Annotated in this window: 46 protein-coding genes and 2 riboswitches (1 of these 48 running past the window's edge); of the genes, 15 read left to right on the top strand and 31 right to left on the bottom strand. The window is 72.5% G+C overall.

What is annotated here, in order from left to right; genetic code table 11:
• From IE265_RS21830 to IE265_RS21785, 10 genes are all read right to left on the bottom strand, one after another.
• Positions 1–1,278 carry the 5' portion of an MMPL family transporter gene (locus IE265_RS21830; protein WP_190037346.1) on the bottom strand. The gene continues 990 nt to the left of window position 1, outside the view, so the window shows 1,278 of its 2,268 coding nt (coding positions 1–1,278); its start codon is at positions 1,276–1,278; the stop codon falls past the left edge of the window.
• Between the two features lie 291 nt (positions 1,279–1,569).
• Positions 1,570–3,084, bottom strand: a complete 1,515-nt coding sequence (gene gatB, locus IE265_RS21825; RefSeq protein WP_190037345.1) for an Asp-tRNA(Asn)/Glu-tRNA(Gln) amidotransferase subunit GatB — start codon at positions 3,082–3,084, stop codon at positions 1,570–1,572.
• Positions 3,085–3,100: 16 nt separating this feature from the next.
• Complete coding sequence (locus tag IE265_RS21820) at positions 3,101–3,343, bottom strand: hypothetical protein (protein ID WP_190037344.1); 243 nt, start codon at positions 3,341–3,343, stop codon at positions 3,101–3,103.
• On the bottom strand, positions 3,340–4,833 hold the full coding sequence (gene gatA / locus IE265_RS21815; RefSeq protein WP_190037343.1) for an Asp-tRNA(Asn)/Glu-tRNA(Gln) amidotransferase subunit GatA: 1,494 nt from the start codon (positions 4,831–4,833) through the stop codon (positions 3,340–3,342). The genes IE265_RS21820 and gatA overlap by 4 nt, the downstream gene beginning before the upstream one ends.
• Before the next feature lie 5 nt (positions 4,834–4,838).
• The gene (gene gatC / locus IE265_RS21810) at positions 4,839–5,135 is read right to left on the bottom strand and encodes an Asp-tRNA(Asn)/Glu-tRNA(Gln) amidotransferase subunit GatC (protein ID WP_003966094.1); all 297 of its coding nucleotides are present in this window, start codon (positions 5,133–5,135) and stop codon (positions 4,839–4,841) included.
• A gap of 875 nt (positions 5,136–6,010) precedes the next feature.
• Positions 6,011–8,305 carry a putative bifunctional diguanylate cyclase/phosphodiesterase gene (locus tag IE265_RS21805; RefSeq protein ID WP_190037342.1) on the bottom strand — a complete coding sequence of 765 codons (2,295 nt, stop codon included), beginning with the start codon at positions 8,303–8,305 and terminating at the stop codon, positions 6,011–6,013.
• Between the two features lie 256 nt (positions 8,306–8,561).
• Positions 8,562–10,769, bottom strand: coding sequence for an NAD-dependent DNA ligase LigA (gene ligA / locus IE265_RS21800; protein ID WP_190037341.1), 2,208 nt, complete (start codon positions 10,767–10,769; stop codon positions 8,562–8,564).
• Between the two features lie 15 nt (positions 10,770–10,784).
• Positions 10,785–11,792 carry a methionine synthase gene (locus IE265_RS21795; protein WP_190037340.1) on the bottom strand — a complete coding sequence of 336 codons (1,008 nt, stop codon included), beginning with the start codon at positions 11,790–11,792 and terminating at the stop codon, positions 10,785–10,787.
• A gap of 287 nt (positions 11,793–12,079) precedes the next feature.
• Complete coding sequence (locus IE265_RS21790; RefSeq protein ID WP_190037339.1) at positions 12,080–12,778, bottom strand: SDR family oxidoreductase; 699 nt, start codon at positions 12,776–12,778, stop codon at positions 12,080–12,082.
• A 7-nt stretch (positions 12,779–12,785) separates the two neighbouring features.
• Positions 12,786–13,325 carry an LOG family protein gene (locus IE265_RS21785; protein ID WP_190037338.1) on the bottom strand — a complete coding sequence of 180 codons (540 nt, stop codon included), beginning with the start codon at positions 13,323–13,325 and terminating at the stop codon, positions 12,786–12,788.
• A gap of 139 nt (positions 13,326–13,464) precedes the next feature.
• On the opposite strand from IE265_RS21785, the gene IE265_RS21780 reads away from it, so the two are divergent.
• Together IE265_RS21780 and IE265_RS21775 are read left to right on the top strand one after the other, a co-directional pair.
• Positions 13,465–13,788: a DUF427 domain-containing protein gene (locus tag IE265_RS21780; RefSeq protein ID WP_229916386.1), complete on the top strand. Its 324-nt coding sequence runs from the start codon at positions 13,465–13,467 to the stop codon at positions 13,786–13,788.
• Positions 13,789–13,982: 194 nt separating this feature from the next.
• Positions 13,983–14,762, top strand: coding sequence for an alpha/beta fold hydrolase (locus IE265_RS21775; protein ID WP_190037337.1), 780 nt, complete (start codon positions 13,983–13,985; stop codon positions 14,760–14,762).
• 345 nt (positions 14,763–15,107) lie between these two features.
• Here the strand turns inward: IE265_RS21775 and mnmA are convergent, their stop codons facing one another.
• Positions 15,108–16,232 carry a tRNA 2-thiouridine(34) synthase MnmA gene (gene mnmA / locus IE265_RS21770; RefSeq protein ID WP_190037336.1) on the bottom strand — a complete coding sequence of 375 codons (1,125 nt, stop codon included), beginning with the start codon at positions 16,230–16,232 and terminating at the stop codon, positions 15,108–15,110.
• A 60-nt stretch (positions 16,233–16,292) separates the two neighbouring features.
• Here mnmA and IE265_RS21765 point away from each other — a divergent pair, with 60 nt between their 5' ends.
• The gene (locus tag IE265_RS21765; protein WP_190037335.1) at positions 16,293–16,976 is read left to right on the top strand and encodes an N-acetylmuramoyl-L-alanine amidase; all 684 of its coding nucleotides are present in this window, start codon (positions 16,293–16,295) and stop codon (positions 16,974–16,976) included.
• Between the two features lie 120 nt (positions 16,977–17,096).
• Here IE265_RS21765 and IE265_RS21760 read toward each other — a convergent pair whose 3' ends face one another.
• The 3 genes from IE265_RS21760 to IE265_RS21750 form a co-directional block, all read right to left on the bottom strand.
• The gene (locus tag IE265_RS21760; RefSeq protein WP_190037334.1) at positions 17,097–18,266 is read right to left on the bottom strand and encodes a cysteine desulfurase family protein; all 1,170 of its coding nucleotides are present in this window, start codon (positions 18,264–18,266) and stop codon (positions 17,097–17,099) included.
• A 128-nt stretch (positions 18,267–18,394) separates the two neighbouring features.
• Positions 18,395–18,664, bottom strand: coding sequence for a DUF4190 domain-containing protein (locus IE265_RS21755; RefSeq protein ID WP_190037333.1), 270 nt, complete (start codon positions 18,662–18,664; stop codon positions 18,395–18,397).
• 58 nt (positions 18,665–18,722) lie between these two features.
• Positions 18,723–18,887 (bottom strand): hypothetical protein, encoded by a 165-nt coding sequence (locus tag IE265_RS21750; RefSeq protein WP_190037332.1) that lies wholly within the window; start codon positions 18,885–18,887, stop codon positions 18,723–18,725.
• 172 nt (positions 18,888–19,059) lie between these two features.
• Between IE265_RS21750 and IE265_RS21745 the strand changes: the two genes are divergently transcribed.
• Positions 19,060–19,677 (top strand): TetR family transcriptional regulator, encoded by a 618-nt coding sequence (locus tag IE265_RS21745; RefSeq protein WP_190037331.1) that lies wholly within the window; start codon positions 19,060–19,062, stop codon positions 19,675–19,677.
• 364 nt (positions 19,678–20,041) lie between these two features.
• On the opposite strand, the gene IE265_RS21740 is transcribed toward IE265_RS21745, so the two are convergent.
• The 10 genes from IE265_RS21740 to IE265_RS21695 all read right to left on the bottom strand — a co-directional run bounded on the left by IE265_RS21740 (position 20,042) and on the right by IE265_RS21695 (position 31,193).
• Positions 20,042–20,902: a thioesterase family protein gene (locus tag IE265_RS21740; RefSeq protein ID WP_190037330.1), complete on the bottom strand. Its 861-nt coding sequence runs from the start codon at positions 20,900–20,902 to the stop codon at positions 20,042–20,044.
• Between the two features lie 72 nt (positions 20,903–20,974).
• Complete coding sequence (locus tag IE265_RS21735) at positions 20,975–21,637, bottom strand: trimeric intracellular cation channel family protein (RefSeq protein ID WP_190037329.1); 663 nt, start codon at positions 21,635–21,637, stop codon at positions 20,975–20,977.
• A 100-nt stretch (positions 21,638–21,737) separates the two neighbouring features.
• Positions 21,738–23,012, bottom strand: a complete 1,275-nt coding sequence (locus tag IE265_RS21730) for an ABC transporter ATP-binding protein (protein WP_190037328.1) — start codon at positions 23,010–23,012, stop codon at positions 21,738–21,740.
• A gap of 23 nt (positions 23,013–23,035) precedes the next feature.
• Positions 23,036–24,133: an ABC transporter ATP-binding protein gene (locus IE265_RS21725; protein WP_190037327.1), complete on the bottom strand. Its 1,098-nt coding sequence runs from the start codon at positions 24,131–24,133 to the stop codon at positions 23,036–23,038.
• Positions 24,130–25,128, bottom strand: coding sequence for an ABC transporter permease (locus IE265_RS21720; protein ID WP_190037326.1), 999 nt, complete (start codon positions 25,126–25,128; stop codon positions 24,130–24,132). Before IE265_RS21720 ends, IE265_RS21725 begins: the two co-directional genes overlap by 4 nt.
• Before the next feature lie 117 nt (positions 25,129–25,245).
• Positions 25,246–27,039, bottom strand: coding sequence for an ABC transporter substrate-binding protein (locus IE265_RS21715; RefSeq protein WP_190037325.1), 1,794 nt, complete (start codon positions 27,037–27,039; stop codon positions 25,246–25,248).
• A 61-nt stretch (positions 27,040–27,100) separates the two neighbouring features.
• Positions 27,101–28,111 (bottom strand): ABC transporter permease, encoded by a 1,011-nt coding sequence (locus tag IE265_RS21710; RefSeq protein WP_190037324.1) that lies wholly within the window; start codon positions 28,109–28,111, stop codon positions 27,101–27,103.
• A gap of 321 nt (positions 28,112–28,432) precedes the next feature.
• Positions 28,433–29,224, bottom strand: a complete 792-nt coding sequence (locus tag IE265_RS21705; protein ID WP_190037323.1) for an enhanced serine sensitivity protein SseB C-terminal domain-containing protein — start codon at positions 29,222–29,224, stop codon at positions 28,433–28,435.
• A 227-nt stretch (positions 29,225–29,451) separates the two neighbouring features.
• Positions 29,452–30,267, bottom strand: coding sequence for an enhanced serine sensitivity protein SseB (locus tag IE265_RS21700; RefSeq protein ID WP_190037322.1), 816 nt, complete (start codon positions 30,265–30,267; stop codon positions 29,452–29,454).
• A gap of 251 nt (positions 30,268–30,518) precedes the next feature.
• Positions 30,519–31,193 (bottom strand): AAA family ATPase, encoded by a 675-nt coding sequence (locus IE265_RS21695; RefSeq protein WP_229916384.1) that lies wholly within the window; start codon positions 31,191–31,193, stop codon positions 30,519–30,521.
• Positions 31,194–31,441: 248 nt separating this feature from the next.
• A riboswitch (glycine riboswitch) is annotated at positions 31,442–31,551 on the top strand.
• Positions 31,552–31,663, top strand: a riboswitch (glycine riboswitch).
• Between the two features lie 34 nt (positions 31,664–31,697).
• On the opposite strand from IE265_RS21695, the gene gcvT reads away from it, so the two are divergent.
• From gcvT to IE265_RS21675, 4 genes are all read left to right on the top strand, one after another.
• On the top strand, positions 31,698–32,825 hold the full coding sequence (gcvT, locus tag IE265_RS21690) for a glycine cleavage system aminomethyltransferase GcvT (RefSeq protein WP_190037320.1): 1,128 nt from the start codon (positions 31,698–31,700) through the stop codon (positions 32,823–32,825).
• Between the two features lie 149 nt (positions 32,826–32,974).
• Positions 32,975–33,352: a glycine cleavage system protein GcvH gene (gcvH, locus tag IE265_RS21685; protein WP_190037319.1), complete on the top strand. Its 378-nt coding sequence runs from the start codon at positions 32,975–32,977 to the stop codon at positions 33,350–33,352.
• An 8-nt stretch (positions 33,353–33,360) separates the two neighbouring features.
• Complete coding sequence (gene glyA / locus IE265_RS21680) at positions 33,361–34,620, top strand: serine hydroxymethyltransferase (protein ID WP_229916382.1); 1,260 nt, start codon at positions 33,361–33,363, stop codon at positions 34,618–34,620.
• A 186-nt stretch (positions 34,621–34,806) separates the two neighbouring features.
• A complete protein-coding gene (locus tag IE265_RS21675; RefSeq protein ID WP_190037318.1) occupies positions 34,807–36,174 on the top strand; it encodes an L-serine ammonia-lyase in 1,368 nt (455 codons plus the stop codon).
• A 196-nt stretch (positions 36,175–36,370) separates the two neighbouring features.
• Here the strand turns inward: IE265_RS21675 and IE265_RS21670 are convergent, their stop codons facing one another.
• A complete protein-coding gene (locus IE265_RS21670; protein ID WP_190037435.1) occupies positions 36,371–36,583 on the bottom strand; it encodes an EF-hand domain-containing protein in 213 nt (70 codons plus the stop codon).
• 196 nt (positions 36,584–36,779) lie between these two features.
• On the opposite strand from IE265_RS21670, the gene IE265_RS21665 reads away from it, so the two are divergent.
• Entirely contained in the window at positions 36,780–37,499 is a 720-nt protein-coding gene (locus IE265_RS21665; RefSeq protein ID WP_229916380.1) for an N-acetyltransferase, read from the top strand.
• A gap of 19 nt (positions 37,500–37,518) precedes the next feature.
• Here the strand turns inward: IE265_RS21665 and IE265_RS21660 are convergent, their stop codons facing one another.
• The 6 genes from IE265_RS21660 to IE265_RS21635 form a co-directional block, all read right to left on the bottom strand.
• A complete protein-coding gene (locus tag IE265_RS21660) occupies positions 37,519–38,814 on the bottom strand; it encodes a YncE family protein (RefSeq protein ID WP_229916378.1) in 1,296 nt (431 codons plus the stop codon).
• Positions 38,814–39,596: a polysaccharide deacetylase family protein gene (locus IE265_RS21655; protein WP_190037317.1), complete on the bottom strand. Its 783-nt coding sequence runs from the start codon at positions 39,594–39,596 to the stop codon at positions 38,814–38,816. The genes IE265_RS21660 and IE265_RS21655 overlap by 1 nt, the downstream gene beginning before the upstream one ends.
• Positions 39,597–39,747: 151 nt before the next feature.
• Positions 39,748–40,251, bottom strand: a complete 504-nt coding sequence (locus IE265_RS21650) for an ATP-binding protein (protein ID WP_190037316.1) — start codon at positions 40,249–40,251, stop codon at positions 39,748–39,750.
• Positions 40,252–40,761: 510 nt separating this feature from the next.
• Complete coding sequence (locus IE265_RS21645; protein WP_190037315.1) at positions 40,762–41,529, bottom strand: enoyl-CoA hydratase/isomerase family protein; 768 nt, start codon at positions 41,527–41,529, stop codon at positions 40,762–40,764.
• A 104-nt stretch (positions 41,530–41,633) separates the two neighbouring features.
• Positions 41,634–42,881: a L,D-transpeptidase gene (locus IE265_RS21640; protein WP_190037314.1), complete on the bottom strand. Its 1,248-nt coding sequence runs from the start codon at positions 42,879–42,881 to the stop codon at positions 41,634–41,636.
• Positions 42,882–43,062: 181 nt separating this feature from the next.
• Positions 43,063–44,295 (bottom strand): L,D-transpeptidase, encoded by a 1,233-nt coding sequence (locus IE265_RS21635; protein WP_190037313.1) that lies wholly within the window; start codon positions 44,293–44,295, stop codon positions 43,063–43,065.
• 153 nt (positions 44,296–44,448) lie between these two features.
• On the opposite strand from IE265_RS21635, the gene glgX reads away from it, so the two are divergent.
• From glgX to IE265_RS21605, 6 genes are all read left to right on the top strand, one after another.
• The gene (glgX, locus tag IE265_RS21630; protein ID WP_190037312.1) at positions 44,449–46,701 is read left to right on the top strand and encodes a glycogen debranching protein GlgX; all 2,253 of its coding nucleotides are present in this window, start codon (positions 44,449–44,451) and stop codon (positions 46,699–46,701) included.
• 175 nt (positions 46,702–46,876) lie between these two features.
• Entirely contained in the window at positions 46,877–49,180 is a 2,304-nt protein-coding gene (locus tag IE265_RS21625) for an ABC transporter ATP-binding protein (RefSeq protein WP_190037311.1), read from the top strand.
• Positions 49,177–51,033: an ABC transporter ATP-binding protein gene (locus IE265_RS21620; RefSeq protein ID WP_190037310.1), complete on the top strand. Its 1,857-nt coding sequence runs from the start codon at positions 49,177–49,179 to the stop codon at positions 51,031–51,033. The genes IE265_RS21625 and IE265_RS21620 overlap by 4 nt, the downstream gene beginning before the upstream one ends.
• Before the next feature lie 89 nt (positions 51,034–51,122).
• Entirely contained in the window at positions 51,123–52,859 is a 1,737-nt protein-coding gene (locus IE265_RS21615) for an ABC transporter transmembrane domain-containing protein (RefSeq protein ID WP_190037309.1), read from the top strand.
• A complete protein-coding gene (locus IE265_RS21610; protein ID WP_229916377.1) occupies positions 52,856–54,649 on the top strand; it encodes an ABC transporter ATP-binding protein in 1,794 nt (597 codons plus the stop codon). The genes IE265_RS21615 and IE265_RS21610 overlap by 4 nt, the downstream gene beginning before the upstream one ends.
• Before the next feature lie 595 nt (positions 54,650–55,244).
• Positions 55,245–57,311, top strand: a complete 2,067-nt coding sequence (locus IE265_RS21605; protein ID WP_190037308.1) for a M4 family metallopeptidase — start codon at positions 55,245–55,247, stop codon at positions 57,309–57,311.
• Positions 57,312–57,671: the final 360 nt, after the last annotated feature.

The raw sequence follows: 57,671 nt of genomic DNA, 5'->3' as shown, positions 1-57,671 counted from the left end.
GTGGGTGACGAGGGTGAGCGGGCCGTTCAGGCCGGGTCCGAAGCCGTCGGCGATCAGGTCGTACGCCTGCCGGGTGGTGGCCGACCGCGCGTTGTTCCCCTGGTCCGAGGTGCCCAGGTGCAGGGAGAACATCGGTATCGCGAGCAGTGCCATGACGGCCACGGCCGCGCCGCCGAGGAGCTTGGGGTGGCGCTCGACGAACGCGGACCAGCGGGCGGCGAAGCCCGTGGGGAGCTCCGGCTCGGGTCCGCGTTCCTCCAGCCGGCGGCGCTCGCGGCGGCTGAGGGCCCGCATGCCGATGAACGACAGCAGGGCCGGCAGCAGCGTCACGGAGGCGGCGACCGTGAGGACGACGGTGAGGGACGCGGCGATCGCCACGCCGTTGAGGAAGCCGAGCCTCAGGATGAGCATCCCGAGCAGCGCGATGCAGACCGTGGCCCCGGCGAAGACGACGGCGCGTCCGGTGGTGGCGACCGCGTTCCGGGCGGCCTCCTCGACCGGGAGTCCGCGTTTCAGTCCGCGCCGGTGCCTGGTCACGATGAAGAGCGCGTAGTCGATGCCCACGCCGAGTCCGACGAGCATGCCGAGCACCGGCGCGAAGTCGGCGACGGTCATCAGGTGCCCGAGCAGGACGATGCCCGCGTAGGCCGTGCCCACGCTGACCAGGGCGGTCGCGATGGGGAGCAGGGAGGCTGCGAGCGAGCCGAAGGCGAGGAAGAGGACCACCGCGGCGACGGCCACGCCGACGATCTCGGCGACATGGCCGCCGGAGGACTCGGTGAGGGCGATCGCGCTGCCGCCGAGCTCGACCTGGAGGCCGTCCGCCTCGGCGGCCTTGGCGGTCTTGACGACGGCCTGGGCCTCGCCCGGGTCGATGTCCTCGGCGGCGGCGTCGAAGGTCACGGTGGCGTAGGCGGTTTGCCCGTCGGAGCTGATCTGCCCGGCGCCGGGACCCGCGTACGGGCTCTCGACGCTCGCGACGCCCGGCAGGCCCTCGACCTTGTCGAGGGTGCGGCTCATGGTCTGCTCGACGTCGGCGGCCCGGACCGTGCCGGAGTCGGTGTGCCACACGATGGTGTCGCTGTCGCCGCCGAGGCCGGGGAAGCCGTCCTGGATGAGCTGGGTGGCACGCCCCGATTCGGTGCCCGGCACCTCGTAGTCGTTCGAGTACGCGGAGCCGGCGACCGCGGCGGCGGCGGTCACGCCGGCGAAGGCTGCGAGCCAGAGCAGTACGGCGACTAGACGGTGCTGGATACACCAACGTGCGAGGGCTGCCACGAGCGAGCTCCCTGGGTGTTTGGTGGATCTTTTCGGGAGATGCCCGTAAAAGAACGCAAGAGGTCTGCGTCTTCACTCTTGCACCCATAGCTGATCGTTTGAGCGGATGATGGGCTTAATCACAGGGATGAGCAGGCCCCACACGGCCGTCCCCCGCGCACGGCCGCCCCTCGTGACGCTCGCGACATGCCCGACCACGCCCCGAAGGGCACGTACACCCCGGGCACGCCGCTGGGGGACGCATCGGCGGCGATGCGTCCCCCAGTGGCCTGCACGTACACGCGCGGAGTCTCAGCCCTCGGTGGCGCCGAGCCGCTCCAGGACGAGCTCCTTGACCCTGGCCGCGTCGGCCTGTCCGCGGGTGGCCTTCATGACGGCGCCCACGAGGGCGCCGGCGGCGGCCACCTTGCCGGCCCGGATCTTGTCCGCGACGCCCGGGTTGGCCGCGATGGCCTCGTCGACGGCGGCCGTCAGGGCGCCCTCGTCGGAGACGACCTTCAGACCGCGCTTCTCGACGACCTCGTCCGGGCCGCCCTCGCCCTTGACGACGCCCTCGATGACCTGGCGGGCCAGCTTGTCGTTGAGGGAGCCCTCGGCGACCAGGGCCGTCACGCGCGCGACCTGCTCGGGCGTGATGGGCAGCGCCTCCAGGGGCACGCCCGTCTCGTTCGCCGTGCGGGCCAGCTCGCCCATCCACCACTTCCGGGCGGAGGCCGCGTCGGCGCCCGCGTCGATGGTGGCGACGATCAGGTCGATCGCGCCGGCGTTGAGCATCGACTGCATGTCGTGGGCGGAGACGCCCCACTCCTCGCGCAGCCGGTTGCGCCGGGCCAGCGGCTGCTCGGGCAGGCCCGCCCGCAGCTCCTCGACCCACTCGCGGGACGGGGCGACCGGGACGAGGTCCGGCTCGGGGAAGTAGCGGTAGTCCTCCGCCTCCTCCTTCACCCGGCCCGAGGTGGTGGAGCCCGTGTCCTCGTGGAAGTGGCGGGTCTCCTGGATGATCGTGCCGCCCCCGTCGAGGACCGCGGCGTGCCGCTGGATCTCGAAACGGGCGGCGCGCTCGACGGAGCGGAGGGAGTTGACGTTCTTGGTCTCGCTCCGCGTGCCGAACTTCTCCCGGCCGTGCGGGCGCAGCGACAGGTTCACGTCACAGCGCATCTGGCCCATCTCCATGCGGGCCTCCGAGACGCCGAGCGCCTTGATGAGCTCGCGCAGCTCGGCGACGTACGCCTTGGCGACCTCGGGAGCGCGCTCGCCCGCGCCCTCGATCGGCTTGGTGACGATCTCGATGAGCGGGATGCCGGCGCGGTTGTAGTCGAGGAGCGAGTGCGAGGCGCCGTGGATGCGGCCGGTCGCGCCACCGACGTGGGTGGACTTGCCGGTGTCCTCCTCCATGTGGGCGCGCTCGATCTCCACGCGGAAGACCTCGCCGTCCTCCAGCTGGACGTCCAGATAGCCGTTGAAGGCGATCGGCTCGTCGTACTGGGAGGTCTGGAAGTTCTTCGGCATGTCCGGGTAGAAGTAGTTCTTCCGGGCGAAGCGGCACCACTCGGCGATCTCGCAGTGCAGCGCGAGACCGATCTTGATGGCCGACTCGACGCCGATCGCGTTGACGACAGGCAGCGCGCCGGGCATGCCCAGGCAGGTCGGACAGGCCTGCGAGTTGGGCTCGGCGCCCAGCTCCGTGGAGCACCCGCAGAACATCTTGGTCTTGGTGCCGAGCTCGACATGGACCTCGAGGCCCATGACGGGGTCGTACGACGCCAGCGCGTCCTCGTACGACACCAGGTCAGTCGTGGCAGTCACGGTGAAACTTTCCCTCTCAGCCCAGCAGGACGTCGTCGTCGCCCAGGCGCTTGAGCTCCCGGTAGAGGATGGCGAGGCCGGTGACGATGGCGGCGGCGGACACGGCGGCGTCGATCAGCCGCAGCACGTCGTTCTCGGAGCGGGCCCTCCTGGCCTGCTTCGCGACGCTGACGGCGCCGAACGCGGTCGTGGCGATGGACAGGTACGTACCGGACTTCGACTTCTTGAAGCCCTTGGCCTTGGACATTGCCTTGCTCACAACGACGGAGCCTCCTCGATCAGCGGGTGGCCCCAGCGTTCCACGAACGCGGCCTCGACGGCGGCTCCGACCTTGTAGAGACGGTCGTCCTTCATGGCCGGGGCGATGATCTGCAGGCCGACCGGCAGGTTGTCCTCCGGCGCGAGGCCGCAGGGCAGCGACATGGCCGCGTTGCCCGCGAGGTTCGTCGGGATGGTGCAGAGGTCCGCGAGGTACATCGCCATCGGGTCGTCGGCGCGCTCGCCGATCGCGAAGGCCGTGGTGGGCGTCGTGGGGGACACGATCACGTCCACCTGCTCGAACGCCTTCTCGAAGTCGCGCGTGATGAGCGTACGGACCTTCTGGGCACTGCCGTAGTAGGCGTCGTAGTAGCCCGAGCTGAGCGCGTACGTGCCGAGCATGATGCGGCGCTTGACCTCGTCGCCGAAACCCGCCTCACGGGTGAGCGCGGTGACCTCTTCGGCCGAACGCGTGCCGTCGTCGCCGACGCGCAGTCCGTAGCGCAGGCCGTCGAAGCGGGCGAGGTTGCTCGAACACTCGGACGGGGCGATGAGGTAGTAGGCGGAGAGCGCCAGGTCGAAGGACGGGCAGTCCAGCTCGACGATCTCGGCACCCAGCTCCTTGAGGAGCGCGACCGACTCGTCGAAGCGCTGCACGACACCGGCCTGGTAGCCCTCGCCGCGGAACTGCTTGACGACGCCGACCCGCATGCCCGCCACGCTGCCGTTGCGGGCGGCCTCGACGACGGCCGGTACGGGCGCGTCGATGGAGGTCGAGTCGAGGGGGTCGTGTCCGGCGATCGCCTCGTGGAGCAGCGCCGCGTCCAGGACCGTACGGGCGCAGGGACCGCCCTGGTCGAGGGAGGACGAGAACGCCACCATGCCGTACCGCGACACCGCGCCGTACGTGGGCTTGACGCCGACCGTGCCGGTGACGGACGCGGGCTGGCGGATGGAGCCGCCCGTGTCGGTGCCGATGGCGAGGGGCGCCTGGAAGGAGGCGAGGGCCGCGGACGAGCCGCCGCCGGAGCCGCCGGGGATCTTCGTGAGGTCCCAGGGGTTGCCGGTGGGTCCGTACGCGCTGTTCTCGGTGCTGGACCCCATGGCGAACTCGTCCATGTTGGTCTTGCCGAGGATGACGACGTCGGCCGCCTTGAGCCTCTTGGTGACCGTGGCGTCGTACGGGGGGATCCAGCCTTCGAGCATCTTGGAGCCGACGGTCGTCGGGATGCCCTCGGTGGTGAAGATGTCCTTCAGCGCGAGGGGGACGCCGGCGAGCGGGCCGAGCTTCTCGCCGCGCGCCCGCTTCTCGTCGACTGCGCGGGCCTGCGCGAGCGCGCCCTCGCGGTCGACGTGGAGGAAGGCGTGGACCTTCTCGTCGACGGCCTCGATGCGGGCGAGGTGGGCCTCGGTGACCTCGACGGCCGTGAGTTCGCCGGAGGCGACCCGGGCGGCGATGTCCGCCGCCGTGAGCTTGATGATGTCCGTCATGGTGATTAGTCCTCCCCCAGGATCTGCGGCACCTTGAAACGCTGCTGCTCCTGGGCCGGGGCGCCGGAGAGCGCCTGCGCGGGGGTGAGCGACGGACGGACCTCGTCCGCGCGCATGACGTTCGTCAGCGGCAGCGGGTGGGAGGTCGGCGGTACGTCTTGGTCGGCGACCTCGCTGACGCGGGCGACCGCGCCGATGATGTCGTCGAGCTGGCCGGCGAAGTGGTCGAGCTCTTCGCCCTTCAGCTCCAGACGCGCCAGCCGGGCGAGGTGGGCGACCTCCTCGCGCGTGATGCCAGGCATGCAGCGATCCTCAGGGGTGAGTGTGTGTGGTGTGGCCCAATCCTATGGGGCGCGGCCGGATACCCGTACATCGGTTTCCCCGGGGTCACCCGCCTCGGGGGCCCGGGCGACCGTCGGGGGCGCCCGCGCGGGGTGCTCACACCCGGGCGGAGCCCCGTCCGCGCCGGTGCGCGGACGCCCGCCCGACCTGCGGGGCACGGTCGCCCGGCCAAGGGGGCACGGGCCGCCCCGGGCGTACCGGGGCGCGGCCGGGGTCCGTCCAGGACGGCCTGCCCCGCCCGGGGCGACACGCCGTCCCTACAGGGTCGGCACGCCGACGTCAGACACGCCTGTACGCGACCGCGGGGGCCCGGGGGGGCCGGTGCCCGACCCGCGTGATCCCGTGCTCAAGGGCCTGCGGCGGCACGGTCCGGAGTCGGCACGGCGGAGATCGGCGGCTCGGGGCCAGCGGCCGGGGGCCGGCGGCTCGGGGCCGGGGCCGGACGCTCGGGGCCGGGGGCCGGAGGCTCGGGGCCGGCGGCCGGAGGCCGGCAGCATCCGGCCCCCGGGTCACCGGGTCACCGGGTCACCGGGTCACCGGGTCACCGGGTCACCGGGTCACCGGGTCACCGGGTCACCGGGTCACCGGCCGAGGGTGACCGCGTCCGGGGCCCGGACGTGGCGCACCCGCCGGGGGCCGGGGCCGGGGTTCGAGAATCGGGGCCTGGGTTCGATGGTCGGGCCCGGGCCCGGAGTCGGAGCCCGGGGGTCGAGAGTGGGGCCCGGGTTCCGGAGTCGGGGCCCCGGGCCCAGGGTCGGGGCCCGGAGGCCGAGAGTCGGGGCCCGGAGGCCGAGAGTCTGGGCCCGGGGTTCGAGTGGGCGGCCCGGCTCGGGGGTCAGTCGTCCGACGCCGCCGCCGGCAGGGCCGCGGCGGGGCGCTGCCAGCCCCGGGAGCCCCGGGCGAGCAGCCAGGCCGTGGCCTCCTCCGCGGGCATCGCCGCGGCGACCAGCCAGCCCTGCACCGCGTCGCAGCCGAGGTCCCTGAGCCGCTCCCACGTCTCGTCGTCCTCGACGCCCTCGGCGACGACCAGCAGTCCGAGCGAGTGGGCGAGGTCGACGGTGCACCGGACGATCTCGGCGTCCTCGGTGTCCACGGCGAGCCGCGCCACGAAGGAACGGTCGATCTTCAGTTCGCTCACCGGCAGCCGCCGCAGGTGCACGAGCGACGAGTACCCGGTGCCGAAGTCGTCGAGCGACATCTTCACGCCGTGCCCGGTCAGTCCGGCGAGGGTGTCCGCGGCCCGCTGCGGGTCCTCCAGCAGCACGTGCTCCGTTATCTCCAGTTGCAGCGCCCCCGGCGGGACCCCGTGCCGGGCGAGCCGGGCGGCGACCGCGCCCGCGAAACCGGGGGTGTGCACGTCGCGGGGCGAGACATTGACGGCGACCGGCACGCGCAGCCCCTGCGCCCGCCACCGCGCGACCTGCCCGAGCGCCGTCTCCAGCACGTACTCCGTCAGGTGCGGCATCAGCCCGGACGACTCGGCGATGGCTATGAACTCGTCCGGCGGCACCTTCCCGCGCTCCGGATGCACCCACCGTACGAGCGCCTCCAGGCCCGCGACCTGCCCGTCGAAACGCACCTTCGGCTGGTAGTGCAGCTGGACGTCCCCGGCGTCCAGAGCCCTGCGCAGGTCTCCCAGCAGCCCCAGTCGGTCGGGGGTGTTGGAGTCCCGCTTCGACTCGTAGACCTCCACGCCCGTACGGTCCCGCTTGGCCTGGTACATCGCGACGTCGGCCCGGCGCAGCAGCCCCTCCGCGTCCAGCGCGTGGTCGGGGAAGACGGCGAGCCCCGCGCTGGCCTCCAGCACGAGCGTCAGTCCGTCGAGGTCGAGCGGCGACCCCAGGGCCGCCACGAGGTTGCGGGCGACCCGGGTCGCGGACGTCGTCGAGTCGGCGACCGGCAGTAACACGGCGAACTCGTCACCGCCCAGCCGTGCGGCCTCCGCCCCGCGCGGCAGCGCGACCCGCAGCCGGTCGGCTATCTGCAGCAGCAGCCGGTCTCCGGCGAGGTGCCCGAGGGTGTCGTTCACGGACCGGAAGCGGTCCAGGTCGATCAGCATCAGTGCCGAGCGTGCGCCGATCCGTTCGGCGTCGTCCAAGGCCCGCCAGGTCCGTTCGAGCAGCCACTGACGGTTGGGCAGTCCGGTGAGCGGGTCCCGCAGTTGCTCCTCGGCGCGGGCCCGGGCGATCCAGAGCGTCGAGTCGAGTGCGATGAGCGGGACCGAGAAGAGGGGCAGCAGGGCGGGAAGCGCGATCGCCACGACGCAGATCAAAGGGGCGATGCCGAGCAGGGCGACGGCAACAAGACCCTGTCTGACCAGGGCCGTCCGGGCGACGGTCGGCAGTCCCGGCGTGCGGGGCGCGTGGAGGTACCAGAGGAGCGCGCGGGTCGTCACGAGATACGCCCCGGCCACCAGCACCACCTGGGCCGCGGTGTAGACCGTCCACGTCTCCGGCTTCCAGGGCGTCTCGACGGACGGCACCCGGCCGAAGACGGCCAGCACGAGCGCTCCCGCGCCGATGCCGATGATGTCCACGGCGCCGTGCAGTACGCCCTGCCGCCAGCGGTGGCGGCGCGCGACGCCGACGAGCACGACGACGGTGAGGCTGACCATTCCGGCCGGCACCCAGCCGTACAGCAGCAGGACCGCGAGGGTCAGCGCGGCGCCCGAGCCCGTGCCGCCCCACCAGCGGGAGCGGCCGAGCGCGACGAGGTGGCCGACGATGATGCCGACCAGGACGGCGAGCCCCCAGCCCGCCGAACCGGCGGGGAAGAGCGCGTGGTTGCCGGTGAAGGCCCGGTGGAAGCCCGCGCCCAGCACGAGCGCGGCGCTCATGACGACCGCCGCGGGCAGCGCGTGCCAGGTCATGCGCCGCTCGGCCTCCTGGCCGGGCATCGCGGGCGGTGCGCCGGGGACCGGTCCCGGCCGGCCGGGACCGCGGGCGCCCGCCGTGACGTGCTGTCCGGGGGCGGCTCCGAGGAGGCCCGGCCCGCTCGTGGGGCGCACGACCCGCAGACCCGCTCCGAGTTCCCGGCTTCGCTCCAGCAAGGGGTGTCCCCACCGCCGCACGCCGGTCACCCAGCGCGGGCGCAGCCGTGAGTCCCGAGCGGCACTCTCGGTCGGTTCCATTCCGTCCCTCTCACAGCCGGCGACACCCACGCCACGCGGCCCGCCGACCTTCCGCCAAGCCGTGTGTGAAGACTCTTCCCCGCGCTCCCGAGGAGCAGGGGATGCGCCGACCGCAGCCGGGCACGGCGGGCGCAGACCTCAACAGTAGGCCGCAGAAGGCTTCCACGGGCAGCGGTCGTCGACGGTTGCCCGAATGCGACCCTGGCACCCGTATGCATCTGGTATGCGCCGAACGGGTGGTCTTCCTCCGCTACCGCTACTGCTCCTCGGGACGCAGCGCGACGTCGGCCGCCGCCTCCGGCCCTTGTTCGAGCAGTACGGCGAAACCGTCCTCGTTCAGAACCGGCACTTTAAGCTGCATCGCCTTGTCGTGCTTCGACCCGGGGTTGTCACCCACAACGACGAATGAGGTCTTCTTCGAAACAGATCCGGTCACTTTCGCTCCCCGGCTCTGCAGTGCCTCTTTCGCTCCGTCACGGGTGTGATGCTCCAGCGTCCCGGTCACGACGACGATGAGCCCCTCCAGCGGGCGGGGCCCCTCGTCCTCGCCCGAGCCCTCCTCCTCCATCCGGACGCCCGCGGCCTTCCACTTGCGCAGGATCTCCTGGTGCCAGTCGACCGTGAACCACTGCTTGAGGGAGGCGGCGATGATGGCCCCGACCCCCTCGACGCCCGCCAGTTCCTCCTCCGAGGCCTGCTCGATGCGCTCGATCGAACGGAACTCCCGGGCCAGCGCCTCTGCGGCCACGGGTCCCACGTGCCGGATCGACAGGCCGGTGATGATCCGGGCCAGCGGGCGCTCCTTGGCCGCGGCGATGTTCTCCAGCATCGCGAGCGCGTTCTTGCGGGGGGCGCCCTCCTGGTTGGCGAAGACCGTGGCGGTCTTCTCCTCGCCCGTCCTCGGGTCCCGCTTGGGCAGTCCGCTGTCCTGGTCGAGCACGTAGGCCCGGATGGGCAGCAACTGCTCGACGGTCAGGTCGAAGAGGTCGCCCTCGTCGCGCAGCGGCGGCTCGGCCGGCTCCAGGGGCTTCGTGAGGGCCGCGGCCGCCACGTACCCGAAGTTCTCGATGTCCAGGCTCTTGCGGCCCGCCAGGTAGAAGAGGCGCTCGCGCAACTGGGCTGGGCAGGCGCGGCCGTTGGGGCAGCGCAGGTCGATGTCGCCCTCCTTCGCGGGCGCGAGCGGGGTGCCGCACTCGGGGCACTCCACGGGCATCACGAACGGGCGCTCGCTGCCGTCCCGCAGGTCGACGACCGGGCCGAGGATCTCCGGGATCACGTCTCCTGCCTTGCGGAGCACCACCGTGTCGCCGATGAGGACGCCCTTGGCCCGGACGACGTCCTGGTTGTGCAGCGTCGCGAACTCGACCTCGGAACCGGCCACGGTCACCGGCTCGACCTGGGCGTACGGAGTGACACGGCCCGTTCGCCCCACACCCACGCGGATGTTGACGAGCTTCGTGTTGACCTCCTCCGGCGCGTACTTCCAGGCGATCGCCCAGCGGGGCGCGCGGGAGGTCGAGCCGAGGCGGCCCTGGAGGGGGATCTCGTCGAGCTTGACGACCACCCCGTCGATCTCGTGCTCCACGGAGTGGCGGTTCTCGCCGTAGTACGCGATGAACTCGCGCACGGCGTCGAGGTCGTCGACGACCCTGCCGTAGTGGGTCGTCGGCAGACCCCACTCGCGCAGCAGCTCGTAGGCGTGCGAGAGGCGGTCGATGTCGAAGCCCTCCCGGGCGCCGATGCCGTGCACGACCATGTGCAGGGGGCGGGTCGCGGTGACCCTGGGGTCCTTCTGCCGCAGTGAACCCGCCGCCGCGTTGCGCGGGTTGGAGAACGGCTTGTCGCCGGCCTCCACCAGGCGGGCGTTGAGCGCCTCGAACTTCTCCATCGGGAAGTAGACCTCGCCGCGGATCTCCACGAGGTCGGGGATGCGCTCGCCCCGGAGGCGGTCCGGGATCTCCGCGATGGTGCGGACGTTCGGCGTGATGTCCTCGCCGGTGCGGCCGTCCCCCCGGGTCGCCGCGCGCGTGAGGCGGCCGTGCTCGTACGTCAGGTTGACCGCGAGGCCGTCGACCTTCAGCTCGCACAGGAAATGGTGGGCCGAGGTGCCGACCTCCTTGGCCACGCGCTCGGCCCAGGCGGCCAGTTCCCCGTCCTCGAAGGCGTTGTCGAGCGAGAGCATCCGCTCGCGGTGCACGACCGCGGTGAACTCCGTCTCGTACGCCCCGGCCACCTTCTGGGTCGGCGAGTCCGGGGTGCGCAGCTCGGCGTACTCGTCCTCCAGCGCCTCCAGCGCGCGCAGGAGGCGGTCGAAGTCCGCGTCGCTGACGACCGGCGCGTCCTTCACGTAGTACCGGAAGCGGTGCTCCTCGATCTGCTCAGCGAGCTGCGCGTGCCGCTCCCGCGCCTCGGCGGGCACGGTCCGTGCAGCCGAGGGGGTCTGTGCGTCCTTGTCGCCGGCCACCGTGTCGTCCTCCCGTTACTCAGGGTTGTCCGCGAGGGATCTCGCAGCCCGGAGGCAGTGGGCGAGCGCCCTGCGCGCGTACTCGGGGGAAGCACCCGCGAGACCGCACGACGGGGTGAGGGTCACGGCGTCCGCGAGAAGTCCCGGAGCCAGCCCCAGCCTGCGCCACAGCGTCCTGACACCCATGACGCTACCGGCAGGGTCCGACAACGGGCCGTCCGTGCCGGGCACGACACCGGCGAACAGCTTCGTTCCGCCCTCCACCGCCTCGCCGATCACATCGTCGTCACGCTCGGTGAGCAGGGAGAAGTCGAAGGAGACCGCGGCGGCCCCGGCCCGGCGCAGCAGCGCGAACGGCACGTCGGGGGCGCACGAGTGCACCGCCACGGGTCCTTCGGCGTGCGCGCCGACGACGTCCCGCAGGACGGCCTCCACGACCTGGCGGTCCACGGCCCGGTGGGTGCGGTAGCCGCTCGCGGACCTCACATGGCCGCGCAGTACGGCGGTGAGGGACGGCTCGTCGAGCTGGAGCACGATCCGGGCGCCCGGAATCCGGCGCCGCACCTCGTCGAGGTGCCCGCGCAGGCCCTCGGCGAGCGATCCGGCGAGGTCGCGGCAGGCCCCGGGGTCGGAGAGCACCGCCTCGCCGTTGCGCAGTTCCAGTGCGGCGGCGAGCGTCCAGGGGCCCACCGCCTGCACCTTGAGCGGCCCCTCGTACCCCTGGGTGAACTCCTCCAGGGCGTCCAGGTCCTCGCCCAGCCAGGACCTGGCGCGCCTGGTGTCCCGGCCGGGCCGGTCCCCGAGGCGCCAACCGCTGGGCTCCACGCGCGCGTAGAGCTCGACCAGCAGTCCGGCGGTCCGGCCGATCATGTCGGCGCCGGGCCCCCGCGCGGGCAGTTCGGCAAGGAACGGGAAGTCCTCGATGGACCCCGTGACCGTCTTGGCGGCCTCCCTGGCGTCCCCGCCGGGCATGGAACCGACCCCGGTGGCGGGCCCGAAGCTGAACTCGCTGATATCGCTCACCCCGGAAGCGTACGCAACCCCGAGCGGGTGCCTTCACCGGCTGGACGCCCGCCATCGGGCGCCGCCGCCGGACGCCCGTCCGCGGACGCCTGCCACCGGACTCCCGTCCGCGGACGGGCCCCGTCGGACACCGTCCCAGTACACGCTCCCTCCGGCCGTCCCCTCCACTCGTGGTCCGGTCACCGCCCCCTCCACCGCCCGTCCGGCCACCGCGCCTTCCGGTTCACCCCGGTTCCGGGGCCCGGTGCAAGGGGCCGGTGCAGGGGCCCGGTGCAGGGGGCCCGGTGTCAGCGGCCCGGTCGTACCGTCAGGTCGTTGACCTCGGCGTCCTTCGGGAGGTCGAGCGCCATGAGGATCGTGGTCGCGACGGACTCGGGGTCGATCCACTTCGACGGGTCGTACTCCTTGCCCTCCTGCTGGTGGACCTTCACCTGCATGGGGCTCGCCGTGCGGCCGGGGAAGACGGACGTCACCCGCACCCCCTCGGCGTGCTCCTCGTGGCGCAGGGAGTCCGCCAGGGCCTTCAGCCCGTGCTTGGAGGCGGCGTACGCGGACCAGTCGCCGTACGCGTGGAGTCCGGAGCCCGAGTTGACGAACACCACATGGCCCTGGGCGAGCCTGAGTTGGGGCAGGAAGTGGCGGGTCAGCTCGGCGGGCGCGACGAGGTTGACGTTGAGCTGGTGGATCCACGCCTTGGGGGTCAGTTCGCCGACCCTGCCGAGGTCGATGACGCCCGCCACGTGCAGGAGCGAGTCGACCCGGTCGGGCAGCGACTGGTGGGAGAACGCCCAGGAGAGCCGCCCCGGGTCGGCGAGGTCCCCGACGAGGGTCCGGGACCCGGGGAACCCGGCGGCCAGTTCCTTGGCGCGGCCCGCGTCGCGCGCGAGCAGCACGAGGTCGTCCCCGCGCGCGTGGAGGCGGCGGGCGACGGCCGCGCCGATGCCGGAACCGGCCCCGGTGATCACATGAGTAGCCATGCCCGCCATGCTCGCATCACCGGGTGCCGTGGCTCTCCTCCAGGTACGCCAGCGCACCGACGGGCTCCTCGGCGAAGAAGACGAGGTCGGTGAGGGGCCGCGGCAGGAATCCCTCGGCGTCCATGCGCAGGAACTGCTGCTTGAGGCCGTCGTAGAAGCCCGCGGTGTTGAGCAGCACGACCGGCATCTCCGTGTGCCCGTGCTTCTTCAGTTCGAGGATCTCGGTCGCCTCGTCGAGCGTGCCCGTCCCGCCGACCATGATGACGACGGCGTCGGCCTTCCGCAGGAGCAGCGCCTTCCGCTCCGCGAGGTCGCGCGCGACGAGCATCTCGTCGGCACCCTCGCGCGCCTTGGCGGACAGGAACTCCACGGAGACCCCCAGCAGGCGCCCGCCGGCCTCCTGAACGCCGTCGGCGACCACCTTCATCAGGCCGACGTCGGACCCGCCCCACACCAGCGTGTGGCCGCCCTTGCCGAGCAGTTCGGCGAATTCGCGGGCGGGGCGCGTGTAGCGCTCGTCGAGGTCGGCGGCGGAGAGGAAGACACAGATGTTCATGCGCCCACGCTACGGCCCCGCGCACGGCGCGCGGGGCCGGTGGCCGCATCCCGCGGGACGACACCCGCGCACGGGGAAGAAGACGGCGCCGGCCCGCGCTGTACGGGTCGAGACCGCTGACCGAGGAGGCGCAGAAGCCGTGACCGCAGGCCACCGCATCACCGTCGAGCAGGGCACCGAACACGTCCGCGCGGTGCACGGCGGACAGGTGCTCGCCGAGAGCACCCGTCCGCTGCTGCTGCGCGAGACGGGCTGTCCCGTGCGCTACTACCTCCCCGTGGAGGATGTGCGCCTGGACCTGCTGACACCGTCGGACACCCGCACGCACTGCCCGTTCAAGGGCGACGCGTCGTACTGGTCGCTGCCGGACGCGCCGGACCTGGTCTGGACGTACCCCGACCCGAAGCCGGAGGTCGCCGCGATCAAGGACCACGTCTGCTTCTACGAGGTGGAGGTCGTCTGAGGCGTCGCCCGCCGGGGGACGGAGCGCCGGGACCGGGGCACGCACGGGCGCGTCGCGGAGTCCGCGGGCGCCCCGCACCCGACCGCCCCCGGCGCCCACCCCTCGACTCCCGGCGGCCGGCCACCGGGGGCCCGTCACCGGCCGATTCCGGACGGCACCGATGAGTTCCGGACGCCCCGGCGGTCCCCACCGGTATGGACAAGAAGACGATCTCGCGCGACGGCACACCGATCGCGTACACGGTCGGCGGTGAGGGCCCGCCGGTCGTCCTGGTGACCGGGGCCATGACCACGGGCGCCTTCGACGCGCCCCTGGCCGGGCTCCTCGCGGAGCGGTTCACCGTGGTCGCGTACGACCGCAGGGGCCGCGGGGACAGCGGCGACACCCCGCCCTACGCGGTGGAGCGCGAGTTCGAGGATCTCGCGGCGCTCGTCGACACGGTGGGCGGCACCGCGGCGCTGTACGGGATGTCGTCGGGTGCGGCGCTGGCCCTCCTGGCCGCCGCGAGCGGACTGCCCGTCTCACGGGTCGCCGCGTACGAGCCCCCGTACGCCGTGCGGGAGGGGGGTGGACGGCAGCGCGCCGAATACAGCTCGCGGCTCCAGGGGCTGCTGGCACAGGGCCGGCGCGGGGACGCGGTGGAGCTGTTCGTCGCCCTGACCGGTGCGTCGCCCGAGGCGATCCGGGGGATGCGCCACTCCCCCGCGTGGCCGGGCCTGGAGGCGGTGGCCCCGACGCTCGCCCACGACGACGCCGTGATGGGTGACGGCCTGGTGCCGCGCGCGCGGCTGGCCTCCGTGGGCGTGCCCGTCCTGGCCCTGGCGGGCGGCGCGAGCCCGGCGTGGATGCGGGAAGCCGCGGCGGCCACCGCGGGGGCGGTGCCCGACGGTACGCACCGCGTGCTGGAGGGACAGGGGCACATGGTGGATCCGGGAGTGCTGGCGCCGGTCCTCACGGAGTTCTTCGCCGGGTAGCCGCGAGCGCCCGGCCGCCTCGCCCGCCCCCACCGGTACGCGCCCGCGCCGGCCCTTCCGTCCGGTCGCCGTCCCGCGCGCGCGGGTCACCGTCCGCGGGGCCGACGGGTCACCGTCCGGCGGGCCCTTCCAGGCGCGGGCCCACCACCGCGTGTGCCGCGACGACCGGAAGGCCGGTAAGCCGCCTGACCGGGGAGCCGGAGGGCGAAGCCGGAGGGCCGGAAAACCGGAGGGCCGGGAAGCCGCCTGACCGGCGAGCCGGAGGGCCGGGCCGCCTGACCCGAGGGCCGGGGGGGGCCGCCGAGTCCCCGGATCCCGGGGAGTTCGCGGGGCCGGGCGAGCGGGTCAGGCCATCGCGGCGGCGGCGCGCGTGGTCGTCGCGATCGTCGCCGAGCCGACCACACGCGTGTCGTCGTACAGGACGATCGCCTGGCCGGGGGCCACTCCGCGCACGGGCTCGGTGAACTCCACCCGCAGCTCGCCGTCGACGAGTTCGGCGGTGACCGTCGTCTCGCCGCCGTGGGCCCGCAGCTGTGCCGTGTAGGTGCCGGGCCCGGTGGGCGCGGCGCCGCACCAGCGCGGCTTGACCGCCGTCAGCGCGGAGACGTCGAGGGAGGCCGCCGGGCCCACCGTCACGGTGTTGTCCACCGGCGAGATGTCCAGGACGTACCGCGGCTTGCCGTCGGCGGCCGGGGTGCCGATGCGCAGGCCCTTGCGCTGGCCGATCGTGAAGCCGTACGCCCCCTCGTGTGCGCCGACGACCGCTCCGGACTCGTCGACGATGTCGCCCTCGGCCTTGCCGAGCCGCTTGGCCAGGAAGCCCTGCGTGTCCCCGTCGGCGATGAAGCAGATGTCGTGCGAGTCGGGCTTCTTGGCGACCGCGAGGCCCCTGCGCTCGGCCTCCGCGCGGATCTCGTCCTTCGTGGTGACCGTGTCACCGAGCGGGAAGAGGGCGTGCGCGAGCTGGCGGTCGTCCAGGACGCCGAGGACGTATGACTGGTCCTTGGCCATGTCCGACGCGCGGTGCAGCTCGCGCGTGCCGTCCTCGTTCACCAGCACCTTGGCGTAGTGGCCCGTGCAGACCGCGTCGAAGCCGAGCGCGAGCGCCTTGTCCAGCAGCGCGGCGAACTTGATCTTCTCGTTGCAGCGCAGGCACGGGTTCGGGGTGCGGCCGGCCTCGTACTCGGCGACGAAGTCGTCGACCACGTCCTCCCGGAAGCGCTCGGCGAGGTCCCACACGTAGAAGGGGATGCCGATGACGTCCGCGGCCCGGCGGGCGTCACGCGAGTCCTCGATGGTGCAACAGCCGCGCGCGCCGGTGCGGAACGACTGCGGGTTCGCCGAGAGGGCGAGGTGGACACCGGTCACGTCGTGCCCTGCCTCGGCGGCCCGGGCGGCGGCGACGGCGGAGTCCACACCGCCGGACATGGCGGCCAGGACGCGAAGGGGGCGCTGGGAGGTCTCAGTCATAACTCCTCCAGGGTACGGGTCGCCGGGAACCGGAGCCCGCGAGTATCCGTTCACGATCACATGGGGCAGACGACGAAGGACTCGGACCGGCGCATCGGGCGCCGCGCGCTGCTCATCGGCGGGGCGGCGGCGGCCGTCGGCACCGCCGTGCTGGCCCGCGACGAGCTGGGGCGCCTGTGGTGGCGGCTGCCGAGCGTGGAGAAGCCGCGCAAGGAGGGCGAGGTCGACTTCCGCGGCGCGCGCTGGGTGGCGGCGTCGTCGGCGAACTGGCGCATGGCGGACCGGCCCGACGACTACGGCATAGACCGTGTGATCATCCACGTCACGCAGGGCAGCTACGCGAGCGCGGTGAAGGTCTTCCAGGACCCGGGCCACGGCGCGGCCACGCACTACATCGTCCGCCAGGACGGCCGCGTCACCCAGATGATCCGCGAGCTGGACGTGGCGTTCCACGCGGGCAACCGCGCGTTCAACGAACGCAGTGTGGGCATCGAGCACGAGGGCTTCGTCGACCGGCCGAAGGACTTCACGGACGCGATGTACGAGGCGTCGGCCCGTCTGACGGCCCGGATCTGCGCCCGGTACGACCTGCCGGTCGACCGGGAGCACATCATCGGGCACGTCGAGGTGCCGGGCACGGACCACACGGACCCCGGGCCGCACTGGGACTGGGACCGGTACATACCGATGGTCCGCAGGGCTGCGGCGCGGGCGACCGCGGAGCCGTCCAGGGGCAGCGCCTGAGCCCTCCGCCCGAGGCGTCCCGATCCCGGCCACTCCCGGCCACTCCCGGCCACTCCCGGCCGCTCCCGGCCGCTCCCGCCCGGATCGCCGCTCCCCACGCGCTCGCCGCGGGGGGAGCGCTCAGCTCAGCCCCGCCGACCTGGCCCGTTCCACAGCCGGACCGATCGCCTTCGCGACGGCCTCGACGTCCGCCTCCGTGGAGGTGTGGCCGAGGGAGAAGCGCAGGGTGCCGCGGGCGAGGTCCGGGGCGGTCCCCGTGGCGAGCAGTACGTGACTGGGCTGGGCGACGCCCGCGGTGCAGGCGGAGCCCGTGGAGCACTCGATGCCCTGGGCGTCGAGCAGCAGGAGCAGTGAGTCGCCCTCGCAGCCGGGGAAGGTGAAGTGCGCGTTCGCGGGCAGCCGGCCCTCGCGCGACGGGTCGCCGCCGAGGATCGCGTCCGGCACGGCCGCGCGCACGGCGTCCACGAGCTCGTCGCGGAGCCCGCCGATCTCACGGGCGAACCACTCGCGCTGCCCGGCGGCGGTCCGCCCGGCCACCGCGAAGGCGGCCACGGCGGGCACGTCCAGCGTGCCGGAGCGCACATGGCGTTCCTGGCCGCCGCCGTGCAGCACGGGCACCGGGCTGTACTCGCGGCCCAGGAGCAGCGCTCCGATGCCGTACGGGCCGCCGATCTTGTGGCCCGAGACGGTCATGGCGGCGAGGCCCGAGGCGCCGAAGTCGACGGGGACCTGCCCGAAGGCCTGGACGGCGTCGGCGTGCAGAGGAACGCCGAACTCCTTGGCCACGTCGGCCAGTTCACGGACCGGCATCAGGGTGCCGATCTCGTTGTTGGCCCACATGACGGTGGCCAGCGCGACGTCGTCGGGGTTGCGGGCGAGGGCCTCGCGCAGGGCGTCGGGGTGGACGCGTCCGTACGCGTCGACCGGGAGGTACTCGACGGTGGCGCCCTCGTGCTCGCCGAGCCAGTGGACGGCGTCGAGGACCGCGTGGTGCTCCACGGGGCTGGCGAGCACCCGGGTACGGTCCGGCTCGGCGTCGCGGCGGGACCAGTAGAGGCCCTTGACGGCGAGGTTGTCGGCCTCGGTGCCGCCGGAGGTGAGGACCACCTCGCTGGGGCGGGCGCCCAGGGCGTCCGCGAGTGTCTCGCGGGACTCCTCGACCGTTCTGCGGGCGCGGCGGCCCGCGGCGTGCAGGGAGGAGGCGTTGCCCGTGACGGCGAACTGGGCGGTCATTGCCTCGACCGCCTCCGGGAGCATGGGGGTGGTCGCGGCGTGGTCGAGGTAAGCCATGGTGGGGCCGATTCTACGGGCCCGCCGTCCACGCTCCGGGCGGGTGGTCCCGCCCGGGGGCCGCGGGCGGACGCGAACGCACCGCGCACGGGTGCGCGGTGCGTGGCTCCGGGCGTCCGGCGGCGGTCTCAGAAGCTCCAGGACAGCGTGCTGTCCGCCGACATGAAGGCCAGCAGGACCACGAGGTCGGCGATGCCGAGGCCGAGACCGAGGAGCGCGCGGCCGCGCCGGGCGGTGCCCCGGAGGAGGGCCAGCGAGGCCAGGACGATGGACAGGGGGCCGAGGAAGACGTTCAGGGCCAGCAGGCCCACGAGCCCCAGGATGAAGGACGCGACGGCCATGCCGTCGGCGTCACGGGCGGAGTCGCGGCGCCGCGGGGCGGCGGTGGTGAGTTCCATGGTTCTGCTCCCAACAGGCAGTCGTGCGAGGTCGGTCGGCTGCGCGGGTGCGCGTTGGTCAGTTGCCGGTCGCGCGCCTGCGCGCGTGGCGTTCGCGGGCCGCGAAGACGGCCAGCCAGACCGCGACGACGGCGGCGGCGACGAGGGTGAAGGACAGCGGCGCGTGGGCCACGGTGCCCAGTACGACGCCCAGCAGCAGGAGCGCTGCGACGAGGAACAGCATGGGATTCCTCTCGTGGAAGTCCGGCGAGCGGCCGTGTCCGTCCGGACGGTTCCGGATGTTCCCGGGACCCGACAGCTCGGTGAACGCTTGTGGTAACAGTTGTTCACTGACTTGTGAGTCTAACCCTTCGCGCGACTTTGCAATCACGGAGAACAGTTGTTGACTGCATGGCATGAGTCACACCCTCGGCGCCCGGCAGGTCCAGAAGCAGAAGACCCGGCAGGCGCTGCTGGACGCCGCGTTGGGGCTGCTGGAGGAGCAGAGCCTCAGCAGCCTGGGCCTGCGCGAGGTCACGCGGGCCGTCGGGGTGGCACCGACCGCCTTCTACCGGCACTTCCACTCGACGGCGGACCTGGGCGTCGCCCTCGTCGAGGAGGCCCTCGGCAGCCTGCACCCGATGATCGCGGGCACGGTGTCGGCGTCCGGGGACAGCGGCGAGCGCATAGACCGGGCCGTCTCCCTGATCGCCCGTCATGTCCGCGAGCACCCCGCGCACATCCGCTTCATCGCCCGGGAGCGCAACGGCGGCGTGCAGAAGGTCCGGGCGGCGATCGCCGAGCAGATGGCCAGGTTCACCGCCGAGGTGAGGACCGAACTCGCCGGGCAGCCCGAGTCCGTCGGCTGGAGCGACGACGACCTGCTGATGCTCGCCGGGCTCTACGTGGACCAGATGCTGATGACCGCCGGCGCCTTCCTGGAGGCGACCCCCGGGGAAGTCGACCAGGTGGCCCGCGAGGCGACGCGCCGGATGCGCCTCATCAGCATCGGCCGCCGCCACTGGCTGGACTGACGGCACGCCGGCCCTCGCGCACGGGCCCCGCACCGGCCCCGCACCGGCCCGCCCCCTGCCCGCCGCCCGCACCGGCCCGCCCTGCCCGCCGCCCGGCCCGTCACCCCGCCGAGCGCCCGAAGGGGCCCGCCCCTGCCCGGAGGGCGTTCCGGACGGCCTTCGGGGACCGCGTGCGATCACCCGTCCGCGGGCACCGCGCAGGAGTTCACCGCGCACGACCCGCGGACACACCGAGGGGCAGGCCGGCAGGCCTGCCCCTCGCACCGTCAGCGCGGCTCCGGCACCGTCAGCGCGCCCGCGGGTCGGGCGCAGGCGCGCCCGGCCGGAGCCGCGCCCGCACCGGCAGCGTCAGCGCGCCCGCGGGTCAGGCGAGTCGCGCCCGGGCGAGCTGGCGCGACTGTGCGACGAGCCGGTCAGCGCTGTCCCAGACCTCGGCGTCCTCCTCCAGGAAGCCGCCGGCGAGGTTGCGGGTGGTGATCGAGACCCGCAGCGGGCCCGGGGCGGGACGGCTGCGCACGTGCACGGTCAGCTCCACCGTGGGCACCCAGCCCGAGAGGCCGAGTTCGAAGGCGGTCGGCGGCAGCGCGTCCACCGCCAGGAGCAGCGAGAGGGGGTCCGCGTCCCGGCCGTCGGCCAGCCCGAACCAGGACCGCATCTCGCCCTTGCCCGACGGCGCGCCCAGGGCCCAACCCAGTGTCGCGGGGTCGAGTTTGAGCATCAGCCGGTCGGTGATGGCGGAACCGCCGGGGACGGGCGCCGGGCCGTCCTCCGGACCGAAGCACTGGTCCATCGGCGGGATGACGGGCGGCACGGCGGTCGTGCGCACGTCGTCCGGCAGGGCGTCGAGGTCTCCGTACGAGGCCAGGACGCGGATCCGCTCCACCTCGCGGCCGGCGTCGTCGTACTGGAAGAGCGAGGCCGTGCCGGTGGACAGGGTGCGGCCGGAGCGTACGACGTCGGTGCGCACGACCGCGGGGCCCGGGTGCGACGCCGTCAGATAGTGCGCCGAGATCGTGAACGGGTCGGCGTGCGGCAGGGCGTCGGCGAGCGCGCGGCCGAGCACGGCCAGCAGGTAGCCGCCGTTGACGGCGCTGATGATCGTCCAGCCGGCGGACAGGTCGATGTCGTAGACGCCCGTCTCGCGCCGCGTGACCGCGGTGTCGCGGTCGAACTCGCTGTCGCCGATCCTGGCCTGCACGGCGGGCAGGGAAGCTGCTTCTGACATACCTGAACGGTACAACAGCCAATTACTAAGCGGTAGCTTTTTCCGTTTCGGTCACATGATCGCGGAGCCCGTTCACTCCGGCACCTCGATCGCCGTGGACCTGCGGTGCCAGGCCCGGGGGGCCCTCCAGTGGTAGCGCATCGCGAGCAGCCTCAGCACGAAGGCGGTGACGACCGCGAGTCCGGAGGTGAAGGCGTTCAGGACGTCGTAGCGGATGCACAGGGCGACCATCGTGGCGCCGACGATGGCGGGCACCGCGTACAGGTCGCGGTCCCAGCGCAGCAGCGACGGCACCTCGTTGGCGAGCACGTCGCGCAGCACACCGCCGCCCACCGCCGTCGCGAGGCCGAGCGCCGCGGAGGAGGTGAGGCCGAGCCCGTAGTCGTACGCCCTGACCGTGCCCGCGACGCAGAAGAGGCCGAGCCCCGCTGCGTCGAAGATGTTCGCTCCCACCTGGATGCGCTCGACCTCCGGGTGGAGGAAGAAGACCAGCAGCGCGGCCAGCAGCGGGGTGAGGAAGTACCCGAGGTCCGAGAACGCGGCCGGCGGCACGGCGCCGATGATCAGGTCCCGGAGCAGTCCGCCGCCCAGGGCGGTGACCTCGGCGAGGACCGCGATCCCGAAGACGTCGAAGTTCTTGCGGACGGCAAGCAGCGCCCCGGAGATCGCGAAGACGAAGATGCCGACCAGGTCGATCACATGCTGGACGGACGGGTTGAAGAGTTGATCGAGCACCGGGACATTCTCACCCGGCGCCGGACATGCATCGAACGGGAGAGCGCAATCCGCGCTCTCCCGTTCGGCTGCGACGTGCCCGGGCCCTGGGGCCCGGGACTCACTTCTCCGTCGGCTCCGGGCTCTCGCCCTCGGTACCGGCGTCGGCCGCCGCAGCGGCGTCGTCCCCGGCGTTCCCGGCCTCGGGCCCGGACGTCTTCGCGACGTCCGCCGGCTCCTCGGTGGCGGCCGCGGCGGCCCGCTCGGCCTCCGCCAGCTCCGCCGCCGTGCCCACCGCGACCAGCTCGACGGCGTCACGGGCGGCCGTCAGCAGCACGGTGTCGTGCGGCGCCTGGTCCTCGGCGTTCTCCGGGTGGTGGCAGGCGACCTGCTGACCCGGCTTCAGCTCCAGCAGCGGCGGCTCGACGGTCTTGCAGATCTCCGTGGCCTTCCAGCACCGCGTGTGGAAGCGGCAGCCGCTCGGCGGCGAGATCGGCGAGGGCACGTCGCCCTTGAGCAGGATGCGCTCGCTCTTGGCCGACCGGCGCCTGGGGTCCGGGATCGGCACGGCCGACATCAGCGCCTTGGTGTACGGGTGCATCGGCGCCTTGTACAGCGAGTCGCGGTCGGCGAGTTCGACGATCTTGCCGAGGTACATCACCGCGATGCGGTCCGAGACATGGCGTACGACGGAGAGGTCGTGCGCGATGATCACGTACGTGAGGCCCAGCTCCTGCTGGAGGTCGTCCAGCAGGTTCACCACCTGCGCCTGGATCGACACGTCGAGCGCGGAGACCGGCTCGTCCGCCACGACCAGCTTCGGGTTGAGCGCGAGCGCGCGGGCGATGCCGATGCGCTGGCGCTGACCGCCGGAGAACTCGTGCGGGTAGCGGTTGTAGTGCTCGGGGCTCAGCCCGACCACCGACAGCAGCCGCTGCACCTCCTTCTTGATGCCGCCCTCGGGCGTGACGCCCTGGAGCTTGAAGGGGGCGCCGACGATCGTGCCGATCGTGTGACGCGGGTTCAGCGACGAGTACGGGTCCTGGAAGATCATCTGGACGTCGCGGCGCATCGGCCGCATCGCCCCGACGCCGAGGTGCGTGATGTCCCTGCCCTCGAACTCCACGGTGCCCGCGGTCGGTTCGAGGAGCCGCGTGATCAGCCGGCCCATCGTCGACTTGCCGCAGCCCGACTCGCCCACGACACCGAGGGTCTCGCCGGACTTGACCTCGAAGTCGATGCCGTCGACCGCCCGCACCGCGCCGACCTGCCGCTGGAGCAGGCCCTTGCGGATCGGGAAGTGCTTCTGCAGGCCGGTGACCTTCAGAAGCGTCTCGCCGGGGGCGGCGTTCTTGGTGAGCGTCGCCGAGCCGGTGCTCTGTGCAGGGATGCTCACTGCCTTGTCCTCTGCGTTCTCACTCACAGCTTGGGCGCAATCTCTTCGATCCAGATCCGCTCCCGCTGCTCCTGCGTCATGTGGCAGGCGGCCCAGTGCTGGCTGCCGACCTCTGACAGCTCGGGGCGGACCGTGCGGGTGACGTTGTCCTTGGGGACGTCCGCGTACGGGCAGCGCGGGTTGAAGGCGCAGCCCGACGGGATGTTGATCAGCGAGGGCGGGGAGCCCTTGACCGGGATCAGGCGCTCGGTCTGCTCACGGTCCAGGCGCGGCATGGAGCCGAGCAGACCCCACGTGTACGGGTGCCGCGGCTCGTAGAAGACCTTCTCCGCCGGACCGCGCTCGATGCAGCGTCCGCCGTACATCACCAGGATGTCGTCGGAGAGTTCCGCGACGACGCCGAGGTCGTGGGTGATGACGATGACCGCGGAGCCGAACTCCTTCTGCAGGTCCCGGATGAGGTCGAGGATCTGCGCCTGGACGGTCACGTCCAGGGCGGTCGTCGGCTCGTCCGCGATCAGCAGCTCGGGGTTGTTGACCAGCGACATCGCGATCATCGCGCGCTGGCGCATACCGCCGGAGAACTCGTGCGGGTAACTGTCCACCCGCTTGTCCGGCTGGGGGATCCCGACGCGGTCGAGCATCTCGACGGCGCGCCTGCGCGCCGTCTTCTTGTCGACCTTGTTGTGGATCCGGTACGCCTCCACGATCTGCTGACCGATCGTGTAGTACGGGTGCAGCGCCGACAGCGGGTCCTGGAAGATCATCGCCATCTCCCGGCCACGCAGCTTGCGCACGTAGTCGGGGTCGGCGGAGAGCAGTTCCGTGCCGTCGAGCCAGATCTCGCCGGAGATCTGGGCCTTGCGCTTGCCGTACTGGCCGGCGGTGTGCAGGCCCATGATGCCGAGCGAGGTCACCGACTTGCCGGAGCCGGACTCGCCCACGATGCCGAGGGTCTTGCCCTTCTCCAGCGTGAAGTTGAGCCCGTCGACGGACTTGACCAGTCCGTCGTCCGTCGGGAAGTGCACCTTCAGGTCGCGGACTTCGAGGAAGGCGGACGGCGGTCGTGAGTCCTTCACGGGCTCGGTCATGGCCGCTCCGCTCTTGCTGAGTTCGGTCATGACAGCCTCACTCGGGGGTCGATCACGGCGTACAGGAGGTCGACGACCAGGTTGGCGAAGATCACCGCGAGCGAGGTGATCAGCGTGACGCCAAGGATGATCGGCAGGTCCTTCGTGTTGATCGCCGTCAGCACGGCCTGGCCGAGGCCGGGCAGGCTGAATGTGGTCTCGGTCAGGATCGCGCCGCCGATGAGGGCGCCGAGGTCCATACCGAACATCGTGAGGATCGGCGTCATGGTGGAACGCATCGCGTGCTTTCCGATGACGACCGGCTCACGCAGGCCCTTCGCGCGGGCCGTGCGGATGTAGTCCTCGCCGAGGATCTCCAGCATGGTGGCGCGGGTGATCCGGGCGTACATGGCCGCGTAGAGGAAGGCCAGCGTGACCCAGGGAAGGATCATGCCGCCGAACCAGCCGGTGGGACTCTCCGCGAAGGGTACGTACTGGGCGTCGAGCCATCCGAGCCCGTAACTGAAGATCGCGAGCGACAGCAGACCCGTGAAGTAGATCGGGAGCGAGACGCCGCTGAGGGCGACGATCATCGCACCGCGGTCCCACAGGGAGCCGCGCTTGAGCGCCGAGAGCACACCCGCAGCGACACCGAAGATCAGCCACAGCACGGCGGCACCGAGCGCGAGAGCCAGGGTCACTGGGAAGCGGTCGGTGAGCACCGGCCAGATGGCCTGCTCGTTGCGGAAGGAGTAGCCGAAGCACGGGGCCGCGCAGTTCGTGACATCGCCGCCGGACGCGTAGGTGCGTCCCACGAAGAGGCCCTTGAAGAACTCCCAGACCTGAACGAAGATCGGCTCGCCCAGCCCGAGCTTCTGTCGGACGGCCTCGATCGCCGCGGGGTCGGCCTGCTTGCCCACGAACATCGTGGCCGGGTCCACGCCCGCCCAGCGGGGGACGAGGAAGAAGATGCCGAAGACCACCAGAATGATGACCACCAGCATCACTGCGGCGGCGAAGAGCCGCCTGATGAGGTAAGCGAGCACTGCTCTCGGCCCGGCGGCGGTGCCGCGGGCCACCGGAGGTTGTCCGGTGGCCCGCGGGTCACGCCGCGCCGGCCTTCACCTGCCTTTCGTGCCGTATGGCGGGTGCGCCGGTCGGTATTACTTCTTCAGAGCCAGGTTCACGAAGTCGTACTGACCGCTGTAGTTGTCGGTCGTGTAGACGTTCGCGAGGTTGCTGCCACGCCAGTTGACGAACTTCTCGAAGACGAAGGGCAGGTAGTAGCCGCCCTCCATGACCTTGTGGTTGATCTCCGTGGAAAGCTCGACCTTCTTCGCCTCGTCCAGCTCCTTGACGTAGCTGTCGAAGAGGCCGTCGATCGTCTTGTCGTCGATCAGGGCGAAGTTGTTGTTGCCGCTCTCGAGGATGTACTTGCCGCTCCACAGCGGGAGACCGAAGCCCTGGACGGTCGGGAAGTCCGGGCCCCAGCCCATGATGATGATGCCGTAGCCCTTCTTCTTCACGTTGGCGGGGCTACCGATGATGCCGCTGGTCTGGGCGCCGTCGTACTGGTCGATGTCGACGGTGATGCCGACCTTCTTCAGCGAGGCCTGGAGGGACTCGGCCGTGGCGACCTCGACCGGCTTGTTGTTGCGCACCGCGATGGTGGTCTTGAAGCCGTTCGGCTTGCCGCAGGCCTTGAGCTCTTCCTTGGCCTTGGCGACGTTGCCGTTCTTGTTCGTCGTCGCGGACTCGTACGGGTCGTACTTCTGACCCTCGGCGCCCGGGACGGACGGCGGCAGCATGTTGGTGCCGATGTCGCCGCCGGCGACCGGGCCGCCACGCGCGGTCTGGAGCGACTCGTGGTCGGCACCGTAGATGACGGCCTTGCGGCAGTGCTCGTTGTCGAACGGCTTCACGCTCTGCGGGAAGACGGCGTAACGGACGTAGCCGGAGACCGGGTTGTCCAGGTTGGCCTTGTGCTTCTTCAGGGCGGTGGTGCGGCCCTGCGGCGACATGCCGGTCTGGTTGATGTCCAGGTCGTAGTCGCCGTTGATCAGGCGCTGGTCCATGTCATTGGCGTTCGTGAACAGGTTCAGCGTGATCTTGTCCGGGTACGCCTTGCGGATGGGGTCCGAGGACGCCTTCCACTCGGTGTTGCGAACGAGCACCAGGCTCTTGTTCGGCGTGTACGACTCGAACTTGTACGGGCCGGACGAGAACGGCTTCAGGCCGTACTTGGACTTGGTGTCCTTGTCCTGGCGGACCGGCGCGGAGGAGGCCAGCGCCAGGATGTCCTCGAAGTCCGAGTTGGCCTGCGGAAGCTTGAAGATGATGGTCTTCGCGTCCGGGGTCTCGATCGCCTTGAGGCCGAGCTTGTCCTTGGACTTGTCCTTGTAGGGACCCTTGTACTCGCCCTTGGGGTCGAGGATGTCCTTCAGGTAGACCGGGCCACCCGACAGCACGTCCTGAGCCCACTGGCGCTCGATGCCGTACTTGATGTCCTGGGAGGTGATCGGCTTGCCGTCCTCCCACGTCACGCCGTCACGCAGGGTGTACGTGTAGGTCTTGCCGTCGTCGGTGACCTTCGCCGTGCTGGTGGCGAGGTCCGGCGTCAGCTTCGCGCCGGCGGCACCGGGCTCGGCGTTGCCGGTCACCAGGGTGCGGCTGTAGTACCGCATGAAGTTCCAGGCGAAGCCGTAGTAGCCGCGCGTGGTGTCCCACGAGTCGGCGTCCTGGACGCCCGCGAACTTCAGCGTGCCGCCCTTCTTCGCGAGGGAGGCCTGGGCCGCCTTGTTGTTCGCAGCGTCGAAGCCGGCCGCGCCGTTCTTGGAACCGCCGCCCTCGTTCTTGTCGTCGCCGCCGCCGCACGCCGCCGTGGACAGCAGTGCAGCGACCACGGCTGCGGCGGCCACGGCCTGCTTGCGCCGCCCTGTGGTGCGTTGGGTAATCACTCGGATCCTCCGTGTGTGTAGCGGCCCGTCCAAGGGGGGACGGGCCCGGGGGTACGGCAGTTCAGCGGGAACCCTTCGGGTCGAGCGCATCGCGTACGCCGTCGCCGAAGAGGTTGAAGGAGAGCACGGTGATGAAGATCGCTACACCCGGGATGACCATGTACATCGGGTCCGAGTCGTAGTAGTCGATCGCGGAGGAGAGCATCTGTCCCCACGAGGCCGAGGGCGGCTTGACGCCCACGCCCAGGAAGCTGAGCGCGGCCTCGGTGAGGATGTTGGTCGGGATCATCATCGTCGTGTACACGATGATCGGCGCGACCAGGTTGGGCAGCAGCTCCTTGAACAGGATGTAGAACCGCCCGGCCCCGAGACTACGCGCGGCCTCGACGTACTCGCGCTCACGCATCGAGAGGGTCTGGCCCCGCACCACGCGGCCGACGTAGGGCCAGCCGAAGAATCCGATCACCAGGATCATGACGAACAGGCGCACGCCCGTACCCGTCAGGCCCAGCATCTCGTTCGGCATGACCGAGACCAGCGCGATGATGAAGAGCAGCTGCGGGAAGGCCAGCAGGCCGTCCATCACGCGGCTGATGAGCGCGTCGAGCCAGCCGCCGAAGTAGCCGGCGAGGACACCGAGGATGGTACCCAGCACGACCGCGACCAGGGCCGACAGGAAGCCGACCAGGAGCGAGACCTGGGCGCCGTAGACGATGCGGGCGAAGATGTCGCGGCCGCTGACCGGCTCGACACCGAGCAGGTGGTCACCGCTGATCCCGCCGTACGACCCGATGGGGGTCGAGAAGAGCGGGTCGATCAGGTTCTCGTGGTGGGTCTCGGGGTCCTGTCCGACCAGGCTCGTGATCAGTGGCGCGAAGACCGCGACCAGGATCAGCACGAGCACCACGACGCCACCCGTCAGGGCCAGCTTGTCCCGCTTCAGGCGCTCCCAGGCGATGCGGCCGAGGGAACGTCCTTGTACCGCCTTCGCCTCGGCGGAGCCGGCGATTGCCGCCTCCTCGGCCGCGCTCGGCGCGACTTCAGCCGTCGGCTCGTGCAATGGTGCCGTCATCTGGCAGGGACCCCTCTCAACCGGCGGTAGCCGGCCCACACTTGCCGCTGTAGCGGCGTGATCAGTCCGTCGTACACAGGAGCTAAACGTCCTGGAGTCGTGAGTCTTCAACGCCTCGGCGATCTGTAGCCAGACCTGAAGGTGAATGGATGCGCAAACGTGATGCCGTCAGGAGGATTCCGTTATCCGAACGGTGGGTAACGGGGGTCGGACACATGTCAATTGGTACGCAAGGGGCCTTACAGCACATTTACCCGCGTAGATACGGACATTCCACCCACGGGTCGCCGCAAGTGGAACCGATCGTTCCGCGAAGTGGGGTCAGTAGGCGCCGGGGAATCCGTAGCCGCCGGCGGCGGGCGCCTGAGCGGGCGCCGCGTGGGCCTCGCGGTCGTAGAACGGTCGCGCGTTGGCCCGCATCCACAGCGCCACGGGGTCGTACTCGTCGGACATCGCCACGGTCGACACGGGCAGCCCCTCGGGCACCGCGCCGATCGACTGCTGCATCATGGCCCGCACCGAGTCCACCGCGGGCGGACTCGTGTCGTACACGTCGAGACCGATGGCCAGATAGGGCGCCCCGAGAGCGGGCTGCACCCAGGCACGGCGGAGCGAGCGGACGGCCGGTGTGCGGTGCGCGTTCTGCGTGAGCAGGGCGTAGAACTGGGGGATCTCGATGCCCGGTTCGGCCAGCCGGAGCGGGCCCGCGGGCTGCCGCTCCAGCCCGGTGGCGAGCCGGCGCAGATCGAGCCAGGGGACGCCCAGGCCGCCGCCCGGCGCGTGCGGGTTCAGCCAGAGGCCGAAGTGGTCGGGATACAGCGTGCGGGCGACGTCGAGTCCGTCGACCACCTCGTACGAGCGGTTCCAGCCGCTGGCGGAGAGCTCCTGGGCGGAGGTCACGCACGGGGCGTAGCCGAAGCCGTCGACCTCCATGTTCCCGTACTGGGCGTCGGGCGAGCCGGACTGGCCGTGCCACAGCAGCATCCAGACCTGACCGGAGGACGGGGTCGCGAGAGCGCGAAGGAGCGCCTCGTAGGCGTCGTAACGCCCGGGCGTGACTTGGCGCAGCATGTGCTCGACCTGCCCGGCCGCGGCCGTGCCCGACGCGCTCACCTTCTACCGCCCCTTCGCGACATCCCTGACATACGGGTCCGATCCGGCCGGGAGACCGCCGCGTCCGCACGCGGCACCACCCCGACCCGGCCATTCTGCATCGTCCGGGGGAGCAACCCCCGGACCCCGGCCGAAAAGACGACGACCCCGACCGGGCCATGAAACCAGCTTAAGTCGCGATCCTGACAGCGACTTGACGCGGGCGGTCGCTGCTCGGCCGTGCGACGTCAGTGCCCGTGCTGGTAGAAGGGGCGCACCTGGGCGCGCAGCCAGTCCCCCACCGGGTCCTGTGCGACGTCGAGGAACACGAGGTTCACCGCGTGCCCCACGGGCACCCGGCCGAGCGCCCGGCCCAGGGCGTCCAGCGGGAGCGTGCGCGCGCCCTCGTCCCAGTGGGCCAGTTCGACCCCGATGAACATCACGGGGTCGCCGCCCTCGATGCTCGCGAGGCAGCGCCGGGCGCTGAGGACGACCCCCGCGGCGGCGAACTCCGCCGAGGCCGCGGCCAGGAAGTCCACCGGGTCGTCCTGCCAGTCGGGCTGGAACAGCCGGACCCGGCCGCCCCCGGAGAACCCGTCGAGCGCGGTCCGGCCCGCCCGGCACAGTTCGGCGACGGCGGGCGGCGGCAGCGGGACGCCGACCGTGCCGTCCGGGTTCACCGCGATGCCCACCTGCGGCGGCAGGCCGCGCGCGAACTCGACGGCGGGCGCGACGGTGTACGCCATGTGGTCGCCGACGACCTGGCGGAACTGCTGCTCCGAGGTGAACACCGGTACGTACGCCTGGCCGCCCAGTTCCATCGTGGGCAGGTCGAGGGTGCCGCTCTGCGGACCGCCGCCCTCGGGCAGCGGCACCCAGAGGAAGCTGCGGGTGGCCACCTCCACGATCCGGGCGCCCGTGGAGGGCGACGCGGCGAGGCCGAGGGAGGCGGCGAGCACCTCCTCCAGCTCGTTGCCGGGCCAGCCGGTGTGCGGGTGGGGGTGCGCGAGGGGGCCCTGTGCCGGGAACCCTTGTGCCGGAATGTCCTGTGCCGGGATGTCCATCTGCCTACCGCCTGCTCGAACCGCCTTCTGCGGTTGACGAGATTACGCGTACGGAGCCGTACGCGAGGAAATCCCGCCGGTCGTCCCGGCCCTCGGACACCGGCCCGGCGGCCGCCGGGCGGTCGGGACCGCCGGGCCGCCGCTCCCGACGGCCGCCGGCCTGCCCTGAACGGATCCGGCCGGCGCAGGTCGGCGCCCGACGGCACCCGCACGGCTCCCCGGCGACTCCGGGAGCCGGCCCGGCCGCCGGTTCAGTCGTCGCCGAAGTCGATCCGCCGCAGCACGTCCACCGCGGCCCGGTCGACGAGGACGGCCGAGCCGCAGCCCTCCGGGAGGTCGCCCTTCTCGACGGAGCGCAGCAGTCGCGCGACCGCGCCGCGGTGCCGCGCGAACGCGTACCGCGAGACGCCCCGGCCGCGCTCGCGCTGGCCGTCCAGGGCCGTGCCCGGGTCGACGTCGAGCAGCAGGAGGTGCAGCGTGCCGCCCCTGCGGCGGGCGTCGCGGGCGAGCCAGCCGCGCACCCAGGCCTGCGTGCCGCAGTCGTGCACGACGACGCCCTCGCCGGAGCGCAGCGCCCGGCGCAGGCCCGTGTAGTGCGCGAACCGGACGAGGGGGCGGTAGACCGCGTACGGCAGGAAGCGGCCGAGGCGCCCGTCCCAGCGGTCGCGGGTGTCCTGGGAGTCGACGCGGCGACCCGTGACCGTGCGGCGCATAAGGGTCGACTTGCCGCTGCCCGGCAGGCCGGTGACCACCACCAGGTCGGCCGCTCCGAAGCGCAGGCCGTGCGGGCTGTGCCCGGCGCGCTCGCGCAGGTCGCGGACGACGGGCGCCGCCGCGAGCGGGCCGCACGCCTCCGCGGCCGGGACAGTGGGCTGCTCGGGCAGCGCGATGGCCGCGCTCGTGGCGTACGCCGTGGTCCTGTTCACCCTGATCGTCCTCCCCATGGGGTCGGGAGACCCATCCCCGTCGAGTGTAAAGAGAAGGTAATGCGCGAGTCCCCTCATTTGTGTTCTCGTCCTGCCACAGCCCCGTCACAGATCGTGGCGACCGCCCGCCGGGCCCGGGCGGACGCCGCACCGGGCCCGTCCGGGGCCGCGGGCCGTGCCGGGGGAGGCCACTGCCGTGTCACTCGGATGCGTGCAATGATGTGCCCGCCAACTGCATACCGGCCGCTTGAATCCGCGCGGGAGAGTTCCGGACACGTACTGCTCGTACGCGTTCCCGGACGCCGAAGGAGCAAGTCCCTCCCTTGAATCTCTCAGGCACCGTTACCGCGCGGGCGAGGCACATCTGAAAAGCGGGCCGCTCTCCGTGGCTCCACCCAAGGTGCAAATCAGGACCACCGTTTCGCGGGGTCCTGATGAACCTCTCAGGTTCCGATGACAGATGGGGAGGAAAGACCTCGCCGTCATGCCTTGGGAGCCCCACCGATGAGCAGCACCGCACCCGTAGCCCCGCGCCGTACCGCGCTCGACGCCCTGCACCGCTCGCTGGGCGCGACGATGACCGACTTCGCCGGCTGGGACATGCCGCTGCGCTACGGCTCCGAGCGCGACGAGCACCTCGCCGTACGCGGCCGCGCCGGCCTCTTCGACCTCTCCCACATGGGCGAGATCACCGTGACCGGACCGCAGGCGGCGGCGCTCCTGAACCACGCGCTCGTCGGCAACATCGCCTCCGTCGGTGTCGGCCGCGCCCGCTACACCATGATCTGCCGGGCCGACGGCGGCATCCTCGACGACCTCATCGTGTACCGGCTCGCGGAGACCGAGTACATGGTCGTGGCCAACGCCTCGAACGCGCAGACCGTCCTGGACGCCCTGGTCGAGCGCGCCGCGGGCTTCGACGCCGCCGTGCGCGACGACCGCGACGCCTACGCGCTGCTCGCCGTCCAGGGCCCCGAGTCGCCCGGCATCCTGAAGTCGCTGACGGACGCCGACCTCGACGGCCTGAAGTACTACGCCGGCCTGCCCGGCACCGTCGCGGGCGTCCCCGCCCTGATCGCCCGCACCGGCTACACCGGCGAGGACGGCTTCGAGCTCTTCGTCGCCCCGGCCGACGCCGAGCGGCTGTGGCAGGCGCTGACCGAGGCGGGCGCCCCGGTCGGCCTGGTGCCCTGCGGGCTGTCCTGCCGCGACACCCTGCGCCTGGAGGCGGGCATGCCGCTGTACGGGCACGAGCTGACCACCGCGCTCACCCCGTTCGACGCGGGTCTCGGGCGGGTCGTGAAGTTCGAGAAGGAGGGCGACTTCGTGGGGCGCGAGGCGCTGTCGGCGGCCGCCGCCCGCGCCGAGTCCGAGCCCCCGCGCGTCCTCGTCGGCCTGGTCGCCGAGGGCCGCCGCGTCCCTCGGGCCGGCTACCCGGTCGTCGCCGACGGCAAGGTCGTCGGCGAGATCACGTCCGGCGCGCCCTCGCCGACGCTGGGCCGGCCGATCGCCATGGCGTACGTCGACGCCGCGCACGCCGTGCCCGGCACCGCGGGTGTCGGGGTCGACATCCGGGGCAGCCACGAACCGTACGAGGTCGTGGCTCTGCCGTTCTACAAGCGCCGGAAGTGACACTGGTCGCCGGGCGCCGGTCCTGACACCGGCCCCGGCCGCCGGGCACTCCCCGGCGTCCCCGCGCCTCGCGTGACCCCGGACACACCGACCGGGTCACCCCCAGTCCCCCGCATCAGCACTCCCCCGCGTACAGGAGAATTCAGGCCATGAGCAACCCCCAGCAGCTGCGCTACAGCAAGGAGCACGAGTGGCTGTCGGGCGCCGAGGACGGCGTCTCGACGGTCGGCATCACGGAGCACGCGGCCAACGCGCTCGGCGATGTCGTGTACGTCCAGCTCCCGGAGGTCGGTGACACGGTGACCGCGGGCGAGACCTGCGGCGAGCTGGAGTCGACCAAGTCGGTCAGCGACCTGTACTCGCCCGTCACCGGCGAGATCGCCGAGGTCAACCAGGACGTCGTGGACGACCCGGCGCTCGTGAACACGGCCCCCTTCGAGGGCGGCTGGCTGTTCAAGGTACGGGTCGCGGAGGAGCCGAAGGACCTGCTCTCCGCGGACGAGTACACCGAATTCTCCGGATCCTGAGGACCCCGATGTCGCTTCTGAACACGCCCCTCCACGAGCTCGACCCGGACGTCGCCGCCGCCGTCGACGCCGAGCTGCTCCGCCAGCAGTCCACCCTCGAGATGATCGCCTCGGAGAACTTCGCCCCGGTCGCGGTCATGGAGGCCCAGGGCTCGGTCCTCACCAACAAGTACGCCGAGGGCTACCCGGGCCGCCGCTACTACGGCGGCTGCGAGCACGTCGACGTCGCCGAGCAGATCGCGATCGACCGCGTCAAGGACCTCTTCGGCGCCGAGTACGCGAACGTCCAGCCGCACTCGGGCGCCTCCGCCAACCAGGCCGCGCTGTTCGCCATGGCCCAGCCCGGCGACACCATCCTCGGCCTGGACCTGGCCCACGGCGGCCACCTGACCCACGGGATGCGGCTGAACTTCTCCGGCAAGCAGTTCGACGTGGTCGCGTACCACGTGGACGCGGCCGGCCTGGTCGACATGGCCGAGGTCGAGCGGCTCGCCAAGGAGCACCGCCCCAAGGTGATCATCGCGGGCTGGTCGGCGTACCCGCGGCAGCTCGACTTCGCCGAGTTCCGCCGGATCGCGGACGAGACCGGCGCCCTGCTGTGGGTCGACATGGCCCACTTCGCGGGCCTGGTCGCGGCCGGTCTCCACCCGAACCCGGTGGAGTACGCGGACGTGGTCACCTCCACCACCCACAAGACCCTGGGCGGACCGCGCGGCGGCATCATCCTGGCGAGGAAGGAGTTCGCCAAGAAGCTGAACTCGTCCGTCTTCCCCGGCTTCCAGGGCGGACCGCTGGAGCACGTGATCGCCGCCAAGGCCGTCTCCTTCAAGGTCGCCGCCTCGGAGGAGTTCAAGGAGCGCCAGCAGCGCACCCTGGACGGCGCCCGGATCCTGGCCGAGCGCCTGGTCCGGGACGACGTCACGCGGCACGGCGTGTCCGTGCTGTCCGGCGGCACGGACGTGCACCTGGTCCTGGTGGACCTGCGCGACAGCGAGCTCGACGGGCAGCAGGCCGAGGACCGCCTCCACGAGGTCGGCATCACGGTCAACCGGAACGCGGTCCCGAACGACCCGCGTCCGCCGATGGTCACCTCGGGCCTGCGGATCGGCACGCCCGCCCTCGCCACCCGCGGCTTCGGGGACGAGGACTTCGCGGAGGTCGCGGACGTGATCGCGGAGACCCTCAAGCCGTCCTACGACGCGGCGGCCCTCAAGGCCCGCGTGTCCGCTCTGGCCGACAAGCACCCGCTGTACCCCGGCCTGAAGTAATTTCGTACGCTTTTGTACGTCCTACTGTCCGGGGCACCGCGCACACTGGACCGTGTGCGGTGCCCCGGGCCGTGAGCGGCCCTCCCGTCCCCCGTCACCCACCGCCCTGCTCGAAGCGCTCCGCGCGCTGCGTCTGCGCACCACCCGGCCGACAACGGCGTCGGCCGAAACCCTGAGGAGTACCCCGTGGCCATCTCGGTCTTCGACCTGTTCTCGATCGGCATCGGCCCGTCCAGCTCCCACACGGTCGGCCCCATGCGGGCGGCCCGCATCTTCGCCCGCCGGCTCCGCAACGAGGACGTCCTCGCCCCGGTGGCCTCGATACGCGCCGAGCTGTACGGCTCACTGGGTGCGACCGGCCACGGGCACGGCACCCCCAAGGCGGTGCTGCTGGGCCTGGAGGGCGCCTCCCCCCGGACCGTCGACGTCGAGAAGGCGGACGAGCGGGTGGAGGAGATCAGGACGTCCGGGCGCCTGAGCCTGCTCGGCGAGCACGAGATCGCCTTCTCCTTCGACGACGACCTGGTCCTGCACCGCCGCAAGACCCTGCCGTACCACGCGAACGGCATGACGCTGTGGGCGTTCGACGCCTCGGGCGCCGAGCTGCTGTCGAAGACGTACTACTCGGTGGGCGGCGGCTTCGTCGTCGACGAGGACGCGGTCGGCGCGGACCGCATCGTGCTGGACGACACGGTCCTCAAGTACCCCTTCCGCACGGGCGACGAACTGCTGCGCCTGACGAAGGAGACCGGCCTGTCGATCTCCTCGCTCATGCTGGAGAACGAGCGGGCCTGGCGCACCGAGGAGGAGATCCGCGAGGGCCTGCTGGCGATCTGGCGGGTGATGCAGGCCTGCGTCTCGCGCGGCATGGCCCGCGAGGGCATCCTGCCGGGCGGCCTGCGGGTGCGCCGCCGCGCCGCCGTCTCGGCCCGGCAGCTGCGTGCCGAGGGCGACCCGCTGGCCCACGCCATGGAGTGGATCACCCTCTACGCGATGGCGGTCAACGAGGAGAACGCGGCGGGCGGGCGGGTGGTGACCGCCCCGACGAACGGCGCCGCCGGCATCATCCCGGCGGTCCTGCACTACTACATCAACTTCGTGCCCGGAGCGGACGAGGACGGGGTCGTGCGCTTCCTGCTCGCCGCGGGCGCCATCGGCATGCTCTTCAAGGAGAACGCCTCCATCTCGGGTGCCGAGGTCGGCTGCCAGGGCGAGGTCGGCTCGGCGTGCTCGATGGCCGCCGGGGCGCTCGCGGAGGTGCTCGGCGGTTCCCCCGAGCAGGTCGAGAACGCCGCCGAGATCGGCATGGAGCACAACCTCGGCCTGACCTGCGACCCGGTCGGCGGCCTGGTCCAGATCCCCTGCATCGAGCGCAACGGCATGGCCGCGGTCAAGGCCGTCACCGCCGCGAAGATGGCGATGCGCGGCGACGGCTCGCACAAGGTCTCCCTCGACAAGGTCATCAAGACGATGAAGGAGACCGGGGCCGACATGAGCGTCAAGTACAAGGAGACCGCCCGCGGCGGGCTCGCGGTGAACATCATCGAGTGCTGACCCCGGGCCGGCCCCGCATCCGGGCCACCTGGCACTTCCACCGGTGCACCGACGCACCGCTGGACAAGGATGTGGCGGCCTTCGCCACCCGCGCCGGGCTGAGGGCGTGGCGAACCCGTGAGGGAGGCCGTGTCCGCGGACCGTACGGCCGAGGGGCGCCCCCGCCGGTCCGGCGGGGGCGCCCCTCGTGTGCCGCTCACTTGTTCAGGTGGGTCCAGAACTCGTCGAACGAGAGCAGCTTGTCCCCGTCGAGGTCCTGAGCGGCGATGACGGCCTCGGCCACCGACTCGGTGACGTTCCAGTCGCCGCCCTGGGCCAGGGCCTTCTTGAACTCGGCGGCGGTGATGTAGCCGTCCCCGTCCCCGTCGATGCGCTCGAACGCCTTGCGTGCTTCCTCGATGTCCGCCACCGGACCCGCCCCTTCTTGGTGCTTCACTGACGAGGCCAGATTAACGTTCCGGCCGGAAGCGACGTGCGGCGACCACCCTGCGGCCGCCCGCCGGCGGGCGGCCCCCGCGGCGGACGGCCGGGCACCCCTCGCCGATCATGGCGTGGAGACGGGGCTCCCGGTCCGCGGGGCCGGGGACGGGACGAAGGGCGGTGTCGTGGCAGGCACTCTGCGGGGCATTCTCGACGCGGCGGCGCGCGGGGTCTTCCCGCCGCCGGACGGCGGCACGACGGTGGTGCCGCAGCACACGCACCGCGACGCGGGTGTCGTCGCCTTCACCGCGCACTCGGTCGTGTTCACGGACGAACCGGAGGACTGGGTCCGCGAGGAGCTGGCGCGGACCGGCTGCGATCCGCTGGCCGCGACGATGCATCCGCGTTTCCTGACGGCCTTCATGGAGCGTACGGGGCGCACGACGGACACCGTCGACCTGCTGACGGTGGCGTCGCCGCTGCCGGGTCCGCCCCCGCTCGCCCTGGTCGAGCTGCACGACCCGGACCATCCCCGGGCGGTCCGGGCGCGCGGGCGCCGCGACGGGGTACGGGTGTGGGCCGCCGACGGGGGCGTGCTCGTCCTGGGGCGCGGGGTGGCCGGCCGGCTGGAGGCCGCGGCGGAGGTGGACGGGGCGGCGCGCCACCGGGGGCTGGGGCGGGCGCTGGCCTCGGCGGCCCGGCATCTGGCCGGGGGCGAGCCGGTGTGGGCCCAGCAGGCCGCCGGCAACGCCCGCAGCGTACGGGCGTTCCAGGCGGCCGGCTACCGGCCCGTGGGGGCGGAGGCGCTGCTCGCCGCCCCTCGGGACGGTGGGGCGCGGTCCGGCGCCGGGCACCCTCCCGGGGGCCGTTCGCGCGGACCGCGGGAAGGGGGCCCCGGCGCCTGAGCGGTCCGGTGCCGCCCGGTCAGCGGAAGATGCCCGTGTGGCCGAGCGAGTAGCGGCCCGGCTGCGGGTAGACCGCGAGCCCGTGCGGTCCGTTGCCGACGGGGATGCGGGCGAGCTGGGCGCCGGTGCGGGTGTCGATGGCGTACACCTCGGAGTCGTAGCGCCCGGAGAGCCAGAGCACCTTGCCGTCGGCCGAGACGCCGCCCATGTCGGGGCTGCCGCCGTCCGGGAGGCGCCACTTCTTGGTGAGCCTGTCCTTGGTGAAGTCGAAGACGGAGACGGTGCCCTCGCCCCGGTTCGAGACGTACATCTCCCGGGAGTCCCGGCCGACGTAGAGGCCGTGGGTGCCCTTGCCCGTGGGCAGCAGGGTGGGCCTGTCGAACGTGTCGCCGTCCAGCACCCACATGCCGTCGGCCATCATGTCGGCGATGTAGAACTTCTTGCCGTCCGGGGAGATCTTCACGTCCTGCGGCATCGCGCCGTCGAAGGGCAGCTTCTGCTGGCCCACCACCTTCATCCGCTCCGTGTCGACCTTCAGCAGTTCGCCGCTGAACTCGCAGGAGACGATGAAGTACCGGCCGTCGAGCGAGAAGTCGGCGTGGTTGACGCCGTAGCAGCTCACCGGTTCGGTCTTGACGCGCTTCATGGTGTGCGGGTCGCGGAAGACCAGTTCACGGTCGAGGGAGGCCATCACCACGGCGTACTTGCCGTTCGGGGTGAAGTAGAGGTTGTACGGGTCGTGCACCTCGACGGGTTTGCCCGCCTTCCCCGTCCTCGGGTCGATGGGGGTGAGGGTGTGGCCCCGGTTGTTGTTGACCCACAGGGTCTTCAGGTCCCAGGAGGGGACGACGTGCTGGGGCTGCACGCCGACGCGGATCGTCTCCAGCACCTTGTACGTCTTCGGGTCGATGACGGTGACCGTGTCGGACTCGGTGTTGGGGACGTAGACGCGGGAGGGGAAGTCCTTGACCACCGGGGAGAGCTTGTTGGGGCGGTCGGCGGCGTAGACGTCGGCCGGGTCGAGGACCGGCGGCATCCCGGGCAGGCCCCGGACGGCGGGCTCGACGGGACCGGCGGACCGGGCGGAGTCGGCGGCACTCCCGCGGCCGGAGGGGCTCGCGGAACCGGACTCGGCCGCGCCGAGGGTCCCCTTCGTCGTGCCGCCGGACGCGCCGCCGCATCCGGCGAGGGCCAGCGCGGCGAGCACGGCGGCCGCGCCGACGGCCCGCGCGGCGGGACTCCGGTGCCCCGCGGGAGGTGTCGCGGCGGGTGCGGTGCGCGGCGTCGTGGCAGGGGTGGTGCGAGGTGTCGGCATCAGCTCAGCAGCTCCGTCGTGGTCACCGCGCGCAGGCCGCGGCGGTCTAGTGCGTGCAGGAGGGAGGGGAACGCGGCGACCGTGTCCGTGTAGCCGAAGTGCAGGCTCACGACGGACCCGTTGCGGATTCCGGCGGTGACGGCACGGGTCACGGCGGGTGCCCCGGGCGAGGTGAAGTCGAGCGAGTCGACGTCGTACGACAGCACGTGCGGGTAGCCGGCCCGGCGGGCCAGCCGTTCGACGAGGGGGGAGGCGCGGGCGGCGCGCGAGGGCCGGAACCAGGTGCCGATGGAGCCCGTGAGGTCCCGCAGCCGGCGGGCGCACTCGTCGATCTCCGCGAAGGCCCGCTCCTCGGGCATCGCGTTGATGTCCAGATGGCGCTGGGTGTGGTTGCCGAGGTCGTGGCCGCCGTCGAGGACGCGCCGGGCCAGCGCGGGGTGGGCGTCGAGCCAGGTCCCGACGGCGAGCACGGTGACACGGGCGCCGTGCTTCTCCGCCGCGTCGAGAAGCGCGTGGGCGGTGGCCGGGTCGCCGTGGCCGTGGAAGGTGAGGGCGACCCGGGGGCGGGTGCGGGGTCCGGAGCCGATCTGGACGGGCTGCCCGGGAAAGGCGCGGGGGGCCGGCGCGGACGTGCCGGAGGGAGCGCGGGACGCGCCGCGCGGCGGTGCGGCAGCGCTCGCGCCGGGGCCGGGCGTCGAGCAGCCGGTGAGCGCGGTCGCGGCGGCCAGGCCCGCGGCGGCCCTGAGGGCGGAGCGGCGGTCGGTCGTGGTCACGCCGCCCATTTAAGGCGGGTACGTACCGGAATGCCGCCATTGATGCGACGGCCGGGCCGCTCGGGTCGCCCCTCGGGCGGAACGGGAGTTCACCGGCGCGCGGGGACCGGGCGCGGAGCCGCGGGGCGGAGCCGGTGGCGCGGGGCCGGAGGGGGCGGCCTCAGCGGTCGGCCACGCGCATCTCGAACCAGGTCGTCTTGCCGCGGGGCAGCAGGTCGACGCCCCAGCGGTCGGAGAGCTTGTCGACGAGGAAGAGGCCGCGGCCGCTGATGTCCATGTCCTGGACGGGCATGAGGCACGGGAGCCCGCGGGAGGGGTCGCGGACCTCGACCCGGATCCAGCCGCGCCGGCGACGCATCCGGAGGCCGAAGACCCGCGCCCCGGTGTGCCGGACGGCGTTGCCGACGAGTTCCGACACAAGCAGTACGGCGTCCTCGGTCATCTTCGGGGAGAGCCCCCACTGGCGCAGGACCACGACCTGGGCGAGCCGGCGCGCGGTGGCCGCCGACTCCGGACGGGACGGGAGCGGGACCTCCGCCTCGGTGGGGTTGCCGAACAACTCGAGCACCTTGAGCGCGTGTTCGTCCTCGACCGCAGGCGACCAGCGCGCCGCGGTCGCACTGCCGTGCCGCCGCGGCTGTTCGATACCCTCCAGCCCCGCCATGCCCCCATCATGGCCGCCGAAGGGCCCGTCCGGGGGCGTTCCGGAGGAATACGCCCTCCGGAATGCCCTGTTCCGCACGATCCGATCGGCATATGCCACAGGCAGTTCGGCAGTTCGCACAGCCCATGTGAGCTGCGCGAACGGCCCCACGGCGGGCAATCGCCCGGGCTCCCCGGCCCGAAGGCCTTAAGGCTCCCTTAAGGCGGGCATAATCCGCCCTTCGGGGGTCCCGGGTAAGACACCGCGTCAACTGCAAGTGGATCAAAGGGATTTGACGGGTGACTTTCGCGGCACGGACGCCCGCAGCACCCCGCCGCGCCCCGCCGCGCACGGGACGCGGACGGGACGCGGACGGGACGCGGACGGGACGCGGACGGCGGGGCCACGGGCCGCCCGCCGCCCGCCACCCGCCGCCTGTCACCCGCCGCCCGCCACCCGCGGGCCGCCGAGCACCGGCCGGCGGCCACCGTCGGCGCGCACCGCGCCCGCGGTCGGCGCGGCGCCGTCCGCTCAGAGGAACTTCGCCTTGCCCGGCCCCTCCTCGACGAAGCTCCGCATGCCCCGCTCCCGGTCCTCCGTGGCGAACAGCCCCGCGAACCAGTTGCGTTCGATGGCGAGGCCGGTCTCGATGTCCGTCTCCAGACCCGCGTCGACGGACTCCTTCGCGGCGCGCAGCGCGAGAGCGGGCCCCTGCGCGAGCCGGGCGGCCCACGCGTGCGCCTCGGTGTACACGTCGGCGGCCGGTACGACACGGTCCACCAGGCCGAGCGCCAGGGCCTCGTCGGCCTTGACCATACGGCCGGTGAAGATGAGGTCCTTGGCCTTCGAGGGGCCGATGAGCCGGGACAGCCGCTGGGTGCCGCCCGCCCCCGGGATCAGCCCGAGGAGGATCTCCGGCTGGCCCAGCTTCGCGTTGTCGGCGGCGACGCGGTAGTCGGCGCACAGCGCCAGCTCGCACCCGCCGCCCAGGGCGTACCCGGTGACCGCGGCGACGACCGGCTTGGGGATGCGGGTCACGGCCGTGAAGGAGTCCTGCAGGGCCCTGGACCGTACGACCATCGCCGCGTGGTCCATGGCCTGCATCTCCTTGATGTCCGCGCCCGCGGCGAACACCTTCTCCCCGCCGTAGAGGATCACCGCGCGCACGTCCTCGCGGCGCGTGGCCTCCTCGGCGAGTTCCTTGAGCCGGTCCTGCGTGGCGACGTCCAGGGCGTTCATGGGCGGACGGTCGAGGCGGATCGTGCCGACACCTTCGGCGACTTCGAGATGCACAGTCATGCCAGCAGGTTAACGGGGGCTAACGCGCCGGGCCCCGGTGTGCTCCGTCACAGCGGAGCGCACCGGGGCCCGGCGGGCCGGTCGGGGTCAGTGCCCCGTCCGGGTCACGCCGTCCACTTCTCCCACGACATGTTCCAGCCGTTGAGCCCGTTGTCCGGGTCCACGGTCCGGTCGTTGGAGTTCTTCACGACCACCACGTCCCCGACCATCGAGCGGTTGAAGAACCAGGCCGCCGCGACCTTGCCGTCGTAGCCGCCGCGCACGTCGCGCAGCCCGATGCAGCCGTGGCTGGCGTTGTAGTTGCCGAAGGCCCCGCCACCCCAGTAGTTGCCGTGGATGAAGGTGCCCGACGTGGTCAGGCGCATGGCGTGCGGCACGTCCTTGATGTCGTACTCGCCGCCGTAGCCGACCGTCTCGCCGTTCATGCGCGTCACCTTGAGGCGCTCGGTGATGACCATCCGGCCGTTCCAGGTGTCGTAGCCGGGCTTGCCCGTCGTCACCGGAATGGTCTTGATGACCTTGCCGTCCCGCTCGACCGTCATCTTCTTGGTCTTGACGTCCACGGTGGAGACCTGGCTGCGGCCTATCGTGAACTTCACGGTCTTGGCCTGCTTGCCGTACACCCCGGGCCGTCCCTCGACGCCGTCGAGGTTGAGGGAGACCGTGACCTTCGTACCGGCCGCCCAGTACTCCTCGGGCCGGAAGTCGAGACGGTCGTTGCCGAACCAGTGGCCCTGGACGTCGACGGCGGGCTCGGTCTTGACGGTTATCGCCTTCTCGACGTCGTCGGGGTGCGTGATGCCCCGCGTGAAGCGGACCGAGAACGGCATGCCCACACCGACCTTGGACCCGTCCTCCGGGGTGAACGTCCCGACGAAGGTGTTCTTCGGAGTCAGCGTGGTGAACGCGGACTCCTCCGCGGCCTGCCGGCCCGCGGTGTCCTTGGCCACCGCGTGCACCTTGTACTCGGTGGCCGCCGCGAGGTGCGTGGCCGGCGTCCAGCTCCTGCCCCCGTCGGTGATCTCACCCTCGACGGCGTTGCCCTCGTTGTCCTTGACGGTGACCTCGGTCAGCTTGCCCTTGGCCGCCGTCACCTTCAGCGCGCCGCTGGTCCTGACGGCGTCGGCCCCGTTCTTCGGGGCTATGGTCACGACCGCCTGCGAGACCTTGGTGTCCGTCCGGCTCGAATCCTTGTCCTTGCCCTTTCCCGCACCGGACCCGGAATCCGAGTCCCCTCCCCCGCCGCATGCGGTCACGACGAGCAGCAGTACGCCCAGCAGCAGTGCCAGGACCCCTTTGCCACTCCGCGTCCGCGCGCCAACCGACGGCCCCGATATCGGTCGCCCGTTCACGTTCTTTCTCCCCTCGCACGGCCTCGATGAGGCCCGCACTCCGGCGCGTCCCACGCGCGTGTCGCGTTAATTAATCACACGACCCGGAGTGATGGCCTCCCGGGATTGTCACTGTTCAGTCCCAACTTGGACCGCTCGCAGTGCTGTCGGCCTCCACCGTGCGACTACCCCCCTGCCGGGCCTACTTCACCGCGGAGCCCGCCTTCCACTCCTTCCAGTTCATGTTCCAGCCGCCCAGGCCGTTGTCGGGAGCGACCTTCTTGTCCTTGCTGTTGACGACCTCGACGACGTCACCGATGAGACTGCGATCGAAGAACCAGCCCGCGGGGGACGCGGAACTGCCGCCCTTGACGTCCCGCAGCCCCACGCATCCGTGGCTGACGTTGGCGGTGCCGAACACGCCCTCGGCCCAGTAGTTGCCGTGCAGGAAGGTGCCCGACGTCGTGAGGCGCATGGCGTGCGGGACGTCCGGGATGTCGTACTCGCCCTTGCCGTCGGCCTTCTTGAAGCCGACCGTGGCGCCGTTCATCCGGGTCACCTCCAGCATCTCGGAGACGACCATCTTCCCGTTGTAGGTCGTGCTCTTCGGGGCGCCCGCCGTGATCGGCACGGTGGCGAGGAGCTCGCCCGCGCGGCGCACCTCCATGGTGTGGGCGGCGGCGTCGACCACGCTGATCTGGCTGCGCCCGACCGTGAAGGAGACCGTCCTGTGCTGGAGTCCGTAGACGCCGGGGGCCGCCTTCACGTCCCGCAGGCGCAGCGCGACGGTCACCTTCGTACCGGGTTTCCAGTACGTCTCGGGCCGGAAGTCCAGCCGGCCGTCGCCGAACCAGTGCGGCGCGATCTCCGTCCGCGGGCTGGAGGTCACCCTGATCGCGCGCTCGACGGCGGCGCGGTTCGCGATCCCGCGGTTGAACTCCAGCGAGACGATCATCCCGGTGCCGACCGTGGAGCGGTTCTCGGGCATGACGTACGCGATGAACCGCTCGTCGGGGACGAACGTCGTGAACGTCGTGTGCCGTGCCACCCGCCTGCCGTGCCCGTCGAGCGCGACCGTGTCCACCGAGTACTTGGCGGCCAGCGACAGCCGGGGGTCGTCGGGGCGCCAGGTCATGCCGTCCGGGTCGATACGGCCGGGCACCCGGGAGTCCTGGGCGTCCTGCGAGCGGACGACCTCGACCGACTCCAGGCGCCCGGAGCGCACCCGCACGGACAGCCCAGCGCCGGGGCGCACGGCCTTGCTGCCGTCGTCCGGCGAGACACTGATCGTGTCCTCGGGCGACCGGGCCTTGCCGAGCATCCCGTCCACCCCGTGCGAGGTGCATCCCACGGCCCCGGCCAGCAGCCCTGCCCATGTCAGTACGGCGGCCAGCGCGGCCCCTGCGCGCCGCGCGCGCGTCTGTGCGTCCATCACACGGGGCCCAACGACGCGCCCCCTCCTGGGGAAACGTGAGTGCGAGCCCGGCTGTGGGCAGAACAGTACGGAGGACGACGCCAGGGGAGCCGCGGCCGGGACGCCGTGAGCTCCTTTCATATCGGTCCCAACCGAGCCGCAGGAGGCCGTGAGGTGTCGAGCGCAGCCGAGCAGGAGACAGTGCAGGAGGGGCACGCCCCGGCGGGAGGACTGCCCGCGCAGCCCTCCCCCGTGCTGAACGGCCGGGCCCGCACGGCGCCCGCCGTCCCCGTGTGGCCGGGTGCGCCGACCCCCCTCGGGGCGCGCTTTCGCACCGGGCCCGACGGGGTGTCCGGGACCAACTTCGCGTTGTGGGCCGGCGGGGCCGAGTCGGTCGAGCTGTGCCTCTTCGACGACGGGGGTGCCGAGACCCGGGTGCCGCTGGCCGAACTGACCCACGAGATCTGGCACGGCTTCGTGCCCGGGGTGCGTCCCGGGCAGCGGTACGGCTTCCGGGTGCACGGGCGCTGGGACCCCTGGACCGGGGCGCGCTGGAACCCGGCGAAGCTCCTGCTGGACCCGTACGCCCGGGCGGTGGACGGCGACTTCCGGCTGCCGCCCGAGGTGTACGGACACGTGCGCGACTGGCCGCAGCAGCATGTCGCGGACACCGTGCGCGACGACCGGGACTCCGCGCCGCACGTCCCCAAGGGCGTCGTCGTCCACGACGACGACGACTGGTCGGACGACCGCCGCCCGAAGACGCCCTGGGCCGACTCGGTGATCTACGAGCTGCACGTACGGGGGTTCACGAAACTGCATCCGGACATCCCCGAGGAGCTGCGCGGCACGTACGCGGGACTGGCGCACCCCGCGGCGATCGAGCACCTGACCCGGCTCGGGGTGACCGCGGTCGAGCTGCTGCCGGTGCACCAGTTCGCGCACGAGGACCACCTGCTGCGCCGGGGGATGCGCAACTACTGGGGCTACAACTCGATCGGCTACTTCGCCCCGCACGCCGGATACGCCGCCTCGGGGACCACCGGGCAGCAGGTGGGCGAGTTCAAGCGCATGGTGCGCGCCCTGCACGCCGCGGGGATCGAGGTCGTCCTCGACGTGGTCTACAACCACACGGCCGAGGCGGGCGAGCTGGGCCCGATGCTGTCACTGCGGGGCATCGACAACCGCGGCTACTACCGGCTCCAGGGCGACGCGCGGCGGTACGCGGACTACACGGGCTGCGGCAACACCCTGCACGTGGTCCAGCCGCACGTGCTGCGGCTGATCACCGACTCGCTGCGGTACTGGGTGACGGAGATGGGGGTGGACGGCTTCCGGTTCGACCTGGCGGCGGCGCTGGCACGGTCGATGCACGACGTCGACATGCTGTCCCCGTTCCTCGCGGTGATCGCCCAGGACCCGGTGCTGCGGCGCGTGAAACTGATCGCCGAGCCGTGGGACGTGGGCTCGGGGGGCTACCAGGTGGGGGCCTTCCCGCCCCTGTGGACCGAGTGGAACGACCGCTACCGCAACGCCGTACGGGACTACTGGCGCGGCGCGCTGCCCGATGTGCGGGATCTCGGCTACCGGCTGTCCGGGTCCAGCGACCTGTACGCGTGGGGCGGGCGCCGGCCGTACGCCTCGGTGAACTTCGTGACGGCCCACGACGGCTTCACCCTGCGGGACCTGGTGTCGTACGAGCACAAGCACAACGAGGCCAACGGCGAGGGCAACCGGGACGGCACCGACGACAACCGGGCGTGGAACTGCGGCGCCGAGGGCGGCACGCAGGACGACCGGGTCCAGCGCCTGCGGCGGCGGCAGCTGCGGAACCTGCTCACCACCCTGCTGCTGTCCACGGGGGTGCCGATGCTGGTCGCCGGGGACGAGCTCGGGCGCACCCAGGGGGGCAACAACAACGCCTACTGCCAGGACAACGAGATCAGTTGGCTGGACTGGAGCCTGCTGGACGACCCGGGCTGGCGGGCGCTGTTCGACCTGACGGCCCGTCTGATCAGGCTGCGGCACAGGCATCCCGTGCTGCGCCGCCGCGCCTTCTTCTCCGGGCGGGCGCACTCCGCCGACGGGCTCCGGGACCTGGCGTGGTTCACCGCCCGGGGCACCGAGATGACGGAGGGGGACTGGTACGCGCCGGCGGGCACGCTCGGGATGTACCTGTCGGGGCGGGACATCCCGGGCCGCGACGCGCGGGGCGTCCCGGTCACGGACGACAGCTTTCTGGCCGTGCTGCACGCGGGCGACCGTGCGACGGGCTTCGTACTGCCCGGAACGCCCTGGGCCGAGGCGTACGAGGTCGTGGTCGACACCTCGCGGGAGGAGCAGGAGGAGGCGCCGGGGGTGGTGCACGCGGCGGGCACGACGGTGACGGTGCCGGCCCGGTCCGTGCTGCTGCTGCGGGTGCGCTGACCGGGCGGCGCGGGACGGGACGGGGGGTTCGGGGCGCGGGGTGCGGGACGGCAGCGGGACGGGGGGTTCGGGGCGCGGGGTGCGGGACGGGAAGGTGCGGGACGGCCGCGCGGGACGGCGGGTACGGCCAAAACTCGGTGGGCCGTGTCAGTGGTGAACCGTAGGCTCGCCACTGATGCCCACTACACCCACACCTCCGTCGACACCTGCCGAAGAACGCTCCGACGGGCCGACCGGCGATCCGCCCCGGAACCGCTCGGCCGTCCGCAGCCTGCTGCGCCTGTGGCCGTACGTGCGGCCCGTGCGCGCCCGGCTGCTCACCGCGGCCGTCGTCGCGGTCGTCGCGTCGTGCACGGGACTGGTGATCCCGCTCGTACTGAAGTGGATCGTCGACGGTCCGGTGGCAGACCGGGACACCGGCGGGGTGTGGCTCGGGGCGCTGTACCTGCTGCTGCTCGGCTGCGCCGAGGCCGTGCTCTTCGGACTGCGGCGGTGGCTGGTGGCCCGGCCGCTGGCCGGGGTGGAGGCGTCGATGCGGGCGGGCCTCTACCGGCACCTCCAGCGGCTGCCCGTCGCCTTCCACGACCGCTGGCCCTCGGGCCAGTTGCTGTCGCGGGGCACGACGGATCTGATGCTGGTCCGGATGTTCCTCGCCTTCCCGCTGACGTTCCTGCTGGTCAACTCGGTGACCATCGTCGTCGGCGTCGTCATCATGCTGGACCAGGAGTGGACGCTCGGGCTCGTGCTGCTCGCCCCCGCGCTGCCCGTCATGGTCGTCTGCTGGCTGTTCGAGAAGCGCTACTCGCAGGTGGCGCGGCAGGCGCAGGACCAGGTCGGCGACCTCACGACGCTCGTCGAGGAGAGCGTGCTCGGCATCCGGATCATCAAGGGCTTCGGGCGGCATCGCAGCCAGGCGCTCGCCTTCCGGGACCTCTCCCGGACCCTGCGCGGCACCGAACTGGCCAAGGCACGGCTGCTCGCCGCCATCTTCGCCGCGATCATCACGCTGCCCGAACTCGCCGTCGGGGCCGCCCTCGTGCTCGGTACGGTCCAGGTGGCCGACGGGGAGCTGTCCGCGGGCACGCTCGTGGCGTTCCTGTCCACGGCTCTCGCCCTGCGCTGGCCCGTGGAGTCGATCGGCTTCCTGCTCGCGATGAGCCAGGAGGCCGCCACCGCGACCGAGCGGTACTTCGAGGTGATGGACGCGGAACCGGAGTCCGGTACCGCGGTGCCGGCCGGCGCGCTGCCCGCCGCCCGTGCCGCCACGGCACCGCCGAGGACACCCGCGGCGCGCCCGGCCCCGGAGCGGGGCCCCGAGCCGACCCCGGCACCGGCCCCGGCGACCCCGACCACCGGCACGACCCCGGCACCCACGACGGTTCCGGGAAACCCGGACGTCCCGGAGACCCGGGAGGCCCCGGCGGCCCCGGCGGCACCGGCGACCCCGACCACCGGCACGACCCCGTCGAACCCGGACGCCCCCGGTGCCACGGACATCCCGTCGAACCCGGACGCCCCAGGGCCCCCGGCGGTCGCCGTGGTCCGGGCGACCCCGGTCGCCCCGGTGGTCGGCGGGCTCCGGTTCGACGCGGTGCGGTTCCGCTATCCCGACGCTCCCGAGGACAGCGCTCCCGTGCTCGACCTCGTCGACCTCCATGTGCGCCCCGGCGAGACCATGGCGCTCGTCGGCGGCACCGGCAGCGGGAAGACGACACTCACCGCGCTCGTCCCCCGGCTGCACGAGGTCACGGAGGGCCGCATCACCCTGGACGGCGTCGACATCACCCGGATGCCGCGGGCCACCCTGCGCGAACTCGTCGCGGTCGCCTTCGAGGAGCCCACCCTGTTCTCGGCGAGCGTCGGCGAGAACGTGCTCATGGGGGCGGGCGGACACGCGGGCGCGGCCGAACTGGCGCGCGCCCTGGCCGTCTCGCAGGCCGACTTCGTGCACTCCCTGCCCCACGGCACGGACACCCAGGTCGGCGAGCAGGGCCTCAGCCTCTCCGGCGGCCAGCGCCAGCGCCTGGCCCTGGCTCGGGCGGTGGTCGGCAGCCCCCGGTTCCTCGTCCTGGACGACCCGCTCTCGGCCCTGGACGTGCACACCGAGGCCCTGGTCGAGGCGGCCCTGCGCCGGGTCCTCGCCGGGACGACGGCCCTGGTGGTGGCGCACCGCCCCTCCACGGTCCTGCTCGCCGACCGGGTGGCCCTGCTCTCCGGGGGCCGGATCACCGCGGTCGGCACACACCACGAACTGCTGCGGACGAACGCGGAGTACGCCTGGCTGATGTCCGGCGCCGCGGACACGGCCGAGCGGGCGACGGAGGCGGATACGGAGCCGTCGGACCGCCGCCCGCGGGCCGCCGGCCCGACGGCACCGGACGAGACGCCGGACGCGACCGGCGCGACCGGTCCGGCCGACGGCACGAGCACGCGCCCGGGCAGGACCAAGGACACGACGACGGAAGGAACGGGCCGATGACGGCGCCCACGACCACCGCGCCGACCGACGAGGAGGACCGGCCGGCGCCCCCGCACTCCGGCGGCGACCCGTTCGACCGCGACTCCCTGCCCGCTCCCCCGAGGGCGACGGCCGCCCTGCTGCGCTCCCTGCTCGCGCCGCTCAGGGCCCGGGTCGCCCTCGCGACGGTCCTGCTCCTGCTGCAGCAGGCGGCCGTGCAGACGGGCCCGCTCCTCGTGGCGTACGCCATCGACCGCGCCGTACCCGCCTTCCGCCGGGACGACCACGGCCCGCTGATCGCCGTCGCCGTCGCCTACGTGCTGTCGGCGGCGGCGGCCGGCGCGCTCCAGAGCGGCTTCATCCTGGCGTCCGCGCGGGTCAACCAGGACGTCCTGCTGGACCTGCGCGGCAGGATCTTCCGGCACGCGCAGGCACTCAGCATCGACTTCCACGAGCGCTACACCTCGGGCCGGCTCATCTCCCGTTCGACGACGGACGTCGAGTCGCTGCGCGAACTGCTCAGCGAGGGGCTCCAGGAACTCGTCACCGTCATCCTGTCCTTCGTCTACATCTCGGCCGTGCTGCTCTGGCTCGACCTCGGGCTGGGCGCGGTCGCGGTGCTCTCCTTCGTCCCGCTGTACCTGCTCATCCGCCTCTACCAGCACCGCGCCGGGCGGATCTTCAGCCGCCGGTCGACCGCGATCGCCGCCGTCATCGTGAAGTTCGCGGAGACGATGAACGGCATCCGGCCGGTGCGGGCGTTCCGCCGCGAGGCCGTCAACGACGCCGACTTCCACGTGCTCAACCACCGGCACGAGCGCATCAACGGCGACTCGATGCTGGAGATGGCCCGCTACGTCGTGGGCTCCCGGCTGGTCGCCAACCTGGCGGTCGCGGGCATCGTGCTGTGGGGCGCCCACCGGGTGGCGTCGGGCACGCTGGCCCTGGGCGTGCTCGCCGCCGCGGTCCTCTACCTGCGGCGGCTGTACGACCCGATCGACCGGCTCGGCATGTTCCTCAACTCGTACCAGTCGGCGGCCGCCTCGCTGGAGAAGGTCGCCGGCCTGCTCGCCCAGGTCCCGTCGGTCCCCGAGCCCGCGGACCCGCGCGCGCTGCCCGCGCTCGCCTCCCGGCACCCCGGCCGCGAGGTCGTCTTCGACGACGTGCGCTTCGCGTACCGCACCGGGGGCGAGGTTCTCCCGTCCTTCTCGCTGACGCTGCCCGCGGGCCGCACGGTCGCCGTGGTCGGCTCGACGGGCGCGGGCAAGTCGACGCTCGCCAAACTGCTGGCCCGCTTCTACGACCCGACGTCCGGCCGGGTCCTCCTGGACGGCGTCGACCTGCGGGAGCTGTCGGTGCGTGAACTGCGCCGCGGGGTGGTCATGGTGACGCAGGAGGCCTTCCTGTTCTCCGGCACCGTCGCCGAGAACATCGCCATCGGCCGTCCGGACGCCACCCGTGAGGACATCGAGCGCGCCGCCCGGGCGATCGGCGCCCACGACTTCATCAGCGCCCTGCCGGACGGCTACGACACGGACGTACGCAAGCGGGGCGGGCGCATCTCGGCCGGGCAGCGCCAACTGGTGGCGTTCGCGCGGGCGTTGCTCGCCGATCCGGCGGTGCTCATTCTCGACGAGGCCACCAGTTCGCTGGACGTGCCGGGCGAACGGGCCGTGCAGCGCGCGATGCACACGGTCCTCCGGGGGCGTACGGCCGTCGTCATCGCCCACCGGTTGTCGACCGTCGAGATCGCCGACCGGGTCCTGGTCATGGAGCACGGCCGGATCGTCGAGGACGGCACTCCGGCCGAACTCGTCGCGGGCACGGGCAGGTTCGCCGATCTGCACCGGGCGTGGCGGGACAGCCTGGCATGACGGAGGCGGCCCGCCGCGGGACGCGCGGCGGGCCGGGGCATTCGAGCACGGCGGGGCCCCCGGGGGGTGCCGCGGGGAGCGAGGGGCGGATGGTCGACGCGTACGAGGATCCAGGCACCCCGGACCGGCGCGGGGCGGCCCGCTACCTGTGGTGGCTGGTGTGCCGGCAGCCGGGGCGGGCCGTGGCGGGCGCGCTGCTCGGCAGCGCCTGGACCACGCTGATGGCGCTCTCGCCGTACCTGCTCTCCCGGGCGATCGACGACGGTCTCCAGACCGGCGACGGGGCCGCGCTGGCCGGCTGGTCCGCCGCGCTGCTCGGCGTCGGCGTGCTCAACTCCTGGGTGAGCATCATGCGGCACCGCACCATGACCCGGGTCCGGATGGACGGCAACTTCCGTACGGTGAAGGTCGTCGTGGGGCAGGCCGTGCGACTGGGCGCCGACCTGCCGCGCCAGGTCGGGGCCGGCGAGGTCGTGACGATCGGCGTGGGGGACGTGACGACGATCGGGCAGTCCCTGACCGTCGTCGGACCGGGTGTCGGGGCGCTCGTGTCGTACAGCGTGGTGGCGTCCCTGCTGCTGTCGGTGTCGCCCCTGCTCGCCGCGGTGCTCCTGCTCGGCGTGCCGGCCATCGCCCTGCTCGTGGGGCCGCTGATGGGGAGGCTGCAGGGCGCGGAGACGGCGTACCGCGAGCGGCAGGGCGTGCTCACCGCCCGGATCGGCGACCTCGCGGGCGGCCTGCGGGTCCTCAACGGGCTGGGCGGCAAGGGGCTGTTCGCCGACGGCTTCCGGCGCGACTCGCACCTGCTGCGGGAGCAGGGGTACCGGGTCGGGGCGGTCACGAGCTGGATCCAGGCGCTCGGCGTCGGTGTGCCGGCGCTCTTCCTCGCCCTGGTGACCTGGCTCGCGGCCCGGCTGGCCGCCCGGGGGGACATCACCGTGGGCGAACTGGTCTCGGTGTACGGCTACGCGGCGGTCCTCACCGTGCCGGTGGCCTTCCTCATCGAGTGCGGCTTCCAGATCAGCCGCGCGCTGGTGGCCGCGCGGCGGGTGGTCGGGTTCCTGGACCTGGAGCCCGCGACCGCCGACACCTCCGCGGGTCTGGACGCCCCCGCCGCCCCCGCGGTCCTGCACGATCCGGAGTCCGGGGTGCGGGTGGAGCCGGGCCGGCTGACCGTGCTGGCCTGCGCGCGCTCGGCCGACGCGGCGGCCGTGCTCGACCGGCTCGGCGGGTACTCGCCCTCGGCGGCGACCTGGGGAGGCGTGCGCCTCGACGCGATCGCCCTGGCCCAGGTGCGCGACCGCGTGCTCGTCGCCGACCACGACGCCGACCTGTTCGCCGGGTCCCTGCGCGACATGGTCTCCGGGCGGCGCGAACGCACCGGCTCGGAGATCGCGCGGGCCGTGCGCGCGGCCGTCGCCGACGACATCGTCACCGGGCTGGAGGACGGGCTGGACTCGCCGGTCGACGCGCAGGGCCGCAGCCTCTCCGGCGGTCAGCGCCAGCGCGTGCGGCTGGTCCGGGCCCTGCTCGCCGACCCCGAGGTGCTGATGGCCCAGGAACCGACGTCGGCCCTGGACGCGCACACCGAGGCCGCGGTCGCGGACCGGCTGCGCGCCGCGCGCGGGGACCGTACGACCGTCCTCACCAGCACCTCGCCGCTGGTCCTCGACCGGGCGGACACGGTGTACCACCTGGTGGACGGCAGGGTCGCGGCGGTGGGCAGCCACCGGCGGCTGCTCGCCGAGGAACCGCGGTACCGGGCCCTGGTGGCACGGGACGCGGACGACCTCGACGCCCAGGACACCGCGCGGGCGCTGCGGTGAGCGCCCGACTGCCGGTGGCCGGACCGGCCGAGGTGCGCGCGGCGGCGGTCCGGCTGATCCGCGCCGACGCCGGGTCCTTCGCCGCCGTGCTGGTCCTCAACGGCCTCGCCGCCGGGGCGGGCCTCGTGGCGCCCTGGCTGCTGGGCCGGATCGTCGACGAGGTGCGGGCGGGTGCGGGGGTCGGCGTGGTGGACCGGCTGGCGTCGGCCATCGTGGCGGCCGCGCTGGTCCAGTTGCTGCTGTCGCGCTGGGCCCGCTACGTGGGCCACCGGTTCGGCGAGCGGACGCTGGCACGGGTGCGGGAGGAGTTCGTCGACCGGGCGCTGGCCCTGCCCGCCTCGGAGGTGGAGCGGGCGGGGGCGGGCGATCTGACCGCCCGCGGCACCGCCGACGTCGGCGCGGTCGGCGCCACGCTGCGCGACGCCGGGCCCGAGCTGCTGATCTCCTCGATCCAGTGCCTGTTCATCGTCGGCGCGGTCTTCGCCCTCGATCCGTTGCTCGGTGTCTGCGCGCTGCTCGCGCAGACCGGCATCTGGTTCGCGCTGCGCTGGTACCTGCGGCGCGCCCGCACGGCCTATCTCGCCGAGGGCGAGGCCAATTCGGAGGTCGCGGAGATCCTCGCGGCGACGGTGTCGGGCGCGCGCACGGTCGAGGCGTTCCGGCTGGCCGGGCAGCGGGTGGCGGTGAGCCGCGACGCGCTGGAGACGTCCCGCCGCGCGCGTCTGCGCACGCTGTACCTGCGGAGCGTCTTCTTCCCGCCCGTGGAGGTCTCGTACGTCCTGCCCGTGGTCGTCGTGGTGCTGGTGGGGGGCGCGCTGCACGCGCGGGGCTCGCTGAGTCTCGGCGTGGTGGTGGCGGCGGCCCTGTACCTGCGGCAACTGGAGTCGCCGCTCGACGCCGTGCTGTCCTGGACCGAGCAACTCCAGGCCAGCGGAGCCTCGTTCGCGCGGGTGGAGGGGCTGGGCCGGGCGCCCCGGGCCGTCCCTGCGCGGTCGCCGGTCCCGGCGGACGACCGCATCGACGTGTCGGGGGCGCGGTACGCGTACGACCGCGGGGGCGATGTGCTGCGCGGGGTCGACCTGACGGTCCGGCCCGGTGAACGGCTCGCCCTCGTCGGCCCGTCGGGCGCGGGCAAGAGCACGCTCGGCCGGCTCCTCGCCGGCGTCGACGAGCCCCGTTCGGGCTCGGTGACCGTGGGCGGGGTGCCGATCGCGTCGCTGGGCCCCGAGGAGCTGCGGCGGCAGGTCGTCCTCGTCACGCAGGAGCACCACGTGTTCCTGGGCACGGTCCGCGACAACCTGCTGATCGCCGATCCGTCCGCCACGGACGCCCTGGTGTGGTCGGCCCTGGCGGCCGTCGGCGCCGACGAGTGGGTGCGCGGGCTGCCGGGCGGCCTGGACACCGAACTGCGCCCGTCCGGGGTTCCCCTGGCCCAGGGTCCCGGGCAGCCCCCGGGCGTCTCCCTCGCGGACGGCTCGCGGGCGCAGCAACTGGCCCTGGCCCGGGTCGTGCTGGCCGATCCGCACACGCTGATCCTCGACGAGGCGACGGCCCTGCTGGACCCGGCGACCGCCCGCCACGCGGAGCGCGCGCTGGCCGCCGTCCTCGAAGGGCGCACTGTCATCGCCGTCGCGCACCGGCTGCACACCGCGCACGACGCGGACCGGGTGGCCGTCATGGAGGACGGCGTACTGACCGAACTGGGCAGCCACGAGAGCCTGGTGGCGGCGGGCGGGGCGTACGCGGCGCTCTGGCACTCGTGGCACGGCGAGGACCCGAACGCCTCCTGACCGACGCCCCCGCCGTGCGGGCGGGCAGCACCCGGCGCACGCCCGCGCCACCCCGCGCCCGCCACGGGCACGGACGCCCGGTACGGCCCCCGTCGCGCGGCGGCACGGGCGCGGACGCCGGTACGGCCTCGACCGCGCGGCGGCACGGGCGCGGACGCGGGCTCCCCCGCCGGGCGCCACCGGCGCGGGCGCGGGCACCACGGGGCGGACACCGGCGCGGGCCCCACGGGGCGGACACCGGCGCGGGCGCGGGCACCAGCACCGGCACCGCCACCGCCACCGCCACCGCCACCGGCATGGGCGCCACGTCCCCGAACCGCCGTCGTCCAATGCATCCGTATACCGAACACGGCTCCCCGGACAACGAACCGTTTCCGGCCAAAGTCTTGATGCGCACCTGACAGATCAGCCCATCTCCTGCGACTCTTCCCAGGGCCGCTCCACAGCAACCTCACAGCTGCTGCGCGGTGACCCCCACGCACGCCCGCACGTGCCCCATGCAAGTGGTTCTGCGTTCCGCCTTGTTCTGCCCGGACGGGTCCCGCCCGTCCGGTCCCCCCTGGCCGCGCACTCCGCGGCCACGCAGAAGGAGTCCGTGTTGAGACGCACCTCCCACAGACGCACCTCGCACACCGCAGGCACCTCACAGCCGGCCTTCACCTCCCGCTCCACCCGGCACAAGGCAGCCGCCGGCGCGCTCGTCGCCGTCGCCGCCCTGCTCGCCGCGGCGGTCCAGACGGGCGCCGCCACCGCCGACGCGACCCCCTCGCCGGGCAAGCTCGACAAGGGCGCCCTGGCCGTCAAGCTCACCCCCTCGCAGCGCGCCGCGCTGATCCAGGACGCCGACTCGGCCAAGGCGGACACCGCCAGGGAACTGGGCCTGGGCTCCCGGGAGAAGCTCGTCGTCCGGGACGTCGTCAAGGACGCGGACGGCACGGTCCACACCCGGTACGAGCGCACGTACGCCGGACTCCCGGTCCTCGGCGGCGACCTGGTCGTCGAGACGGCCGCCTCCGGGCGGACCGAGAGCGTCACGCGCGCGGTCCGCGCCAAGCTGGACAACCTCACCACCAGCGCCGCGGTGAAGCCCGCGACCGCCGAGAAGCAGGCCCTGAGGGCCGCCGCGGCCGAGGGGTCGAAGCGCACGGAGGCGGACCGGGCGCGCAAGGTGGTCTGGGCGGCGAGCGGCACGCCGACCCTCGCCTACGAGACGGTCGTCGGAGGGCTCCAGCACGACGGCACCCCGAACGAGCTGCACGTCGTCACGGACGCCGCCACCGGCAAGAAGCTCTACGAGTACCAGGGCGTCGAGACGGGCACCGGCAACACCCTGTACAGCGGCTCGGTGACCCTCGGGACCGCCCAGTCGGGCTCGAACTACACGCTCTCCGACACGGCCCGCGGCAACCACAGGACGTACAACCTGAACCGCGGCAGCTCGGGCACCGGCACGCTCTTCTCCGGCACCGACGACGTGTGGGGCAACGGCACCGCGTCCAACCTGGAGACGGCGGGCGCCGACGCGCACTACGGGGCGGCGCTGACCTGGGACTACTACAAGAACGTGCAGGGCCGCAACGGCATCCGCGGTGACGGGGTCGGCGCGTACTCCCGCGTCCACTACGGCAACAACTACGTCAACGCCTTCTGGCAGGACTCCTGCTTCTGCATGACGTACGGCGACGGCTCGGGCAACACGAAGCCGCTGACCTCCATCGACGTGGCCGCGCACGAGATGACGCACGGCGTCACCTCGAACACGGCGGGCCTCGTCTACAGCGGTGAGTCGGGCGGCCTCAACGAGGCGACCTCCGACATCTTCGCGGCGGCCGTCGAGTTCTACGCGGGCAACTCCTCCGACGTCGGCGACTACCTGGTCGGCGAGAAGATCAACATCAACGGCAACGGGACCCCGCTGCGCTACATGGACAAGCCGAGCAGGGACGGCTCGTCCAAGGACGCCTGGTACTCGGGCATCGGCTCGATCGACGTGCACTACTCCTCGGGCCCGGCCAACCACTTCTTCTACCTGCTGAGCGAGGGCAGCGGCGCGAAGACGGTCAACGGCGTCTCGTACGACTCGCCGACCTCCGACGGCCTGCCGGTCACCGGCATCGGCCGCGAGAAGGCCGCGCTGATCTGGTTCAAGGCGCTGACGACGAAGTTCACCTCCTCGACCAACTACGCGGCGGCGCGCACCGGAACGCTCGCGGTGGCGGGCGAGCTGTACGGCACCACGAGCGCCGAGTACCTGGCGGTGCAGAACGCGTGGGCCGGCATCAACGTCGGCTCACGGCCCGGCGGCGGGGGCGGCACGTCGTTCGAGAGCACCACCCAGGTGTCGATTCCGGACAACGGCGCGGCGGTCACCTCGTCGATCACCGTCACCGGCCGCACCGGCAACGCGCCCTCGAACCTGGTCGTCACGCCCAACATCACGCACACGTGGCGCGGTGACCTGGTCGTCGACCTGGTGGCGCCTGACGGTACGAACTACCGCCTGAAGCCCTTCAGCTCCTCGGACTCGGCGGACAACGTCACCGACGCGTACACCGTCAACGCCTCCTCCGAAGTCGCCAACGGCGTATGGCAGTTGAAGGTCCAGGATCAGGCCGCCCAGGACGTCGGCCGGATCAACGGCTGGAAGATCACCTTCCCGTAGGCCGTCGCGTGCCCGGCCCGGATCCGCGCACCGAGCGCGGACACGGCGCACCGGGCACGGGACGCGGGGCGCGGGCCGGGCGCCGTCCCGGGGGGTTCGACTCCCCCGGGACGGCGCCCTTTTGCCGCGCCTTGACCACGGAGTTGCCGTCCCCTTCCCGCGCTTTTGCCGGTGCTTTACGGGCGATCAAGTCCGCATTGCGTACCCGGATCTTCGGGCACCGGACGATTTCCGGCCAACCTTCATTGGCACTCATGACATGTACGCGACTCAACTGGCACTGTTCACCTCGCACGCCACACCCGCACCGCAACTTCATTCGCGCCCGACCGGTCCCCCATACCAGTCGGTCACCCCCCC

This window comes from Streptomyces fructofermentans (genome assembly GCF_014651055.1).
GTDB classification, from domain to species: domain Bacteria; phylum Actinomycetota; class Actinomycetes; order Streptomycetales; family Streptomycetaceae; genus Streptomyces; species Streptomyces fructofermentans.
This window is presented reverse-complemented; position numbering and strand designations above follow the sequence as displayed.

Bases quoted from the DNA above. Each gene is read 5' to 3' on its own strand.
- gatA (WP_190037343.1), bottom strand. From the start codon at position 4,833: ATGACGGACATCATCAAGCTCACGGCGGCGGACATCGCCGCCCGGGTC.
- gatC (WP_003966094.1), bottom strand. From the start codon at position 5,135: ATGCCTGGCATCACGCGCGAGGAGGTCGCCCACCTCGCCCGGCTGGCG.
- IE265_RS21805 (WP_190037342.1), bottom strand. From the start codon at position 8,305: ATGGAACCGACCGAGAGTGCCGCTCGGGACTCACGGCTGCGCCCGCGC.
- IE265_RS21790 (WP_190037339.1), bottom strand. From the start codon at position 12,778: ATGGCGGGCATGGCTACTCATGTGATCACCGGGGCCGGTTCCGGCATC.
- IE265_RS21785 (WP_190037338.1), bottom strand. From the start codon at position 13,325: ATGAACATCTGTGTCTTCCTCTCCGCCGCCGACCTCGACGAGCGCTAC.
- IE265_RS21775 (WP_190037337.1), top strand. From the start codon at position 13,983: ATGGACAAGAAGACGATCTCGCGCGACGGCACACCGATCGCGTACACG.
- mnmA (WP_190037336.1), bottom strand. From the start codon at position 16,232: ATGACTGAGACCTCCCAGCGCCCCCTTCGCGTCCTGGCCGCCATGTCC.
- IE265_RS21765 (WP_190037335.1), top strand. From the start codon at position 16,293: ATGGGGCAGACGACGAAGGACTCGGACCGGCGCATCGGGCGCCGCGCG.
- IE265_RS21760 (WP_190037334.1), bottom strand. From the start codon at position 18,266: ATGGCTTACCTCGACCACGCCGCGACCACCCCCATGCTCCCGGAGGCG.
- IE265_RS21755 (WP_190037333.1), bottom strand. From the start codon at position 18,664: ATGGAACTCACCACCGCCGCCCCGCGGCGCCGCGACTCCGCCCGTGAC.
- IE265_RS21750 (WP_190037332.1), bottom strand. From the start codon at position 18,887: ATGCTGTTCCTCGTCGCAGCGCTCCTGCTGCTGGGCGTCGTACTGGGC.
- IE265_RS21745 (WP_190037331.1), top strand. From the start codon at position 19,060: ATGAGTCACACCCTCGGCGCCCGGCAGGTCCAGAAGCAGAAGACCCGG.
- IE265_RS21740 (WP_190037330.1), bottom strand. From the start codon at position 20,902: ATGTCAGAAGCAGCTTCCCTGCCCGCCGTGCAGGCCAGGATCGGCGAC.
- IE265_RS21725 (WP_190037327.1), bottom strand. From the start codon at position 24,133: ATGACCGAACTCAGCAAGAGCGGAGCGGCCATGACCGAGCCCGTGAAG.
- IE265_RS21710 (WP_190037324.1), bottom strand. From the start codon at position 28,111: ATGACGGCACCATTGCACGAGCCGACGGCTGAAGTCGCGCCGAGCGCG.
- IE265_RS21700 (WP_190037322.1), bottom strand. From the start codon at position 30,267: ATGGACATCCCGGCACAGGACATTCCGGCACAAGGGTTCCCGGCACAG.
- gcvT (WP_190037320.1), top strand. From the start codon at position 31,698: ATGAGCAGCACCGCACCCGTAGCCCCGCGCCGTACCGCGCTCGACGCC.
- gcvH (WP_190037319.1), top strand. From the start codon at position 32,975: ATGAGCAACCCCCAGCAGCTGCGCTACAGCAAGGAGCACGAGTGGCTG.
- glyA (WP_229916382.1), top strand. From the start codon at position 33,361: ATGTCGCTTCTGAACACGCCCCTCCACGAGCTCGACCCGGACGTCGCC.
- IE265_RS21660 (WP_229916378.1), bottom strand. From the start codon at position 38,814: ATGCCGACACCTCGCACCACCCCTGCCACGACGCCGCGCACCGCACCC.
- IE265_RS21655 (WP_190037317.1), bottom strand. From the start codon at position 39,596: ATGGGCGGCGTGACCACGACCGACCGCCGCTCCGCCCTCAGGGCCGCC.
- IE265_RS21650 (WP_190037316.1), bottom strand. From the start codon at position 40,251: ATGGCGGGGCTGGAGGGTATCGAACAGCCGCGGCGGCACGGCAGTGCG.
- IE265_RS21645 (WP_190037315.1), bottom strand. From the start codon at position 41,529: ATGACTGTGCATCTCGAAGTCGCCGAAGGTGTCGGCACGATCCGCCTC.
- IE265_RS21625 (WP_190037311.1), top strand. From the start codon at position 46,877: ATGCCCACTACACCCACACCTCCGTCGACACCTGCCGAAGAACGCTCC.
- IE265_RS21620 (WP_190037310.1), top strand. From the start codon at position 49,177: ATGACGGCGCCCACGACCACCGCGCCGACCGACGAGGAGGACCGGCCG.
- IE265_RS21615 (WP_190037309.1), top strand. From the start codon at position 51,123: ATGGTCGACGCGTACGAGGATCCAGGCACCCCGGACCGGCGCGGGGCG.